The organism is Bacteroides sp. 51 (assembly GCF_010500965.1).
Lineage (GTDB): Bacteria > Bacteroidota > Bacteroidia > Bacteroidales > Bacteroidaceae > Bacteroides.
This window is the reverse complement of the sequence record NZ_QVMI01000004.1, coordinates 1-56,539: the sequence shown is the minus strand read 5'-3', so window position 1 is coordinate 56,539 and position 56,539 is coordinate 1. Positions and strand designations below refer to the sequence as shown.

Below are 56,539 nucleotides of genomic sequence, written 5' to 3'. Positions count from 1 at the left end.
ACGGTCTTGAGGATAAGCTGACGAATAAACCTAAAGTTACATTCTGGCAATGATCAATCGATATTCACATACTGCGATTGTAACCGCTGAGCCAAATGGCCGATGGGAGCACGGGGAATGGATAGAAAGAGAACCTAATGAGATTACAATCAAAGGTCAATACTTCCCTTCCAATAGTGGAAATCAATTAAAGTATAAAGCTGATGGTAAAGAATTCACTGTAAAAGGAGAATTCTCGACTAAGCATAAGAAGATTGATCACGCTACCCATATTCGCATTGGTTCTATTGGCTTGGACGCAAAGATTGAGAGCTGGGAACAGTTTCAAACACACTCTGTAATATATATATGATTATGGCAAAGAAAAGTGGATTGAGGCCTCTCTGGAATAAAAACGATATCAAGAAGATGTTTGATAAAGTTGGTGAAGATGCTGAGAGGATAATTGTTGGAATATTCCAGCAAGCAGGTGAAGAGTTTGTGAAATTCGCTCGTATGCAGGCTCCGGAAAACAGTTTCTATGATCACACGCAAAATCTACGTAACTCTATCGGGTTTGTAATCGTTCGTGATGGTAGGATTATCAGAGAAGACTTTAAAGAACAAGGTGGAGGAAAAGAAGGTGTCGTAGCTGCAAGGCAATTATGTTCAGAGTTGGCCAGAACCTATTCCTCGGGATATGTTCTTATAGGGGTTGCGGGAATGAAGTACGCAGCTTACGTAGAAGCAATAGAAAGCAAGGACGTAATAACACGTGCTGCAAGTTTTACGGAGGAGCATATTAAGAATATGGGCCAATCGCTTTTTAAAAGATTAAGCATATAGGTATGGCAGATGGATTTGATATAATAGATATGGTCTCCTCGGCTGTAGAATCTGCTGATACTGGTATTCTCTTGTGCAAGGATAATTCCGCTGATGGTGAGAAAGAAAATCATATTGTTGTCCGGACTACCGGCGTTGAAACTAAAGATTATGTAAACAAGGCATCTGTCGTTAATGTGAATGTTTTTGTAAAGCGTAATAGTAATGGTACCACAAAACGGTCCATAATGAAAGATGCCTGCCGGAAGTTGGAGCATGCATTAAAGAATATATCTATACCTGTTGGTATGTACTGGAAATCACGGATTATATGGATGGAACCTACGGGAGGAGCCAAAGAAGGCTTCGACTGTACGAACATTCGATTAGAAGTAATAACCGAATTAAATAGATAATTTATGAAAGGAAAAAGTTTAGCAGTAGGTTGCGCCTACTTTGGTGTAGCTGATCCCGGGGATGGAGTACCCGGAACTGATTTCACGCAAGTTGAGATTGTAGAAGAAAACTCCGTTGTTTTTAACTTTAATGACCCTAATACGGTCAACTTCCGAGCGGAAGGGATGGATGAACCCTGGGCAGTATTCGATAAAGCGGGTGATCCGGACTCTATTGAAATAAATATTCCATCTCCTACGGCAGATGAGATGGTACTATTTTGTGGAGGAACAAAAGAAGGTGATAAGTGGATTGCTCCTGTTACACGTCCAAATCTTCGTAAAACAGTGAAATTGCAAACACTCCCTTATGACGGTAAATACACTGAATATGTATTTGTCAATTGCAAAATTCTGGGTAAACTGAACCAGGCACCTAACTCTGAGCAATCAGATATCCTGCTGGTAAGGGCTACGAAATTAGCTGCTATCACCGCGGATGGAAAGCAGATGGCTCCGTACACTCGTGAGGTGAAAGATGTTGTGGTGATTCCGGAAGGATAACGCCTGATACTTATTATTGATTGAAAGCTCTGGTATATGCCAGGGCTTTTATATTTTAAAGTAAAAACATGGGAGTAAAGCTAGTATTACAACAGGAAGCACGTTCAGCTGTAGATGAGCCGGTACACATACCGTTTGAATTTAAGAACGTGCCTGATGGAAAAGAAGTAGGGGATTCTATTGTCATTCGCCCGGCAACAGTAAGAACATGGTTTAAATTAAAACCGCTTTTAGTTCTGATTGAGAAAGAGGATCTGGGTAAGATTGTATCTGTGGGTGAGAATTCTTTTAGTGATGCCACTCGAGATATCATGTGCAAGTATGATGAGCTGATCTTTGAAATCGTCTGTATTGGTATACATAATGAGGTTGGAGATATCCCTGAGTGGTTAAAGAATGTGCTAAAGGATAGCTGCACTTGGGAAGACATCCTTATTCTCTTTAATGCCATCGTCTATCGGTTGGGGACAACATCTTTTTTGAATACTATCACAGCCGCGCTAGCTGTGAGCCCGCTAGGCGAAGAGGAGATAATAGCCCTTCAGGAAAACAAAGAAAGTTGGACCAGCAAAGCTGTTTTGCCTTCCTAGTTTCGATTAATGAAGCTTTTGGATATACGCATCAGCAGACACTAGATAGTAGCATGTGCGTGCTCCTGTCGATGATTAAAGAGCATAATTTCATTATTAATGAACGGAATAAGCAGTATTCGTCTGATGATGAAAAAAAAGAAGCCGATGGAGAATATGTCTACGTGACTGACTTTGAAACAGGGGAGAGGAAGAAAATTAAGCAGGTAAAATCTATTTGAGGTTATATATTATTTATGAAGTTGTAATAATTCATGATGTTTTAGATTTAATACTGATTATGCGTAGCCCGTCAGCTTGTGAGAAGTAGACGGGCTTATTTGTAATAGCTTTATCCAATCGGTTTGACTATTTCAATTTTTAAGCCAAGAGCATCCATAACACGAAAGAAAAATCCTACTCCCGGCTCAATGGTGCCTTTCTCTATTCTTGAAATATACGATTTATTCGTTCCTACTTTTTGAGCGAGATCGTTTTGAGTCATCTTTTCACTTTTCCGTGCAGCATAAATCATCTGTCCAACACAATAAGCGTATGCCTCTTTCCGGAACTCCTCTCTTTCTGGTGTGCCAACTTTACCGTAAAGATTATCTAATATATCATCCATACTTTTAACGTTCGGATTTGCTTTCATAATATTCCTCCTTTAATTTTAATGCTTGTTTAATTTCACTTTCAGGCGTTTTTTGCGTTTTCTTCTGAAAACCATTGAATAACATTACAATATTACCCTCATCAAAAACGAAAAACGCACGATAAATATTACTGTTATGCGATGCTCGCAATTCGTATACGCCATCTCGGATGTACTTTACGAAATTTGCGTTTATCCTTTCTTGGGTTTTAATCATATCAAGAACATAAGCTACTTTTTTCCTTGCACCGTCATCTAACGACATGAAGAAATCTATAAAGTAGTTTTTATAGTATAATATTTTTCTTTCATCATCCATGATGCAAATATAGCTAAAGTTTACATATCATACAACTTTTCGATAGGCTTTTTATACTTCAATCCTCTTCTAATCTGATAAGCAAACCCCTCTCTTATATTTTAAGAGAAATATCTTATGGGAATTATAAATAAAAATGGAGCTTTGATGATGGCTATTGGTGCCGATGCCTCTGATTTGTATCGTAGTTTAAATCAAGCTGAAACAAGGATAGATCAGTTCGGTAATTACGCCAAAAAGGCAGGCGTGGCATTAGGAGGAGTGTTTGCTATTTCAGGTGCAAAAGATTTCCTTTCTCAGCTAATAAAAGTGCGTGGCGAGTTTCAACTTATGGACACTGCGATTCAAACGCTTGTGGGAAATAAAGAGAAAGCAGATGCCTTGCTTTTGAAAGTTAAACAATACGCATCCGTTTCTCCGTTAGAATTTAAAGATGTAAGTAAAGCAACACAAATGCTTCTGTCTTTCAATATAGAAGCGGAAAATGTGCCAAAATATCTTGAGGCGATTGGAGATATTTCAATGGGTGAAACTGCAAAGTTTAATTCACTTGTACTCGCTTTTTCTCAGATGTCATCTACTGGAAAGTTGATGGGGCAGGATCTTAACCAGATGATCAATGCTGGATTTAACCCTCTTCAGATCATGGCTGAGAAGACTGGTAAATCAATCTCTCAACTCAAAGATGAGATGTCGGCAAGTGCGATCTCCTCAGAAATGGTTCAGCAGGCATTTATTGATGCAACGAGTGCAGGTGGTAAGTTCTTTGGAATGTCTGCCAATGCTGCAAAAACTATACCTGGTCAGATTTCCGCAATGAGCGATGCGTGGGATACTATGCTGAATACTCTTGGCGAAAAGAGTGAAGACGTAATTTCAGGGTCCATACAGGCCGGCACAGCATTAATCGAAAATTATGAAAAAGTAGGTAAAATTCTTCTTTCTCTCATTGCCACGTTCGGAGCCTATAAAGCAGCTGTGATAGTTGCTACAGCAATTCAAAGAGTGCACGTCCAAATGCAACTTCAAGCAGCATTGGCAGGAAAAGCATTAACAGTATCGCAAGCTTTACAGGCTGTTACTGCTTCAAATTTATCACGTGTTTGGGGTGTTTTAAATAAAACTATGCTTGCAAATCCTGCTGTTCTCATTACTACTATTGTCATTGGTCTTGTTTCTGCAATGTGGGCATTGTCTGATTCTACGAAGGCAGTTGATAAAGCGCAAAGGGATTATAATAAGAAAAAAGAAGTGGCTATTCAGAAGGAGCAAGAACATAAACAGAAGATTGAATCCCTCATTTCAAAAATAAACGAAGCGACTACCGCTGAGCTTGATCGTACTGGCGCATTAGACCAACTAAAGGCTGCTTACCCTGGCATAATTGAAAAGTATATTACAGAAGAAGGTCACCTGAGGAATATTATTGCACTGAAAAAGGAGATTGCAGAATTAGACTCTCAGGCTAAGGTGGAAAGAAGTCAAATTGATCTCAAAACCCTTGATGATAAAATACGAAACAAAGAAGAATATATCATGGGGATGTCTGGAAGCAAAGAGGCTATTCAGGAGGAGATTGATATGTTAAATGAGTTGAAGCGTCAACGTGCAGATGTCCAAAAGACTATCAATTCAGATACCCTTAATAAGCGAATCGTAGAAGCTAGAAAAATGTCTGATAGCGATCTTAACAAAATGATATCAACGTTAAAAAGACAGTTTGGTGCAGTTTCGGATGAAAGTATTGGACAGTTCGATCGTTCGGAAATTGAAAATTACATAAAATCACTTGAAGATATACAAAAGGTACGTGCTAACACAGTGCAAAATGAAGAATATTGGAAAAAGCAAAAGGAATCTGCTGAAAAAGCAATAAAAGCCATTGGTTCCGAGCAAAAAAAACTGCTTGATGCAGGTAAATTTGAAGGAATTGACCCTGCCATAGTCAAAACCTATCAGGAACAAAGTAAACTTCTGAAAGAGGCCAATAAAGAGTTGGAAGTCTATAATGATACTTCTGGTACCAACAACAAAATCCAATCCTCCGCTTACGAACTTCAGCGGGATGCTGATCGTCGACGTATCGATCAGATGCATGATGCTGTTGATCTGGAAATAAAGACTCGTGAGGAAAACATAAGCCAGCTTGAAGATTCTTACGAGAAAGAGGCTAAAATGCGCCAACTCAGCTATGACAAAGAGTATAACGATGTCTTAAAACAACAAGAACGCATGCTCCGTGCCCAACAGGATGCTGAGTACGACGAGTGGAAAAAAAAGAACCCGGATTACCAGAAGAAAGGACTTGTGTTTACTCCCACTACAAAGACGGCTGATCAGTTACCTGATGATCAAAAGAAGCAGCTTGAAGGCGGGTTTAATCTGGCGTACACAAGAAACGAGGGTGCGGAAAAGGATTCCTTGAAAAGATTATTGCAATCATACCAGGATTATGACACCCAACGCCTGGAAATAGAAAAACGTTTCAATAATGATATAGCTGAGTTACGTAGGCAAAGAGAAGAAGCACAAGCGAAGGGTGACACTAAACTTGTAGAGCAGATAGACAAAGCACTGGCCCAAGCAACGAAAGACAAGGGGAAAGAACTTATTTCCTTTGATTTCGATATGCTCAAAAAGTCTCCTGAGTATGTCAGGGCATTTGAAGATTTGAAGAATACTTCTTCCGAAACATTAGGCTCATTGTTAACGCAGCTTGATGAAATGAAATACAAGGCTGCCGAAACAATGAATCCGGATGAGTTGCGGGAATATACTAGTACGATCCAGTCAATCATTGACGAACTTGTAGAGCGTGATCCGTTTAAAGCACTAGCCGAATCTCAAAAGCAACTTACTGCTGCCGGAAGCGAACTGGCTAATGCTCAGGCTAGACTATCACAAGTAAGAAATGGCGCAAAGATAGTCACCAAGTCCGAGAAGAACGAGAATGGTGAACTTGTAGAAACCTACTTGTCCGAGAAAGATGCTATTGCCGACGTCAATAAAGCAAAGGACAATTATAGAAAAGCATCCAACACCGTTGTCAAGGCTCAGAAGGCGGTCTGTGAGCAGATGAATGAACTGTTCGATGCTCTTTCAAATGTAGGTAACGCAATTGGTGGTACCGCTGGTGAGATAATAGGCTTTATTAGTGATATTGGTTTGTTCGCCAGTACTACTATGGAGAGTATTACCAAGGTCTCTGATACTACTTCTAAATCTTTACAAGCAATAGAGAAGGCTTCGGTAATCCTTGCTATCATTGGTGCCGCCATCCAATTAATGCAGAAACTTAGTTCTTTTATTGGAAGTGCCCATGATGATTATTTGGAATATGCAGATAAGATTAAAGATATAAACCGGTTAACTGATGCCGTTAATGAGTATGGAATTGCAGTAATTAAAGCTCGCCAAGAAGAGGAGAATTGGTTTGCTGTAAATAACCTTCGTAACCTAAGAGATGCCAAGGAACTCAATAAAGGATATAAGAAGGCGTATGATTCGAAGCTTGAAGAACAGCAAGCAATCTATCAAAACAAGTCAGGTGGCGGGTGGCTTGAAGAATTATGGAAGCCTATAATGTCTGGGATAGATAGCACATTTGGAAAGCTATATGGCTTTAATATCCTACGCGAATATGAAGAAGGAACGACTGCTGCTGCAAAAAATCTGCGAGTTGAAACGCAGTCTCATAAAAAATACTGGTGGGGTGGGAGTCGATCACAAAAAACAGAAGATCTTCAAACGTGGATAAATAATAATAAAGACAAATTCGAGGGGTTAGATACCCAGCTTTTTGATGATCAGGGCATGATCAATACTGAGTTGGCAAAAAGCCTATTGGATAATTATGGTGATAAACTTGTCGGTCAAACAGAAGAGACTCTTAAAGCCCTTGTCGAGCTGAAGGAGCAGTACGACGAGTATATGGAGCAATTGCGTGAATACGTTTCCTCCATGTACGAGCCCATTGTTGACAACTTTGTAGATTCTCTCTGGGATTGGTTTGATGAGGGCAAGGATGTTCTTGATTCTTTCAAAGATTATGCCTCCGACACATTCCGCGACATCGTTACAGATGCGATGAAGACCCTCGCCATGAGCAGAATCTTCGATGGGTTCGATGATCAGCTTACCGATCTTTATGAGAAGTACGCTGCCGGAGAGATGTCAGAACAGGAACTCATGACTGCCGTGGCTGATCTCATGGGAGGTATCAACAAAAAGATTGAGGCAGAAACACCATTTATGCAAAACTTTATGAATGGTGTGAATTCAGCTTTCTCGAATATGGGATTTGATTTGAGAGGAGATCAGGAGCGCGAGGCTTCCAAGAAAGGCTTTGCTTCCATGTCTCAGGATTCAGCCGATGAACTTAACGGACGCTTTACTGCCATGCAGTACACAGGCGAACAGATCAAGGAGTTAGCCGGTGTTATCCAGTTAGACGTTGCCGACCTGAAAAAGATAGGTATGACTGCCGGTGAGACTCTCGCGGACATGCGTGAGATAGGCTTAAATCAGGTACTCTACCTAAAAGAGATCAGCAAAAACACCAGCGAATTATATATTATGAATGAGAGGCTTGAAAGCATGGACAGTAATTTGAAGAGTGCGAAAGCCAGCCTTGATAGCATGGATCTGAAAGGCTTAAAACTAAGACAATAATAAATTCTATTTATTAACTATTTAACAATATCAATTATGAAAGTAAATGTAACCAAGAAGAGTATCAGTGAAGTATATACTGATGGCAAAGCAACCCAGCAAGTTGATTCTATTGAATTTGCGGTAGTCGGAGATAACGGCGAATCCCTGGGACAGGGTTCGGTATTCAAGGAAGGTATCAGCTTATCGCTGTATGGCGTATCAGGTGATCCGGAGAAGAATATTAAAGTTCTTAGCGATACTGTATTGCCTCTATTCATTAACTCTAAAAAGTAAGAAACATTATGAAGATTGATTTAACGAAACTGAATACCGAAGTGAGATTCGGTGAGTTTGCGCCTATTAACTGTGCCAAGTTTGTATCAAATGAAATCATGGGCATGACATCCAGCCTTGAATTAGAGGAAGTATGCCGTGCTATACATGATACTGATGGTGAGGTTGAGATGCCAGAGGAACAAGTTGCGCCGTTCCTTGAGTTGGTTATGATCAGCGACAGCATCCTTGCAAGGGTGAAACGTGCTATCAAGGAACAGTTGGATTCAACTTCTAACTTGACTCTAAAATCTACGATGATTGCACCACCAAAGAAGAAGGCTAAAAACTAAAAGAGAGAGGATTGCACCCTCCCTCTCCAGGTTATCCCCTCCGTACGGTTCTCCGTACTGTTGTGCGAGTAGTCACACGAACCTGAGTTCTAACCCTGATTTTAACAGTAGCCATATCTGCCAGATTTTAAGCAGGCGACCATGACCCCGCCTACGTGAGCCATATTCAATATCTTAGATTTGGCAGGTTGGCTAAATACTGTTACTTGGCAAAAGTAATTATTATTTTATTACAATTAAAAATAATAGACAAATAATCAATATAATAAAAGAATGACTGGGAAACTATTCGTAGATGGTAAAGACGTATATACGCTATACGATGTTTTTGTAACCGATGGTGGATACAATGAGTTGGTTAACTTTCCTCCTCTGAAAAGCCTTGATAGCAACAATTGGGCAGAGGAAGACGGGGAAGAGTTTGACCTATCATCTCTTGTGTTAGATTCCCGGGAATTCAATATCAAGTTTGCGTGTACCGATTTATTCTCAAGGTTTGGGACTTTCATTAATCTACTGTCTGATGGAGCCTATCACTACTTTGAGTTTAAGGATATTGACAGGCCATACAATTTGCGCATGACGACCCAGAACGCCTTATCTCTTGTATCTACTGCCAAATCATTTACATTGAGATTTGCCGATGACTTTCCTCTTAATTCCGAGGAACATGTATACCAGGAGCCAAGTAGCACTATCAATTCACTGGAAGGTTATGAACTGGATGGCCGTAGCCTGTCTGATTACGGGATAACCGTTTTAGAGGGTAGCTTGTCTGAGGTATTGAAATCCCCGGCAGTAAAGAAAAACCTTCTGGTAAATATCAACTCGAAAAACGGTGCTATCTACGATGGTGAGTATGTCCAGTTCCAGACCAAGGATGTTAAACTCAACTGTCTCATGCGGGCAACTTCCTTAAAGGAGTTCTGGCGTAATTATGAATCATTTCTATATGATCTGATCCGCCCTAAAATAGAGGAACCCTACGAACGTATGCTTTACGTGGATGAAACCGGTTATGAGTATCCCTGCTATTATAAGTCTTGTTCCGTAACCGACTTCTCACCGGTTGGTGATATTTGGTTTCAGTTCAGCTTAACCCTTGTATTTACATCGTTCCGGGTTTCAGAAGAAGAGTTCTTCCTTGCCTCAGAAGATGGTTTTTTGATTATTACAGAAGACGGTGAATTTGCAATAGATCTATCAACATATGTCGATTAAAAGAGTAAGAATAAGTGATCTTCAATTAGGAAATGATCTCCGCGGTCTATACACCATAGGGGTTAAAACCATAGACGGAAGGCAAACGAGTGTTAAAGTAGGCCTTGAGTTCGTAAAGGATGCTGCCGACAATGCTAATGCCGCCGCTGAATCCGCTAAGAAAACAGAGGAGGAAATCAAAACGGCTGAAGCGTTACGTGTGCAAGCTGAATCCTCCCGGGCTTCCAGTGAGGCGATACGAGTTTCCAATGAATCCGGTCGCGTGTATGCCGAGTCAGTGAGAGTTTCCAACGAAACCGCACGTAAGTCTGCTGAGACTGGCCGTGTAAATGCTGAAACATCCCGTGTCTCGGCAGAAACGGCACGCAAGACAGCAGAGACGAACCGGGAAACTGCTGAATCTACCCGTGTTTCCAATGAGAATGCACGTAAAACAGCAGAAACGGCACGCATAAATGCCGAAACGTTACGGGAATCTAATGAATCAGCACGGAAGGTCGCAGAGACAGCGCGGGCAAATGCTGAATCAATACGTCTGACCAACGAGACTGCACGCGTAAATGCAGAGAATATCCGCATAGCCAATGAAGAAGCCCGTGTAAGTGAATATGGCGCGATCATTGCAGCTACCAACAAAGCAAAGGATGATGCTATCCTAGCCACTAAAGATACAAAGGAAGCTACTGCAAAAGCTATCGCTGAAACAGAGAACCTTGCCGGGATGAAAGCCGATGTCGTTGCTGCTACAAATAACGCTAACGAAAAGGCCATCCTAGCTAACACTGCTGCGGGTAATGCCAATGCTGCCGCAAGCAATGCGAATGAAAAAGCCGGACTAGCAAATACGGCAGCCGCTAACGCCAACGAAAAGGCAGGACTTGCCAACACTGCCGCTAATAATGCAAACGAAGCTACAACGCATGCTAACACAGCTACAGGAAAGGCAAACGAAGCCGCTACATCCGCTAATAACGCTGCGAAATCCGCAAACGATGCTGCTACTGCTGCCAACAATGCAGCCGGTAGTGTAGATGCTGCAAAAACCAATGCTGAGAACGCTGCCATAGCTGCCAACAATGCTGCTACAAGTGCAAATACTGCGACTGGCAAGGCGAATGAAGCTACTACCAATGCTAATGCTGCTGCTGTGGCAGCTAACGATAAAGCTGGGATAGCAAACACTGCCGCGATCTCTGCCAATGCTGCTGCTACCAATGCCAACGAAAAGGCAGGACTGGCAAATGTTGCAGCAACCAATGCTAACACCGCTGCGGCTAGTGCTAAAGAAATATCAGAGAACCCTCCCAAAGTATCCGCTACGGGTACCTGGTTGCTATATAATCTTGCTCAACATAAGTATGTTGATAGTGGCTTATCTGCCCGGGCACATAGTCCATACATTCAAGGTGGTAACTGGTGGGTGTATAATGATGATCAGAATGCATACTATAACACAGGAATCCCCGTATCATCTACCTACGAATTAACGAAGGCTAAGGTTGAAGCGGTACTTACGGGAACTATCAGTAGTCATGCTCACCTGTATGCTGCTTCTACTACTGCTGGCGGTCCAGCTACGAGTGCCAATAAGGTTAATGCAGCACTAACCATTTCACTCAATGGTAGTTCGCAAGGCGCGTGGGATGGTTCGGCGGCAAAAACTATCAATATCACACCGGCAGCCATCGGCGCGGCGGCTGCATCCCATGCCCATAACTACTTGCCCTTTCAGGATACTAGAAGTGCAGAATATGCTCCTTACAATGCAGCTATCCCTAAAGGACTAACGGCAAGTCACTTAAAAGGCAACTCAATAGATGGCTTAAATGATGGAGGAACATACCACAGTTCTGTATATATTCATCCCTGGGGAGATTCAAGTGGTGGTGCTGCTCATAATTTAGCATTTACAGACAATGGAAATATGTGGCTGCGTAGCGGTGCAAGTGCATGGGGAGCCTGGAAGAAGTTTCTGAACAGCTCAAACTACAATGAATATGCGCCAACAAAAGCCGGTGGTGGAGCAAGTGGAACATGGGCCATTGGTATTACCGGCAACGCTGCAACAGCATCCTCAGCTGCTGCCTGTACTGGGAATGCGGCTACGGCCACAAAATTACAGGCTGCACGAACAATCATTATTGGTAGTACGGGTAAATCATTCGATGGATCTGGTAATATTTCCTGGTCACTAGCGGAAATTGGTGTTCCAAGTACTACAGGAGCAAATGCATCGGGCACCTGGGGGATCAATATTCTCGGTCAGGCTAATGCTGTTGCATTAAGTGGGATAGCAGATTCTACAACCTATGGGTCATATGCGGGGATTATTCAAAATTCAACCACAGGGCCTAATAATGGAACTTGGTATAATAAACTAAAAATACTACATAATAACGCTGAAGGTTATTTCACTGAATTGGCCATGCCTTTTACTGATAGTAACCAAAGGATGTATTATAGGAGTATGATAAGTGGTGCTGCACAAGCATGGAAAGCTATTGCATATACATCTGATATTCCGTCGTCTCTACCTGCATCAGATGTTTACGCCTGGGCGAAGGCTGCAACCAAACCGAGTTATACGGCTGCCGAAGTAGGAGCTGCCGCTGCTAGTCATACTCATAACTATGCAGGATCAAGTACCGCGGGTGGAGCTGCTACTACTGCACTTGCTTGTACCGGGAATGCGGCGACGGCTACCAAACTGGCCACTGCCCGGAAAATAACATTAACAGGGCCTGTAAGTGGAGAAACAACTTTTGACGGCAGCGGGAATGTGACACTCGCTACCCTGTTAAACAGTTCCACACTAAAAGATATATCTGGATGGACCGGGTATCTCCCTCTAACATCATCAAGAATAACCGCACAAATAACAGAGAATGTAGTTGCAAAGAATAAACTTTATGTTTTAGTATTCACAAGAACCCTTGCTTTAGGCTGGCTTTACGGAGAATCAGTTGGTTCGATTGCCGATCCAAATTCAGTCTCAATGTTAGTAAGTTCCGGAACATGGAATAATTTAATTACCGGCATGTCTGCATATAATAGGACATTTGAAATAAACTTTACCAGTACTCCTGCAAATTTCGGTGGACTTTATAAAATATACTCAATTGATTTATGAAAACATATATAAAAATAGCTGAAGGAGAAGAGATCATCCAGGTATTGGATTACCGTGACTCACGTTACGAGTTAATTATTGACTCCATTGATTTAAGCGGCTTCATCGAAGTTGAACTAACGGATGAGCAAATAGACAGTATATCTAACAGGACTAAGCGCCTTTCTCTCATTGATGGTCAGGTAGTAGCGTATCAGGCGACTACTGAAGAGTTGGCAGTGAAATTACTGGAAGCTAAAGAAGAGAAAATAGCGAAAATCATAGCCTATGACAGTAGTAATGCTGTAAATTGCTTCTACGTTTCTGGAATGCCAATGTGGTTGGATAAAGCCACGCGCACAAGCTTAGCCTATACCATCGAAGTAGAAGCGGAAGCTGATCAACAAGTTACCCGCTTATGGTATGACTCACAGCCGCCGGTGCCGTTTGATTTACCGATTCCGGTAATGAGGAAAATGTTAAGTGCCTTGGAGCAATATGCTAAGGTTACATACGATGTTACACAAGGACATAAGGCGGCAGTGTATGGGCTTGAAACAGTAGAAGAGGTTCAGACCTATGATTACACTGCTGGTTATCCTGAAAAGCTAAGTTTTGAGTTATGATACCTGTAGAGATTAAAATATTCGGTATAGCAGCTAATGTGATAGAACTGGCTATATGTGTGGTTGCTTTGTCTGGTGTATTGATCGGGATCAGGAAATACCGGCGGGAGCGAAAAGAGAAACAACGTTTTAACAATCAGAAGTAAATAAGATATGAACATATACTTTAATGGTACCAATCTTGAACTGCTGGTAAATGATGAGAGTTACCGGTACCGAGCGATCAAGGGTGAGCATAGTCTTACACTTTATTACTCTCTTCCTGAGCATATAGAGATTCCACTTGGTGCATACTGTATTTATGAGGGCGAAGAGTACACACTGGAAAAGCCTGAGAACTTCACGATGCACAACACCCGGAATTTCGAATACACATTGATATTGGATGCTCAACAGGCAAAACTAAGCAAATATAAATTTAAAGATGTAACCTCCCGTAAATTGAAGTTCTCCCTGACGGCTAAACCGGAAGAGCATTTAAAAATGTTGGTTGAGAACCTGAATCAACGGGAAAGCGGCTGGTCCGTAGGGGATTGTATAGAAGCGAACGAGAAGGTTATTTCATATAACCATGCATACTGCATTGACGCGCTTTCTCAAATGGCCGATGAGTTTGACACCGAGTGGGAGATTGATCGAAAGAGAATCAGCCTGCGTAAAGTTGAATACAACAAAGACTTTCCCCTTCCGCTTTCCTATGGACGTGGAAAAGGCTTCAAATCCGGTGTTGGGAGAGCAAACGAGGGGAGTAAGCCTATTGAAATCCTATATGTACAAGGAGGTGATAGGAACATTAACCCTAGCGTATACAAAAGCCCTGAGTTATTGTTACCCAAGGGACAAGTCCTCGAATATGAAGACAGGAAATATATTTCAGATGCAGACGGTTTCTATATTCGCCGGTTAGATAAAGACCTGGTAACAGGAGTAGAGGATAGTTTAGACTGTTCACATATTTATCCAAGTAGGGTAGGTGAGGTTACTGCGGTTGAAGTGGTTAATGCTGAAAAACACTTCTATGACTTCATTGATAGCTCTATACCGGATGACTTAAACTTCAAAGACTGTTTGATACCCGGTGAAACTATAACCGTTATATTCCAATCTGGCATTCTGGCCGGTAAGGAGTTTGAAGTGAAATACACTCATACAGGAAAAGTAGATGGTGAAGACGTTGCTATACGTCGCTTTGAAATAGTACCTCAGGAACTAGATGGCAGGACTATGCCGGACGATACATTCAAACCCAAGAAAGGTGATACGTATGCTGTATTTGGAATATCCCTGCCTGATACTTATGTGTGTAACAATACAGAACAAGTCGGTGCATCATGGGAGATGTACAAAGAAGCTGCAAAATTCCTATATGAGAACGAGGGGCAGAAGTTTACATTTACCGGAGAGCTTGATGGAATCTGGGCTAAAAGGGATTGGCCAAATATTGGCGGTCGCATCAAATTGGGTGGATACATCTTTTTTAGAGATGAACAGTTTGAACCCGAGGGTGTGTCCATCCGGATAGTAGGAGTAAAGGATTATATCAATAACCCACACAGTCCGGTTATTGAGTTATCCAACTCAGTTGTTGGCAGTACCATTTCAAGCGACCTGAAAAAGATTGGTAGTAATGAGATTGTAGTTGATAACAAGCATAAAGATGCTCTTCAATTCACTAAACGTCGCTTCCGGGATTCCATTGAGACGATTGCAATGCTTGAAGATGCACTGCTCGATAACTTCACCAACTCAATATCACCGATAGCTATTCAAACGATGTCGCTGTTGGTAGGTGATGAGAGTTTGCAGTTCCGTTTCGTGGAAAGCAAAACCGATCTTACAGAAGTTGCGCATAATGTAATATGGGACAAAGAAACCAAAATACTCACATCCCCAAAGGGCATCTTACAGCACATGACGCTTGGGATAGATTCCATATCATCCAGTCACAAACCTAACGAATATAAGATTTGGACTGTTTATGAGTTTAACAGCCCACCTCTTACCGATGGTTCTAAAAAGTATTACCTATACGCAAAAGTTTTTAATACGGATGAAATGGTATCATTCGGATCATTTTATCTCAGCGAGAAAGCCATTGCCATGGAAGAAGAAAAAGGTTTCTATCATCTTCTTATGGGTATTTTGAATAGCGAGTATGAGGGTGAACGGAGCTTTGTAACATTGTATGGTTTCACTGAGATTCTTCCCGGCAGGATCACTACGGACCGGGTGGTATCTTCCGATGGGCAGAACTTCCTGGACTTTGTGGCTAATGCCTTCAGGGTTGGGAACTCTAGTACCTTTCTGGATTTTAACACCAAGGGGGATGGTAAACTCAGGTTGAAAGGTACCCTTATTCAAAATGAAGGTGGCGATGAGGACATTGTCGGTCTATTCCGGGGAGTGTATTCGGACCTATATGTCTATTATCGGGGCGATGAAGTAGTATATGAATATGAAGGTAGTACATCTACCTATAGATATATCCATGAGTACCCAAGTAAAGGGAATCCTCCTACAAATACCACATACTGGATGGTAGTCGCTCGAGGTAGGCCGGGTGAGGATGGTGAAGGAACTCCCGGTAAGGACGGAGACTTTTATGAATACCGGTATGCAGTTAATGGTTCAAGGATTGCACCACCCAACTTAGATGTTACTGCTTTCGAACCTGAAGGTTGGATTACCGAGATGCCGTCCGTCAATGATTTACAATACCTCTGGTGTACGGTTACCAAGAAATCTTCGACGGAACTACTTCAAAATTGGAGTAAGCCGGTAAGGATGACTCCCCATGATGGCAAAGATGGTGAAAACGGTGGTCCGGGTCCGTCAATGGTATACCGTGATGCATACAGTGACGATAAGATATATTACGGAACCAGTAAACGGGTTGATGCCGTTAAATTTCTCGGTAATTATTATGTCGCCCGTTCTGATGCCGGAGACGGTTTTGAAGGTCAGCCACCCGTTGTAAATGGCGTGATCAATAGTGACTATTGGAATGATTTCGGGGCACAGTTTGAAAGCATTGCAACAAATCTGCTTTTGGCAGAGAATGCGAATATAGCCGGTTGGATATTCACCAGGTACGGAGCAGTAATGCAAAAGATTTACTCTCAAAACACGACTAATGATGGAACTTCAAAAGCTACTCTGGATGGTGTAAATGCAAAGCTTGAATTAGCATCTGATACCACTAAATATAATCCTACAGGTGGTTTCTATAATGTAAAACAAACGATCAACCTAAGTAGTGGATCAGGATTACTCGAATCGAATACAACTGAAGGCGACAAGGCTTACTTTAGTTCGCAGGGAATTTATGCAAATAGTGCCGGTGTAAAGCACGAGACGAATGATTTCAATGAAGATGGAAGTTTTAAAGATATATATTCATCTATTGTAGCTTTAGGAAATAGAAACCTGCGAAAGGGGGATGTGTATAATGAAAGAGTTGTATGTGGGGTATACGGTGATGCTATAAATAATTATTCAGATCCTTCTTATGTTTTTGGCGGATATTTCAGAAAGTTGCTCGCACTCGGATTATACTTTGGTTGTAGACGAATTGATAAAAACACCTGGCTTACAGGTACTCATTGTTATATTTCTGCAATGAATACCTCTGATATAAACGTGTACTTGCCATCAAAACCACAAATAGGACAAATTATTATGATCCGGAGGGTAAACTCTTCAAATGTTACCATACAAGGAAATGGAATAGGTATTCATGTAGATAGTAGTACTACTGTTACTTCTAAAACTACAGCAAGAGGGGATACGGCTGTTTTGATTTATGATGGACAAAATTGGAATTTTAATTATTGGGTAAGATAATGGATATACGAGCAAGAATAATAGATAAGTACATGGTAGATGTACTTGATATAGATGAGTTGAAGCAAGCTGAGCTATTCAGGTTCAATCAAGGGTTGAATGATCTAAACTCTGATGAAGAATCAGAAGAGTATAAAGCTATCAAAGCGGAGTATGACGCTACTATCCAAGAACTAGATGAGATGGCTCATTTCTCAGAAAGTGAGACACCGCAAGTAGGAGAGTATGAAATCGCTGTTCCCTATTATGAGGAAATAGAAGGCGTTGTATACCAGAAGTGGGAAGTACGGTCGAATGATCCTTATTTGATCTCAATGAAGATTGGAGAACTGAAGAAGGAGCTTGCTAACGAGGATTATAAGATAACCAAATGCTATGAAGCTAGCCTGATTGGAGAGCCTGCTCCCTATGATGTACTTGCCCTACATCAAGAAAGACAAGCGATCCGGGATAAGATAAATGGGCTTGAAAACCAACTTCAGTGATATATTTATAATTAGGGATAACAATAAACTATATACAAATGGAAATACAAGGAATTGAAAAACTAATCGCAGCTGCATGGATTACAGCATGTGTGTTAATCACTCCGGTACTGTTTATCATATTTGATTTATGGGCGGGAATAAGAAAAGCTATTGAGAGAGGTGAGAAGATAACGAGTAATGGATTAAGGCGAACGTTTGCAAAGATAGCTAAGTACTATAATGTTCTTCTTGCGCTTCTGGTGATCGATGCAATTCAAATGGCCGGGTTCTGGTATGTTGATACTTACTATGAGCATAATTTCCCTGTATTTCCATTTATTGTGCTTATCGGAGCTATTGGTGTCGGTATCATTGAAGTGAAGTCTATATACGAGAAAGCAGACGAAAAGACAAAGCGGCAAACATCGGATGTTGCATTGCTTGCCGGAGAATTGGCAAAGCATAAATCTGATCCGGCAGAACTAGCCAAGGCTGTAGCTGAGTATTTGAATAAAGATAAGGAGGAAAAGAAATGAAGTATTTTACAATCGAAGAACTAAAGCACAGCGACACCGCTAAGAATAAGAGAATAGACAATACACCACCTCCTAAGGTTGTTGAGTCATTGAATAACCTTGTAGATAACATTCTTGACCCGTTACGCGAAGCATGGGGCAGACCGATTCATGTTAATAGCGGGTACCGGTGTTCCGCCTTGAATAGAGCCGTAAGAGGAGCTTCTACTTCGCAACACTTGAAAGGCGAGGCCGCAGATATAACAACAGGCAGCAAAGAAGGGAATAAGAAACTCTTTGAACTCATCCAGACGCTTGATCTTCCTTTTGATCAGTTGATTGATGAGAAGAACTATAGCTGGATTCATGTTAGCCATCGAAAAGAAAATAACCGGAGGCAGGTGCTCCACTTAAAATGATACTATGAAGACAAAGTATATCATACTCGTTTGTTCTATTCTAGTAGTTATCGCTTTCTTCGTTGGCCAGGCAACCGTATCAACTATCCCAGAAATCGAATACGTGAAAGGGGAGGAGATAGCCGGTTCCGTTCCGACGGGTCAGCTTGTTCCGGTCCGGGAGGTTATGCCTGAGTTTTCTTTTCTGCCTTATCGTCTGTTGATCATTAATGGTAAAGAAACGCAAGTTACAGATACCGCAGTTATCATAGCAGATTATGAGAAGCGCCGGGAATACTCACTAACTGCATTCGATGATAAAGAGAAAGGTAAACTAGAACTATACCCAACGGTTCAGTATAACTCTTTACAGTCGATTGACTGGAAGTTTACCCCGGTAAGCAAAGTTATCACACGGATAAAGAAACCCGTATTTCAGCCGTTCCTCTCTGCCGGATGGAGTACTTTGAATTATGTTTCAGTTGGTGCCGGTATGTTCTACCATGACTTTGGTGTGGAGTATCAGTATTTGAAAGGGTATAATGGAATGAGTGACGGACACATGGTTGGGGTGAAGTGGAAGTTTTGAAATTTGATACAAGCTAAAACTGTTAATCTAGTCATAATAATAACATAGTTATTATTAAAATATGCCTTTTGACATGGAACATTAAGAAAATTGCCTATATTTGCCATTGCAAATTTATTAAATGATTAATCATTTAAAGAAAAGGATGGATGTTCGTTGAGAATAGCTGTCCTTTTTTTTACTTTGAATTTGTAATGTAAATTTTGTTTTTATTTTTTTATTTTATATATTTGCATCAACCCGTAGAGACAGGGAAATCAGATTAATAATTTAATAATTTGCAAAAATGAAAGAAAAACAATTAGAGTTGGCTCTAATAGACAGAAATGTAGAAGAGGTTCATATTAATCAAAGAATTTTAGATGGTTATTTTAATGCCACATCATTATGTCAAGCCTGTGGTAAAAAGTTCAACGATTACAATAGATTAAAATCAACCGATGAATTTGTTAAGGAGTTATCTTCCGATACGGGAATTCCCGCAACGACCCTGATTCAAATTGTTACAGGTGGGGTTCCGCAATTTCAAGGAACTTGGGTACACCCTCAAGTTGCAATTAATTTAGCTCAGTGGGCATCTCCAAAATTTGCCGTGTTAGTTTCCAAGTGGGTATTTGAGTGGATGAGTGGAAATGTTCCTGGGGGGCAGAGTCTGCCTTATCATTTAAAACGTTATCTAATTAATAGAACGGAAATACCCCCAACTCATTTTTCTGTATTTAATGAGATTGTCTATAATCTAATCGCCCCAATGGAAGATTTAGGATATATTCTACCAGATAATATGGTTCCAGATATATCTCAAGGTAGAATGTTCGCCCAATGGGTTCGTGATGAAAAAGGACTGGAACCAAACGACTTCCCTACATACAGTCACACATATCCAGACGGAAGAGTTATTAAGGGGGTGAAATTGTACCCGAACTTCTTGCTTGGTGATTTTAGAGACCACTTTCATAATGTATGGATAAGGGATAGGGCTGCAAAATACTTTACAGAAAGGGACTCTAAAGCTATACCTCATTTACAAAAAATGATTCAATCTTTGCCAGCAAAGGAGACACCACATGCAGTAGAATCAAAGAAAAAATCATTGTAGTACTAATCGCTTACCGAAAATCTATAGAATTTTAACCAATAACTCCGCTTCGGAGTAAATCTGGGCTTTTTATCTATATAGTTTATACTTTGAGTCAGCGATTTTGTTGCGCTTACCGACCATTATTGTAATGTTGTTTATTTGTTTTATTTTAACAGACAAGTAGTGAGCAAATTATTAAATTAAGGAAGTAAATAGGTGGTATTTAATCGAATTGTTGAAAAGCATAAAGTAATTTTATTGGCTATTTTTTTTTGATATTTTTAACAGATAAAATTCTTGAAATGAGTAAAAAGATAAAAAGGAATGAACAGAATAACGAGCTGTCTTCAAGAATAACAAATATATTAAAATTCTTATCTGCTAAAGAATGGGGTGGTATAGCTGCAATTGTTGCGATATTAGCTTTAGTCGCAACAATTTACTATAATGAAGCCCCACCTAAAAAACTCGAAACATTGCAAATCGCTATAGCGGATTCTATTACTGATAGTTCTTATTTAAAAGAAGATGCATGTTTTTACGGAAAAGGAACAGCCATAAAGGGTGATAGCATAAAAGCATGGAGTATAGCTCATGAAAGAGCGCAAAACAATCTTGCAGAAAGTTTATCTAGTGAAGAAATAATAAAAGCTAAAAAATATGCGAAAATAGACTATGCTAAAAGTTCAATGCCTTTTTTAATGAGTGATGGTTGGAAAGCAGAAGTTGTGATATTTGTTACTAATAATGATTTGGAATAAAAATAACATGAATATAAAAAGAATTATATTTAGTGTGGTAATGATTGTTATTAATCTTGTAGGAATATCTGCACAAGTTGCACCTTGGTGGTGGATATATCCTAATAAATTACCAATTGGGAATAATTTTGATTACGTGCCTTGTATGGGAGAGGGAAAGAGTGAAACAGATGCAAGACGAAAAGCAGAAGCGGAATCGTACAGAATGTTTACTGCAAAAAATAAGCATGTGGAATTTTCAGAAATCACATACATTGAGATAGAGGAACATGGTTTAAAAGCGACGCTTCCTGAATATGCAACTAATTACACCTTTGTATGCAATCCTGAGCCTGAAAAAATAAGTGACAGTCATTATAAAGTTTATATTCTTTACGCATGGAGAAGAAATTTTAATAAACCTGTGAATTTTGGAGAGGTTGATACAAAAATTTGCGATGAGCTAGAGAGACAATTGGATTTTGTTGAGCTCAAAGATTCCAAAATATCTGTACAAAAAAACGACATTGTCTCTAGTAAATTATATTATGAAGACGCAAAACTTTTATGTGAGGGTTCTACTGTGGGTGGATATACAGATTGGCGTTTACCTACAATAAATGAACTGTCATTTATGTATTTAAATAAAAATAAATTTGATGTATCTTTATTTAGTAATAGGAATGTTTCAGCAAGAGGATTTAATCCTCCTATATACTGGAGCTCAACAGAAGTAAGTTTGCCTAGAAGTGTGAAGAAAAATAAAACATCTTATAAAGATGAACCTGGATATAAATTGATGATCATGTCCGATGGTAGAATAACAGATAGTAATCAATGGGCTAATGGATATAATTATTGTCGTTGTGTACGCACATTGCCTTAATTCGACAATTTGAAGGATTTATTTCCCTCTTAATTTCTGATTTTTGACATAAAACAGCGATATAATGAAAGAACAACTACGAATGTCAGAACAACCCTCTCGAACAATTAATGCAAAATCTCATAGTGGTGAAGCCTTTATTGTTAACAACACGGAACTTGCTATGAATCAGTTAAAAATAATGGATGGTATAACGAAAGTGCAAAGTAATGCTACTCAATTAATGAAGCAAGAAGATATAGAAGAATATTATATAAGAAAAATGAGTGGTGGAAAAGATGGACAAGAGAAATATGGCGGTTTATGTGGTGGTTGGGTTGCAAATTTTATTGAGGGTCCAAATGCTGCGAAGCATTTATGGGGGAGAATGAGGGTTGATATGGCTAAAGAAGGATTAAATGAAGTAAAAGATTTTGAGAAGATTATGAAGTATCAGCATTATATGATGATAGCAGATGGAGATGAAGACTCATTAGGAGACTTAACAAAGTATGAATTGTCTTCTTATGGAATTGCGATGAATGAAAAAGTTGCTAAATTTAAACAATATGTGGGTAGAAATTCTGATAAAAAAACTTTTTCTAATACCAAAGATCTTTTAGGGTCTCTTCTATCATCTATTCGAGAATTGAATAAAGAACATTGTCTCTATATAGGCTCTCCTGGTCATCACATGGCTGTTTGGTACAAAGGGCAGAATAAGTACATAGTATGCGAAACTCTAAATTCTGGCATTGAAGAATATAAAGGTAACGAGTTGAAAAATATTTTTGAATCTATAGATTGGAAAGAGTATAAAGATTATGAACAAGATGAAGATCAGGAAGACGAGGATCAAGAGGATGAAGAAATTTATTCTTGCTGGGTAAGAGATTTAGGCAAACGTTAGTTCACTTTAGTCCTATATATTAATTGCAATTCTGAAGATTTTGTATTTCTCCATTCTCATGTGTTGATGTTGGTAATTATTTTAAAATGCAATCCTCTCATTCTCCTTAGAATATTTAGAGAGTACTTGGAAGAAAAGGCAGCCGAATAAGCTGGCTATTAATAGAGGTATAATTTCATTTCTTCAATCGCTTGCGTTGCACTACGAACTATAACATATTTACTTCCGCACGCTTCTACTTGTCGCTGGAATTCTTTCTGTTCGTCAGATTGTCGTCCTTTTCCGGTCTTAAATTCCAGGCATAAACTAGCATAACCTTTCTTCGGTACTAATAAGATCACATCGGCCACTCCAGATCGCACACCCTGACGTTTTAGGTTGGCCGCTTCAATCTTATGCCGGCTTCCACCGTTTGGTATTGCAAACAGAAGTTTTTCGGGAAGTTTTGGGAAAAATAGCGGTACATGCTTGAAGAACTCTGACTGGATCCTGGCTTCCTCGTTATCGTGTACTTTCTTGGCCTTGGGCGGATTCTTTTTCTCTGCATAACAGTTATAACAAACGAAGCCGGCATCCGTAGGTATTACGGACACCGTTTCTTTTCCACATTCAATACAGGTTTCTTTATTCATTAGTACCGGAAGTCTGTAAAATGGATAATAATTTTAGGCTTGCTTAAATCTGATTTCTTAAACCAATCTTTGAAGTCTTGAAGGGATAATCCGTCATTCTTGGCCAGATTACCAGGCATTAATGCGAGCACTCCACCATTTTTACTAAACGTTCTCGGAAAATCAAAACTATTCATTGAGAATTGCAGTTCCTGATATCCTATTCCGCTATTCTTGTCGAATGTAAACAGCGTTTTTGTGGTAGAACCTTTACCATAAGGCTTTCCTATCCATTCGTATATTTCCAGTACAGCATTTCCTTTATTGATTTCATCAATACGTTTTTTCCAGTACTCAACGTTTTCTCGGATAGTATGACGTTTTGGGAAACAATTAAACTCTTCAACATATTGGCTGCATTTAGGACATTGAGGGTCGCTCCAATCTCCGGACTGTCCTATCTGGTAGCAGTCACACTCTTCACTACTTCCAACCCACCCGCATTTGCATTGTACTGGATAATATTCGTGTGTGGATTGCAATATCTTTTCACGAAAAAATGTTCTTTCTCCTTTTTTGGGGTGTGTAGCCGGAAATACCCGGCTTAATGGTAATCTATATCTTTTCATCTTGTGAGCCACGTTTAATTAATAGCATCGCAATCTCTCTCATGTCTGAAAGATGCGTCTCAGTTGCCTGGAGCTTTCCTTTCAGTAAGTTCTCGTTCTCTGTAGATATACCTATGCCTTTCGATGCATCGGAAAGAGCTTTTAATATGTGTGTAGCATATCCTCCAGGGATGGTTAGAAACGGTTTTATCTCCTGATTGATACTTCCATCGGCAGGAGACTCTACAATATTAATGCCCCCTTTTTTACCCTGCATAAAGAAGTGTCTACCTTCTTTTAGGTATATTTCTACCTTATCCCATTCATACAGTATATTTATCTTTGCTTCCATTTGTCTTTTTGTTTTATAATTCAACTATTCTATACTCACGTTCTCTAAAAGGAAAATCCTTTTTAATCTTTTCAAGGTGTTTAGCAGCTGACTCAGGAGACTTAAACATTTTAGCCCTATGTCTGAGTAAAGTTCTTGGAGGGTCGCCAACTTTACTATTAGAAACAAAACATGGGCTACTAGCCTTTATCTGAATTATCCAACGTTTGTATTTTTCCTCCATTTATCTTTTTGTTTAATTGCTATACCACATAATACTTTCTTGCTACATTCTCCATTTAGAAAATCAATAGCAAGCATGATAATTGCTCTCGACTGAATTGAATCGATAGGAGAGAAGTCGAATTGATTGTACTTTGTGATTCGATCTTCGAGAACCTTTACAGCGTTGGTGTATCCTACACGAACAGGACCAGGTAGTCTTTTCTCCTGAAGCCTTTTTTCGAGTGCTTCTATGCATTTCTCAACCTCGAAGTCTTTTGGTTTTTCCAACTTGGGAACATTGAGAAGTTTTTCGAGTCTCTTGTATTCCTCAGCTTCATTTCTCAGCTGTCTATCTATTCTACTTTCCATATTTTTATTTAGTTGCGATTCTGTTGAAAATATTGTAATCCCGTGTAACGCAGTTCGCCGGGAGTTCCTCTCTGGTCAATCCTGCTTGTTTGATAAACGTATCCTTGAAGTAGAGTTTGTTATCTAAGTGAGCACAAGCGAGAATAAAGCCTCTCAATTCTCTATAATCGTATTTCTTTCCACTTAAAAGGCCGACTTTAAAGAGGTCGCAAAAGTCTACAGATTTCATGACCATTGATAAACTGCTATCTAAGTCAATAATAGGCTCTATAGAGGCAAATGTTCTATATCCTTCAAATTTCATATCCATGAGAGCTATAACTCGGCTTTTATTGCTCGGGGCGTTAGGCTCTTCGCTATCACATCCAGTCAGTGTAACACCGTAAGCTATAAGCCTATTGTCCCATCTATAAGCGCTTGATACTGCACTAAACTCTAATGCTTCTTTCTGTCCCATTTTAGTCAATATCTTAACTGGTATTCTATTAGCCTGACAAACTCCTATTGCGAAATATGTTAGTTCTTTTGTCTCCGGAAGTAGAGGGTCGGTAGTAAATGAAAAGAATAATCCATGCTTTCTTAACTCTTCTACATTTTCTGATACTTCTTGAATAAATATCTTACATGCAGTATATTCGTCAACCAGGCCTTTCTGTAACGTAGGCTTGTCACCACCCAAAACCTTGGATGTCATACCCTTTTTATTAAAGCAGTACTTGCATCCAACAGAACACCCATTGTAGAAATTACATGCCCAATAACTGTACTCGCCGGCTTTCCCGGACGGATTGTATATTGCTTTACCTTTAAACTGTTTCTTCATGACTTAATCTGTTTTTTTACTTAATGTTAAATAAATCCGTTAACGTCTCGCAATTTCTGAATGTACATTCTTTGCAATCAACGGTACATGTCCCCTCGTAATAACATCCACAAATTTTTCGGAAGTTTTTTAAAGTGTTTTCTTTGGTACCTTTCTCAACAGCCTTGACTCCTTTCTTAAACCCTTCTACAAAAGCATCATGGCAAACTCTTAGAATTGCAGGCGTACAATGTAATCTCATCGGACATGTTCCGCACTTTTGACTTGCGAGGCTGGCTCTTCTTGCCAGTTTGGTTACTCCTTTCATGGTTGATTTTGTCTTATTCCTCATTAAACAAATTAGCCATCATATCCACGATATCCGTTTGAACATTATCCTCACCACCTACAACAGCGTTAGATATCTTTGCTTTTTCTTCTATTATATGCCACATCTTTTCGTCAATGGTCTTTTTCCCATGCATGTGGTACATCGTGGCACCATTCTTTAACCCATTACGATGTACACGGGATTCTGCCTGGTCGCGGTCGGCCGCCGTCCACGGCTCCTCGATGAAGAGTACATTTGAACATGCCTTTTGCAAGCCATCAACGCCAGCGCTTGCAGCTTTTATAGATGCAATGACTATCTTCACTTTCGGATTACGGACAAAGGCGTCGATCGATGTTTGTTTTTCAGTAGAGTTTTGCCGGCCGGTAATACAGACAGCTCCCGGGAAAACATGAAGTAGTTTATCCACTACATCATGTAGATTGCAGAAGATTACGACTTTCTGGTCATTTTCGATAAAGTCTTTCTCGAAGTCAACAGCTGCCCTTAATTTACCACGTGCGGAAATATCCCGGAGTATCCCGATGCGTACCATAACCTCGCCGCGCATAGCTCTAGCGAGCTTTTCATCATCCGCCTGCTTGTACTTAACCAGGTAGCTTAATAAATCCTTTTCGGCATCGTCATACTCCTTGCGGTTATCAATTTCAACAGAAAGTATTTGACGTGTCATTTCAGGAAGTTCGGTAAGCACCTCTTTCTTTTCTCTCCGGAAGAAGCAATTATTCCAGAGCTTATAGTTCAGTTCTTTCAGGTTACTTGCTTCGTTAGGCCCAGAACAATGACGCTCTACAAAATGCTTATATCCACCGAAATCTTCCATGCGTCCAAGAATAGACAGCTGTGATATAAGATCTTTAGGCTTATTTACCACAGGAGTACCGGTAAGGCCCAAAACCCATTCTTTGCCGGCAGCAATACCTTTAACGAATTTAGCCTGCTGAGTAGATGATGCCTTACATTTATGGCATTCATCTATAATTACGGACTTAAATAGATTTATAGACTGCCGGAATTCTACATCCCGGAGTGTCCATCGTTCTGACTTCTTGATTCTTTGTACGAAGTATTTCTTCAGGGATTCGTAATTCACAATAAACACCTGGTACATTCCAGTTTGCCAATAGAACGTCCATGTGTCACGTACACTATCGGTAAGAATCATCGCCTTTTTATCAGTAAACCGGTGCCACTCGCGCTCCCAGTTCATTTTTACGACATTCGGACAAATTACAAGTACCGGGAATGCGTCTGCAATAGTGAGTGTGGCGATAGATTGAAAAGTTTTGCCCAGGCCCATGTCGTCCCCGTTAATAAATCGTTTTAGTTGCAACCCACGGGCGATTCCTTTCTTCTGATAATCGTAAGGTTCTATCTTGAGATTATGTGGAATATCGAGTTCCGGAAGCGGCTGAACCTGGTATGCGATATCGCTCTCTTCTTTCGGAGCACTACCGCCCCATTCAACTTTCTCAAAACGCTGAACGAATCGAGCGAGTTGTTCGAGCTGAGGTTGGTAGGAGGAATGAACCTGCCACGTTTTTGTAGCAGGGTCGTATTTTCGCCCGCCACCATCAATATGGCTTTTGATTCCATCAACGATGGCGGGGCGGTATCTGAATTCTAACCGGTAGTATCCGTTAGATTGAAGTGTAATATTCATGACGTACAGGTTTTAAGCGAAGTTGTCAAAAACGACAGCCTTTTCTTTCTTTGATGCTCTCTTTTTTCTTTTCTTCTCTGCCGGCATTGATACACCGTCAATATCTGCATCTGCCGGAGCATCGGTGTCGAAGTCAAGTTGCGCCTGTTTAATTCCAAATTTTCCGTTAAACAGATATTCAGCAACCTCATAGTCGCATCTTTCAATTACTTGAAGTAATTCGCTGCCGTAAGGGTAGTTTTCATCCTCGAACTTTGTAAACGGTGCAATTACATTGAGAACCTGCCCAGTTTTAAGTAACTTCTGACCGATAATGCTAACACCGGCAGACTCGTCTGTACCTCCATGTACATATCCTGTAACCGAATACGCCGCAATCTTTTCCTGTAACTCTTCGTTCAAATCTTCTCCGATATTGCCTGAATTGAAAAGCCCGGATTCGGCTTGTTCTGTAATTGTAATCAGAAACGGCACCAACATTGAAAATGCAATTCTCATATCGTTATGTATGATCTGATCACATTCTTTATCTACCTTGTTGGTGTAGTTTGCATCGCGATAGTTTTCTTTGAACGATACAGCGCAACGGTCATTCTTAACAGTTGCCTTTTGAATCGTGTTCTGCGGGAGTTCTTTGTTTTCTTCCATATTCTTTTTGTTTTTGATCAGCCTTTAGCAAGCTGATGATATTGATTAATAAATAAGTGATAATTCCGATTCCTATCAATGCCGGCGAACTTGTCACCTCATTGTAGCCGATAAGTAGAATCGCAAGCAGCAAAAGCAATAAGGTCTTTGCTGATTCTTTATCGTTTAGTTGTCCATCTTTCATGGTGTTTGGTTATTTACAGGAATAATAAATATCGGTTCGTTTTTAAAATTGTAAAAACATTCGTACGACAATATCTCGCCTTTATAATGCTCATTAAATGAATTGAAGTCTGGGAATATGATCTCTGAATCTTCATTGGAGTCATGCACGATTATACTTCTATTTCTCATGTACCGGCACGCAATCATGTGATTCTTTTTCTCTGTTGATTTTATAACCAGGAAAAAAGGCATCCACATCTCAATTTCTTTTTCTCCAAATACAGGCTCTAAATCGAAAATTTCAATCGGGTTATTATTGTTGTAGACAATCATTTGAATAAAGAAATCATAATCAGATTGTTCCAGCCATCTGTTTAACTGACCGATATTGTTTCCATCCTTAGACCATTCAATCCTATTCTCTGTTATAATGTGGTTTTCCTGCAAAGCATTTGCTACTGAGTATAACCCACATCCATATTTGTTTTCTTGTTTATAGTGCATTGTTGTCAATTTATTTATATTGCAGTCTTTTAGCTTCAATCCAATCCATATACCAAGCGCGTGAGCGTTCTTGCATTTCTTTGATTTGTTCGGATGTTACATCATCGGGGTTGCTGTCTCCTATAATTTCTTCAAAAAACTCATCTTCTTTTCCGAATGGGTCACTTTCAATAAAATCATCGGTATTGCAAAATGGGCATGGCACATCACCACCACGAGTTAAACCCTCTACTCCGTCTATTACATCGTAGCTATCTAAGTCGTACAGATATCCGTCAATACATGTTGCATCAGGATATTTAGCTCCGAAAAATGGTATTTCGCAGCAATACTTTGACTCTTTATATTCTTTTTCCATTTTCCACTTATTTATGAACATACATCCCCGATAACCTCATTTCTTCTTTTGCCTTGCTTATCAACGTCCTACACCAATCAAGTTGATGAGTTGCGGTCCGGTTGCATCTCTCGCACCAATCAACCAAGTACTGTTCTTCTCTGCAAACAGAGTCAACAAGAGCATTCACCGTTTTAGCTGTGGCTTTCGTTTCTTTCGTCATATCAACTATGATTTCAAGAACCTCAGACTTCTTAGCCTGGTTGAGCCAATATTTTGCGTCAGCAAGTAATTTCCCGGTCCGAGAGATGTAAACAACTAAATCATTACCACGAAGTACAGTTTCCTCTATCTGTTCGCTCGCAGTGATATTCAGGAAGCTGTCTATCTCGGTAAGTTCCTCTAGGATTTGGCTTTGGGGTGTAATGTTCAGATTCATATTTTGGATTAAAATATATGGCGCCTATGCCATTTCGTGATAATGAAACAGAACTCTGGTAGCCAGTGGATATTCAGAAAGCACTCGCTTTCTCTCTGCTTTTAGGCTATTGGTTCCTACATTACAGCTACATCGGTAGATTACCTGATCACCGTTGTAGTACTCCATACAGAAGATTATATATTTTTTGTTCATAGCTTATACCATTAATTGCCACCATTTGAAGGCAAGTTCTTCATACTTTTCTTTTCCTCTATTATAGATATCATCGCCTCTGCGTATATGGGCCTTGAAAACCCTACAGTTCTTTTTGCTGATAGCAAATATGAAATCCAGGTTACTTCCAGCGATATCCATGTACCAGGCGCGTGATCGGTTCCAATCGAAATAGTCCATAGCTTCGTCAAACTGTTTTTGGCTCTCTGCGGCTGTAGTTTTCAGATCACCACCAAACCCTAATGATGATAGCCACCAGTCCCATTTGCACCGGGTGTCCAATGCGTACTCAAAGTTTCCGTATTGAAACCGCTGCCCTTTGTTAACCATGAATTTCTGTGTATCAGAGAACTTAAGCACATTGGCCAGGAACGGATCTTTCTTAGCTTCTGCTCGAAGGGAGCTATACATCGCTTCAGCAAGTTCAAAATCCTCCTGAGTGTATTGGACTCCATCGACTTTAAACTTGAAGTAGTCCACCCGTTCCGGCTCGGTTACAATGGCATCCACCAATGTCCCAAATTTGAAAGCTTTCTCTTTATCCCCAAACTGCATCTGGGGATAGAGAAAGTTCTTTAGTTCGGTCAAATCCGAGTTACTGACCTCTGAGCGTTGGAAATATGTATCAGGATTGGCCATCGTTATACCTTTTTAAAGAATTCATTCAAATCGGACTTCTTTTTCTTAGCGAAGAAAAGCTCTGCCGGTTCCGGCTTTCCAAATCTCCAGAATGTAATTGCAACACCGCCATATTCATGTTCAATCTCTGTAATGTCGATAATCTCACCTTTGAGAACTTTTTCCTTAAGATTATCTGTTTGAGCAATATTCTTTAACGCTTTATAGTATCCAGTATCCATACTACTTCGCCCTTACGTCCTCAACGTACTTAACGTAATTGGACTTGATGTATTCCGGCTCCTTGCCGTTAGCCCGCTTCTCACAGAAAGTAATCTGTTTCTTGAAAGCTTTTTCTAGTTCATCGATCGGTTGGGATTGTCCTTCATTGAGCCACCACATGTTAAATATCTCAAGGAAGCCGGTAGGGTGGAGGACCTGTATTTTCTCTTTAACCTTGGCATTGGAAGCTACCGGCGCCACCATGGCCGCTGACTGATCGAACAGACTAGCCATTTGTTCCTGCTGGGCTTTCATCTCAATCTCTTTCCGCTGCTGTTCGGCTTTGGATGCTTCTTCTTGTGTACGCTTGGCCGCTTCTTCCTGTTCACGTTGCAACTTCACTCTTTCAACTTCGGCGGCTGCCGCTGTATCACGCTGGCGGAGTTCCTCTAGTTCCTGAAGTTCTTTCTTCTTTGAAGCAAAGCGATCCTTGCACCATTGTTTAGCGTCTGTTATTTCGGATTTGAACTGGGAGGCAAAGTATTCATATTTACCGGATAATACTTCAGTACGCAAGGCCGCTTTGGCTTCACCACCGATAAAATATGTAGGTGCCTCACCTGAGAATGCATCGAAATGAGCCTTGGGATAATCGGTAGGGAAGAGTAGAATCATATTGGTTTCACGGTCAAAACCTGCGAGTGTCAAGGCATTGAACATCTTATTTAGTTCTTCCTTCTTTGAGCGTAAATACGTATTGAAGTGAGTTAAGAGCTTTTCTTCAAGATCACGTTTATATGTAGCTTTCTCTGCATTTAGTTTTGCCAGGCGCTCAGCCTCTTGCTTTCTTTTCTGTTCAGCCTCATATTTTTCCCGTGCGTACTTATCACGTAGTTTAGTGATTTGTCCCGGGATCGTTCCTGGTTCTTTGGGATCAAGTGATTTCTCCTGTGCTGTAAATGCAGAGCGGATCTTATCGAACAATTGAGTAATAGGCTTACGGCGTTCACCCATATTCTTTATTGTCGTTTTTGTCTTTTCAAGGTATTCTGCTGCCTTTTGGTCCAATGCTTCATTCATCCCGCCGTTACCTTCGATGGTGTCGAGAAGAGCCTGACCGGCTTCATTGCATTTGCTTACAGAAGTATTGCTTCTGTTTACTATATTATCAAAACCACCCATGATGGAGGTTACTTCGTCTATTTTAATGAGTTGATTATTCATGATGTTTTTGATTGTTTTGATGGGATGCCCTCGTGATTTGCGAGGGCATAACAGTAATTATTTCGTCAATGATATAAATTCTGGTACAGCACCATACAGGGGTGTCTTTCCATCCCATTTGTCAATGAATTGTTTTTGAAGTATTTCTTTTGTTAATCCTTTCGATGTAATAAGAGCCTGTTCTGTTTTAAGTCTCTCAAGTTCATTGACTTTCCTTTGTTCTTCGATCTGCTGATCCAATACAGAGATATTAGTATTTACTTCATTCCGGCTATCTATCTTCTCGCGGACTTTTTCACTAAATTCGAGTTGGGCACTAAACGTTAGTAAGTCAAGACCTCGTTTTTCAAATTCCTTCTCCACTATAGTTTCCAAACGTTTCTCAAAGACTAAAGAGCCACCATCAGCCATTAAACTATCGGTTTTATGTTTTCGACTTTCTTCTTTTATCAGATCATAGATTCGGGGTTCTAGTATATTATCCTCCAATGAAGACATAAACTGATCTCCTCCGCCAATATGCTTATTATCAAATACGACATCGATAGCCCTATCACGTATAACTTTATATGAGTATGTAGGCCGGGCTTTAAATTCGGTATTATCGGCAGCTTTTAAAGTCACTGGATCGGCAAACTCTCCACGCTGATCAAAGAGTGGAACCTGAAATAATTCTGTACCCCATTCCCACGTTGCAACGCGTCCGGTTTTAATTGTGAAGTCTTTCTTTCCATCTTTACCGTAATTCTCCATAAAAACACCGGCATAATTAGGAGCAACCCGCTCACAGGAAGACATTGTTAATACAGCTATAATAGCCGTTAATAAGAATAGTACTTTTTTCATTTCTTGAATTGTTTAATGATTTTACAAATAGGATAGATTGTAAGCAAACACACAAAAATGCCTATCCACGCATTAAAGTGGTTGTATATTCTACTGCCTAAGAATAATATGAGTAACATTAAATTTACCCATAACATAACTGTTTGATATCTGGTAATTTTCATCTGTACAATTGATTAGTTATTCGTTAATTTCTTTTTCTAATATTTCAGTTAGGGCTTGCAGTTGACCAACTATATAAGCCCTATCTAACTTACTGCACTTTTTAATGAGATCAAGCATTTCATCCATAATCCTGTGATACTCCTTTAGAAGGAACGCAGTATCGTTTTCAAATAGGTTATTCATTTCTAATTGTAGTTTTAAAATCCTTCTTCTTCGTCAGCCTCAGTTATTGGAGCAGCTACCGGTTCCAGAGCATCTAGCTGTTTATCTTCACCGAATGGTATATTGGAGTCATTGACAATTGGTTCGTTTACCTGGTCGCCTTCTTCAACGAATCCATAGTCGATAACCGGAGGCGCTTCTTCTTCAGTGGCCATAACAGTGTAGTTCCCGGTACGAACTTTCGGGTATGCATCAAAAGCATGTTTCATCATTTTGTTTTCAAGGAATCCCGGATCAATATTTCCATTGAATGAACTGTATAAAGCATTGGCTGAGCCCCTATTAGATTTTTCAGAGAAAGCAGCTAATCTTATCCAGTCTGATTCAAGCATCCATTGATAGTCTATTGTACCATCATTGCGTGTTATCTTGATAAATGCAGCTACAGGTTTGTTTGATGTACGTGGTACCTTAGCTACGTATTTAATCCGCTTTCTTTCGTTCTCATCAACATAGGCCTCGAAAGAATCACACTCATATACGATAACAGGATTATCAACGTGTCTCACCTGGCCGGCACGCATGCGCATGTAAACCTCACCGTATGCAGATACTTGAAGACCTGCACGCTTTTCCCAGTAATCACCGGTTGGTCCTTTTACTTTTACACTACGTGGAATAATATAGCATTGCGGCCTTCCGGATTGGTCAAGGGATAATCCGTTTACGGCAATATCAAGGAAACACCCGAGAAGAGACAGCTTACTACATTCCTGAAGTGCTGGTGTTTCGGTAAGTAGTTTGTTGAAATGGAATTTCTCACGATTGTAAATAGCAGATCCCTGTTCACTTCCCCATACTGCATTGTATATGGTGATGAACTTTTGCTCTGTTTTACCATAGTCCACAAGATCCGTATGTTTCAACGCATTAAGATCCTGGCTTGTAATTTGAATTGCATTACTCATAATTGTTTTGATTTAGTTAGGGCACGCCTCCAATAAGAAGAGTTAAAACGTCACTTAAAACTTTATTATTATGAAGTGGATGACGTGCCCTGGATTATTATTACTTTTGTATTGTCACTTAAAAATTTTATTTACGATGAAAGAAAAAGCATTCTATGAAGAAAAAGCAAAATCTCTAAGAGAGACAGTCTTGACTATTCAAAGCAAGGGGGAAACCCCTAGTTTAGAAGATGTATTCAACCCTTATCCTGGCATCAAGGAGGCTATATTGGAGTTTACTCATCTGGTATATTCCTTTGATCGTAACCTACCACTGAATAAAGACTTGGAAAAATTGAGAGAGTTAAAATTTTACCACGCTTCTTCTGGCATTTCAAAATATGTACCAAATAGTTTTGATCATATAATCTTCCACATAGACTTCTTTTTACATTACTTAAATACTTATACTGATTAAAATGCATCTTTAACTTTATCGTTGAGTTTACCGCCTATAGCCATCTCAGCACAATCAATCCATGATTGCTTTATTCTCTCCGGGAGTTCTTTTAAGAATTCTCGGTTTTTCACTTTCATACCAACTATTGAAATAGAGAATTCCGCTTCAAACAAATTCTCATCTTCTGGTATTTTTATCGTTATATTTGTTTCCATCTTTATACTTGGATTTAGTTATTGATTTTGATTACTTCTGAATTTCCTCTTACCCAGATATTACGTCCCTGAAACCATCCGAAATAGCAATGTTGAACATCAATTTCAATCTGATCACCTAGCTTCCGGACTACGTTTCCTGTTATGATAGAGCAGTCGTCTCCGCCGTCTATTCTGCGAAACCAGTATTCAATAGTTGCGTTCTGGTCCACTTGTAATTCTGATACTTGCATATACTTATTAATTAGGCTGTTTCTTTATTTACGATTGAATTAAGCCCTGCTTTTCACTACTGAAAAACAATCACACTCCTGTGATATGTCGCCTGGTTATTAATTAGTATTTATGCGGTCTAGCGTATCGTAGTACATCGGCAGCATTGCAAAACCATTTGCCATTTTGGGCTTTTGTTGGCTTCTCTGCTCTAATACTGCCATCACCTACAAGTTTGAAGAGTCTCGTTCGGCTTCCTACGATTTTTGCAGCTTCCCTTTGTCCGAATGACTTGTCATTCATTGCCAACATTATGTTAGCAAGTTTTTCATCACTACTCATATTGTTTTGTTATATGAAAAGGTTATTGTTTTTTGCGTATAGTATAAATTCAGATAGAGAATGTACTTTCACGCGCTGAAAGGCATTCCGCTTGTGAGTTCGGACTGTTTCGACGGATATGTACATCTGTTTGGCTATATCAGCTTCAGAAGATTGTTCATAGTAGCCTCTCATAACATTCAATTCGCGATCTGATAGGCGTGAATTGAATTTAGGCTTGCAGATAACACCTTGAAACTCACATTCACCATGTAATGGACATTCTGCTTCCTCAAAGTTGAAGTAGCCAAACTGATCAATATCCATTGTTGAATCATACTTAAGGAAGTTACACTTGATAAACCTTAGCACGATTAGATACTCATAGTATTGCACGTTATGTCTACTATTTGCATAAATCTTTGATAGAGCCTCTAGTGCTTCGGGGTAGAAGTCGCTAAGGTGAACAATGAATACTGTGATAAAATCACGATCTGACGGCTTTAACTCGCGAGTGCCATGTTCGTCATTGATCATAATTTTGCCTTTGGGCGTCTTATAGAACTCCATGTTTCTCATATACCAGCAGATTCGCGTGCAGGGAATAGGATTTCAACAGAAGAGCCAAGCATATCGGCAACGATCTTCTTTTCAATTAAGCTACTTGGAGCGGCGTAACCATACATCCATCTCTTGACGGAATGTGGATCACGTTGGGTCGCTTCTGCGATAGCGTCTACAAGTTCCTTTTTAGGAGAAGAGTAAATAACTGGTCGTCTTACAGCCTTAGGTAGAGTCTTAAAATACTCTGTGAGTGGTAAATTTTTGACATTCGGAACAAATTTATTGTCCGGTTGAGTTTTTTTGCTCATATTTGTAATAGTTTAAATGTTACGTATCTGTAATGGCTTAAATGCTACGTGGTGCGTGCATTTGTCTTAATCAAGAACTGGCATGGCTGAATCAAGTTTCTCAGGCCGGATAAAGCCTGCCGGTTCTCTTAAAAACATTATTATGAAGAATTTTATTGAAGTAAACGTCTCTAGAGAAAAAAGATTAGTCAACATAGCTTCTATTGCTTATGTAAAAAACGCTGGTGATAAGGCAGTAATTCTTTTGTCTGCTGTAACTAAAGCTGGAAATGACGGAAATATAGCTATGACTACCAACGAAAGCTATGATGAGGTTTGCTTACTCATTCAAGAGGCTCAGGACTAAAAGGCGGCTTATATTCTCCTCTTATAAATAGATACATCGCGTGTGCTTCAGATGCCAAAGGCTCAGGAATGGGGCTACCTGTATCTGCGTCTAAATGTGCTCCAAACGGTTTGGCTATGGAGGATTTACATACACATTTAACGCACCATTTTCGGAGGCGGTAGTCTTGGTAGCTTTTGAATGATTTGCTTTTTGAAAAAACAATAGCAATGAGAATGATCGCCAATAATACTGATAAGATGATGATTGAAGCTGTCATAATATAAAATGTTTTAGTTATTAATAGCACTTGGTTAATGATTACAAGTGCAAATATAATAATATTATAAATTACTATAATAACACTATAGTTATAAATTGTTAAAACTATAATATGATTACAGGCGAACGTCTAAAAGGGTATTTGAAAGCACACGGTATTTCAGCCAGGGAATTTGCTCAAATGATAGAAATGTCAGAAGCAATGGTTTATAAATATTATAAAATGGATGGAGTAGATACTAAAACAGTAACAAGATGGGCTGAGGTCTTACATGTCCCTATTATGACTTTTCTGGATGATGAGATGTATGAGAGGGCAACCCATAAAGCAACTCCAGAAGAATTAGCAGAGGCTGAAGAATACTATAATAGAAATAAAGACTATATCCGTTTTCAAAATCGTAGATTTTTTGGAGATTTAGCAGGCGCCTCAAAAGAGGTTCTTGAAGAAGAATTTAAAAAGATAAAAAGAAATCTTACTAAATCTGATGAAGACGAAATACTTAAACATGGAATAGGACCAATGCTAAATGACGCTGGATTTACTTCCCGCCAAGAAATTCATGGCAAATCTAATGTTAATATAGGTCGAGATAACAATGGTAAAATCTCCATATCCGAATGTGAAAGTAAATTAGAAGATGCTCTATTGCGGATAAAGCATTTGGAGGAACGTCTAAAAGACAAGGAAGAAATGATAGAAATTCTGAGAATGCAGTTGAAGAAATAACTTTTATGGAGTGAGATAGCCTTTAATTTAAATAGTATGGAAGGAAATAAGCAAGATTTAATTAATCTGATAGAAATAAAAGAAGGTTTACCTGGAATGCATCCAGATTTATGTGGACACTATTATTCTGCCTGTATGACGACATTGCATCGCATGGAACATCCAGAAAAGTTAAACATGGCTTTAAGTGGTGATAGAAAGGCCAATCTGTTATTAACATGGGATGATTACTTCGACGAACAATTTGATCGTTCATGGAAAGAGATTAATTATTGTACCGATCATGCTGCTGTTTGTATTTCATGCCTTTTGGCTATTAATGAAACAAGTTACACAATAGTAGAACGTTCATGTAAAGGAGATGGTTTTGATTATTGGCTTGGTGATAAAGATGATATTTTATTTTCTAAAACTGCTAGGCTTGAAATTTCTGGGATTTTAAATGAAACCTCTACTAATACACCAGAGCAACGATTAACCAAGAAACTTAAGCAAACAGACCAATCTGATTCAACCTGTTTACCAGCCTATGTTTCGATTGTAGAGTTTAGCAATCCGAGAGCTATATTTAAAAATAAAAGATGATGGAACTGAGAGACATTCACAATACTGCCATGTACAAAGTGGATCAAGGAGATCTGCAAAAGAATATGGGTAATCTTGAAATAGCTTTAAATTTGTATAAAGAGGCTTACTCTTTAGAACAAGATGCTGCACATCTTGCTCTTAGAAACAATCTCCCTGAACCTACAGTCTCAATCTTATTAAAAAGTTCAGCAGCTCTTGCTATGCGATGTGATTATAATAGAGATGCAGAGAAACTAATATCACTAGCTTTGTCACGTGATGTACCATTAGATATAGCAGATGAACTTCGAGATATGTTAGAAACGGTACACTTCAAACGACACTTTGAACTAAAAGGAGAAGTATTGGGTAGTGATGAGGTTCGGCTTGTTGTTGCAGGGCAAGGTGTTGGATATGGTTTTGCAAAAACAAATGAGGTTTTTGATAGAGTTGAAATATATGAAAAACTTACAACAAGGACAATAGAGAGAAAGTCAGGTCAGAAATACAGAACTTCAGGTGTTGTTCCTGAAAGTATGAGAATTCAGCCGTTCATATCAGCTCCACACGCAGCAAGTATGGCTTTTATTATTCGATTTGCGGGGCTTCAAGAACAGTCTCTACCAGGTTTTAGTCGTTTTGAAGAAATTATAGAAGACATAAATGATAATATTGAATTAATAAGTGCAGGAGATTATCATACATTAAAAAAGAATATCCCTGATGAGTCATATTTTGATAATTTTGTTGGTAGTGTTAAAAAATTGGCTCCAGATGGTAAAGTAGTTAAGATATTCGGAATAACATCCATGAAAGGTGGCGTAGCTAGAAATGTTGAATTAACTACATCAAAATTTCAAATATCAAGTGCTATAAAACAAATAGGAGTAGAAGAGTCTATTGACGGTGAACGAAAAACTGTTGATAAAGTGGATCAACATTCAGTAGCTTCTGGCATACTATCTATGGCTGATAGAGCAGGAAAAGTGAGAATAACCACGCAAGGTGGCGAAGAGATTAATTTTACAGTTCCAGATGGATTAGCTGATATCGTGAAAACATACTGGGAACAAAATGTCGTGGTTGATTTTGTCAAAAAAGGACGGGGGAAAGTTCTTCGAGATATAAATCTTTTCGAATCGGAATATGACGCTGACTAGAAAAAACAACTAGATTACTAACTAAAAAATAATCAAACTATTGTTATGAAGAGGATTTTATTAGCAGTATTATTATCAACTGTACTTTTATCGTGCAAATCACTTTATACTGAGAATGTTTATGTATTTGATTTCACGAAGTATGTAAGTAGCGGGTTCATTATTTCACCCATATCCGAAGGATTTAAATACGATCCAGTTTCTAATATAACAATGGAATTTAAGAGCGGACACTTAAATGGCCACAATAGGTTTGAAGGAGAGAAAAAATCTCCATTAGACAACAAGCCAGCCTCTTGGTTTAACCCTACAATGGACTATATGTTAGAGAAATTGGTAAATGAAGCAAAAAAGCAGGGAGCAAATGGAATTTTAAATTTTAAATCAGAGGGTAGGTATAATGGAAATGAATACGTTTACACATTAACCGGATTCGCTGTAAACATCAAAGAATAATCAACATGGAAACATTTATAATAGTAGGAGTCGCTGCACTGGACTTTCATAAATGCATGAATTCGGAAAATCATTTGTAGCATGGGATAAGAATAATTTTACAATGGAAACACTCTCAACACTTATATCTTGGCTCATCTCATTTATCGGAATAGGAGTTACAGTTCTTATTGGTGTTAATTTGTGGACTTCTTTGAGTATTGATAAAAGAATCAAAATGATTGTTCAGAAAGAAGTTTCAGAATTAAAGAAACAAAATATCGAACTTAGAAAACAATTACAAGCTTATTCTTTAGCGATTTCTGAGAGTTCATCTGGGTATCAGTATTACAGGCTTGGAGCAACAGCGGATGCTTTTTACTGCTATGCAAATGCTGTTGAATATGCAAGCAAAGCAGACGATAAGAACCTGCTGTCCGAGGCTTTGGATACATGTAAGGAGATTATGGAGAAAGATCCTCAGTGTATAACCGAAAATCAACATACATTAGAAAACCTAGATGCTATTCGGGATATTTTTGTGAATGTTCGTGATGAACGTGCTTATGATCTTTATTCTTATTTCGTTTCTCTTTCGACTCCCGATAAGAATCAATCTCATGAGGTATCACAACAAGGAGAAGAAATCGAATTAGACAATAAAGAATGAAGGCACCTGATAAAATAGTTCCTGTTGTTCCAATGATCATGAGAATGTAATTTACTATAGGATTCATGGTGGCAATGTTTTAATTTAAAATATAAACAATGGAAGAAAAAGACAAGCTTATAGCTTCTCTCAGAGCACAACTCCGCCAGGTGTTAAGTAAGAATAGTGCTTTGGAACAGGAAAATGCTCTTCTTAATTATGAGTTGGAGCAGCTAAAAGTAAAGAAAAAAACATAAATTATTTTTAAAAAACGAATCCTTTTGTTTTTTTGAAATTTCAGCAATAGCCGATGAACAGGCGGGTAGAGGTGTTTTTTTAGACTGCCCTTCTAAGGCGTGGGTCAAGCGTTCGAATCGCTTCGGAATCACTTAATAAAATCGCATTTATCTGATAATAAGATAAATGCGATTTTTGTTTAAATACGGTATAATGGCTTTTGATGGAGATGAAGGGCCAATCCGAAAAGTCGGTTGAATTGCTAAATTAACCTGGTTGTTAATCCGCGAAGTCACAAATATGGGTAAAATCAGATCAAAAAGATAGCATTTGTTTCGTTTTGATCACGTGCAAACTTTTTGAAAACCGTCAATGAGATGTTAAAATCAGGCTTTAGGCTTGCTTATGCAGTGTATTATTGATATTTGGAAGTGCCCCAGCGCAATAATTTCTACACTTGAGCCGCGTACTGCCGACAGCACGCGGCTCAAGTGTAGATAGCACGCGGCTCAAGTATCGACAGCCAAGCGCTCAAGTATCGACAGCACGCGGCTCAAGTGTTCAGCATGTTTCATTTTATAGATTATTATTCTCTGGTTAGTCTGTTTTAAGCGAAACGGTTGAAGTGTGTATTTGCTGTATTTGTTTTTACCCGTCCGACTATTTGTGATCTTTTTTGTTTTACTTATGACATTTGGGTGGTTTATTTTGTGAATTTAAATCTTATTGGTTTTTATAAACATGATTCTTTTGCCATTCTTCCCTCCCTTTCTGCCCCAAGCCCGGAATTTGCGATTACCGCTCCATTCTATTATCAAAATGTTATTTCTGTCATAATGAAACTATCTCAAGCATTCATCCTTAATAACTATGTTAATTTAATAACCGACTTTTTTGCTTGATCCCAATAAATCGTCATAATTCATATTTCCAGCTTTTATATCAAGTAATTGTTCTTTCCCCGAATATTCTCCTTTTAGCTTCGCGTTAAAGTTTTTTTAAAGATAAATCACATCAGATAACAAGTTTTTGGTGGCTGTTTCACGTCAATAGATGTGTAATTAACTAAACTAATGACTTCCTTACTTAAAGGAACCTAAAACCATTTTATTATGAAAAAGAATTATTCTTTTCTGTCTCTATTCTCTATGTTATTCTTATTTATGTCGTGTAGCGAAAGTGAAGATCCGGGGAAATACGTAGACTGGCGTGAAAGAAACGAAGCATTTATTGATTCATTGCAACAGGTCTTTGATTTGAAGCTTGATTCGGAGTTGAAAGCTTTAATTTATCAACGGGATAAAAGATACACCATTTATTATAAGGTGATGAAGAGTATCCCCGAAGGACAACCACCATTCTATACAAGCACAGTGCACTATTACTATCGGGAGATGCTGATTGATGAAGCTGTTTTTAACGCATCTCCGGCTATTGGATATTACACGAAATTATATAAACATCTGGATATCTTGAAATCCAATATAAAAGATGATAATTCCCTTGAATTCAGTTCTCCCCGGAAGTTTGATGTTAAGGAATTCGAGACTGATGCGAAAGAGATAGCTGCATATACAGAGGTTATGCAACATATGAAAACCGGTGAACGCTGAGAAGTTTATATACCCTGGCAATTAGCTTATGGATCGGGCGGCGCTAATATTGCGCCAGGGTATTCGGCAGTAATATCAGATATAATACTATATAAGGTTGACTATTGATGCCTGTTTTATGTATTCCGTTTCGATCCTATCCACGTCCATTTATGCCAGATTGATTCCAGGGGGCCCTGTTTATGAGATTTAAACCACCATTTGCAGAACCTGACCTGAACAACCAGAATAAATAAACCGATCAGCGCACTAAGCGTATAGCCGCTGTATGGTGCCAGATTTAATCCAATCGGGAAGAATATAAGTGCTCCAATGATAGACTGTGTAATGTAATTGGTAAGACTCATTTTACCATAAAACCGCAGATTGAATGTGAGCTTTTGGAATCTTTCCGATTGGTATAACAGAACAAACGAAGATACCAGAACTGCGGTAAATGCAAACTTCTGCCACATATCGAACGCAACGCCTACCGTACCGTTTATAATAGCATTATCGCCCATGACTTCCAGTTTTAATTGATACAAAGGGGCAAAAGCGATGGCGCCTATAATAAGTGCCCTTAACCAAAATTTGAGGGAAGAGTCTGATGGTACAAACAATTGTCTCCGGCCAATCAGGTAGCCAAGCATAAACAATCCTGCCGTTTGCAGATACCGGCCTGCCCCAACTGCCCAGAATAGGCTTGCTTTCTGGCCCGTTGTGATATTAGCCCAAAGAAAATCACCCCAATTTCCTGCTTTGGTATACTCGGCCACTTCATTATACATTTCACCTACCTTCAGGTTGGGTAAGGCGTATTCCGGATTAAACAGGCTCATTATATAATGAAACCATTCCACGGGTTGCAACAACATGACAATGGCAAATATCAGTATGGCTTTATCACTCCACTTACGAACGAGTATCAATACCAGTGCTACAATAGAGAACAGTAACAATACATCTCCACCGGGATACATGGCCGAATTGATGAAACTAAACACTACCAACAGAATCAACCGCCAGAAGAAACGAGGACCAAAATCTTTTCCTTTCCGTTGTTGATTGGTGAATTGAATATAAAAAGTAAATCCGAAAAGCAAGGCGAAGATAGCATATGATTTTCCGGCAAGCAGTGTCCATATTACGCTTTCCACACCTGTATCCAGTATATTCAACCATTCCGGCTGAGTGGCCGGATCGGGGAAAACAGGGTAAATGAAGTGTTCAATGCAATGAACAAATAAGATGGCCATGACGGCAAAACCGCGAAGCGCATCTACCACTTCTACACGAGGGATTTTAGTTTCTACCGTTACCATGATGAATTTGTATCTGTATATTGTGGTCTATCATTCAAAAATAAAACGGTGCAATGATACGAAAAAAAACTTTTTTTTCATATCCTTTTGAACAAAACAGAATGGACTGCGTTATATATATAGTTTTTCACTGTATTAGATATAAGATTAATTGGATAGGATTGTACGAGCTTGCGAAAGTTGAGTACATTAAGGACGGAAGCGTCTGTCCGGAAAAGTATAAAGCATCAATTCGCCTTGAATTGATGCTTTTTTCTTAATGTATCCATTTATTGACTACCTTACGTAGTTCGGGCGGGGAAATGGGTTTGGTCAGAAAATCGTTGCAACCCGCATCAAGAGCCAATCTCCTGTCGCTATCGTAGGCAAATGCCGTAAGTGCAATGATAGGAACCTGAGTGTTGGTTTTCCTTAATATGGTAACTGCATCTATTCCACTCATACCCGGCATCTTCATATCCATAAATACAAGGTCGGGAGATTGGGCGTTGAACAGTTCTATGGCCTCACTGCCATTGTATGCTCTTAATAAACGATAATCGCACTTAAGCAGTGCTTCAATCAGCAGGTAATTACTGTCTATATCCTCGGCTACCAAAATCAGGGGTTTATAATCTCCTGATGTGGCTCTTGAGCACGGAACAGTGGTTATTAAGTTTCCCGTTCCAACTTCGGATAAGGGTTGTTCGTCCTGTGTGTATGGATACGTAAACCAAAAGCGCGAACCTTCGCCCTCGCGAGATTCAACTCCGATCTTTCCACCCATTCGTTCTACCAGATTCTGGCTTATAGATAGCCCGAGGCCGGTGCCTTGTGAGAATGAGTCGAGTTTAACGAAACGATTGAAGATCTCGTCCAGTTTCTCTTCGGCAATGCCTTTACCTGTGTCTGTTACACTGAAACATACCTCGCCTTCTTTATCCAAAGCATAAGAGAGAATGATCGATCCCTTTGTCGTAAATTTCAGCACATTGGTTATAAAATTGGAGAGCACCTGTGTGATACGGTTCTTATCGGCATTGATTACCAACTGCGGTGAACTTTCGTCGAAACGGAGTTCTACTGCGCTGTTTTGGGTTTTATGCGAGAAAGTATTGATCACTTCCAGGCAAAGTTGGTATACATCCAGCGATGCTCTGTTGAACTCTATGGTGTTGGACTCAATCTTCGAAATATCCAGGATATCGGAAATGAGTTTGAGCAGCAATTCATTGTTTTCCTGCACTATAGGCAGGTACGAACGGCGCTCTTCCGGATTGTCGGTTTCGGCAAGTATGCTCGAAAAACCGATGATGGCATTAAGCGGAGTGCGTATTTCGTGGCTCATATTGGCCAGGAACGCCGATTTGAGCCTGTCCGATTCTTCGGCTTTTTCTTTGGCTTGAATCAGTTCCAGTTCCACCTGCTTACGGGTAGTAATGTCGGTGGCCAGTTCCATGATGGCCCATTTTCCATCGAGCCATTTAACTGCCATACTCTGGATGGTGTACCAGCGGTCGGTAACCGGATTGTAGTCTTCCCAGAAATGAACACCTGTGGGCTGGCGGTCTGCATCGAGGAGTTGCGGCTTCGGACAATGCGTACACATATCAGTCAATCCTGCGTTCAGCATTTCCCAGCATTTTGAATTTTCCGGTACGGGTCCTGCTTCTTCTCTGGCAGGTTTATTGGCAAAGTGTATTTCCTGGGTTTCATAATCGCTAACGAAAATATTGGCATTAATATTATCCAATACCTTTTGCATGGTTTGTTGAGACTGTTGCAGAGATGTTTCAACTTGCCAGCGCTTGGTGGCGGTAGATACGATTTGCGATATCTGGCTCATCAGTTCTATATCCTTTTCGTCCCACTGTTTATCCCAGCAAAAATTGAACGAAAGGAAACCGAAGTGCACACCCAGTTGCGATAATGGGAAGACGGCAATGGCCTTAACGCCTTGTCTTTCGAGCATTTGGGTAATGAAAGGGTCGAGCGAATAGATGTCGGATGTACAGATAATACCATTCTTTTCGAGCATATCGAACCAGGGCTTTCCAGCTTCGATAGTCATGCTCCGCAGATAATCTATGGCAGGTTCGATACCTTCGTTGCACCATTCGTTGGTACAGCCATAGGTAAGTCCGTCGAGGTGATTTTCCCATGTTGCTAAACGGTCAACGCCGGTATAACGGCCAATTTCGGCAAGTGCCATGTTCATGGCTGTAGGGATGTCTGGTTCCAGTTGCAGTATTTGTAGTACTTTAATGAACAATGCCTGACGCCGGTTAGTTTGTTCTAATTGTACGCGATACTGTTCCAATTCGTTGTCGTTTAGCTTCTGTCTTGAGTCTGAAGGCTTCATACTTGATTTATTGCAAAAATAAAAAGTTTATCAAGATGCAACCTGGTGCATCTTGTGTTTTGCAAATGTATACAATTAATTTATATCTGGGATTTTTTTTCACTCTCATTGGCATTTCTTATAAAAAAAGCGAATATTCGGAGGCTTTAGGGAGTATTCGATGTATATTTGTGATTGAAATATACCAGTAAAGACCTTATATCACTATATAATGAACCTTCAAAGACACTTGTTTTTATTTTGTTTGTCCTTGTTGGCGGCATGCTATTCTTTAGCAAATCAAAAGCCTTATGTCATCAACTATGCTCGCGATAAATATCATGCAGCCAGTAAGAACTGGTCTATTGGGCAGGACGAAAAAGGCGTTATGTATTTTGGCAATGACATCGGTTTACTTGAATCGGATGGCATGGGATGGAAACTTTATTCAATACCCAACTCTCCTATTGTACGTGCTCTGGCGGTAGAGTCTCATCATACCATCTATACCGGTGGTTCGGATGAGTTCGGACGCTGGGACAGGGATCAGTCGGGTGGGTTGAAATACACTTCTTTAAAAGATTTACTTCCTCCTAAAAGCCTTGATAATGAAAGTATCTGGCGTGTTTGGATAGATGGAGATAGAGTCTATTTCCAGTCCTTCACTAATATTTATGTTTATTATCAAGATACCATCGAACGGTTAACTACCCCTAGGGGCTTTATGCTGTTGGTGAAACTGCGGGACGAGTATTGGGTACAAGAAATGCATGGTCCTCTCTACCAACTTAACGACGGACGGTTGAGTAAAAATGAAGGCAGCGAATTCCTGAATGGAACCACCACCCGTGTCATTTTGCCTTATGGAGACGATCGTTACTTAATCGGTACTTCCACAGGCGAAATATATATATACGATAAAAAAAGTTTTATCCCCTGGAATAACACTCTTTCCCGTCATTTAAACGGATTGGAACTGAACTGTGGTGTTTATTGTGCCAAACGCAACACATATTATTTAGGAACACTTTTGAACGGGATCTATGAAGTTGATATTCACGGAAATATACTCAATCATTTTGATGCAACTAATTCTTTGCAGAATAATACGATTCTGTCTTTATACGAAGATAAAAGTAATAACATATGGATAGCTATGGATCGTGGCCTTGCCTATATCCGCTATACAGACGGATTGAGTTACTACCGCGCTGTAGACGGCAATTCCAGTTCGGTATATGCCGCCACATTATGGAACGGATATCTGTTGGTAGGCACGAATCAGGGTGTTTACTATACGCCGGGAGAGAAGACGAGTGATCTTGAAATGTATTCTTCCTTAAAGCTGATCGAAGGAACGCAGGGGCAGGTGTGGTCGTTCAGTCAGATAGATGGGAAACTATTCTGTTGCCACAACAAGGGACTACTTGAAATCCTCCCTGATTTCAGAATCCGACAGCCGTATCGGGTAGACAGTGGAGTATTCCGCACATTGGAAGCCACCATTAACGGAAAGAAAGTGGATATTATTGTTACGTATAAAGAGGTTAATATTGTAAATAAGGAAACCGGGAAGATAAATGTCATGCGGCAAATTACAGACCCTATCTATGATGTGGAAATAGACCATTTGGGTAACATCTGGTTGGAAACCGTGAGGCGAGGGGTGTATAAATGCCGGTTGAATGAAGACCTGGATGCTTTCCGTTACTATACTTATTACGGATGCGAGAATGACGAGACACTTCCTGAGCATCTTCAGGTTTTTAAGTCGAGCGGGCGTATCATTTTTCTAGGAAACAATCGCCTTTATACATATAATGAAAGCAACGACAATCTGCAACTTGATCCTCTTCTGAATCAGTGTTTCGAGAATGTGACCGATCTGAAACGTATCATACCCATTAACAGTGAAGAAAACTGGGCCATCACGGGAACGTCTGTTTATCGTTTCTTTTACGATGGTTACATTGCGCGTATAAATGAGGCGTACAAAGTAGAAACGGACAATCTGTCGCTTGTTACAGCTTCTGAAAACATTTCCGTACTGGATGATTCGCTATCACTGATTTGTCTGGATGTAGGGTTCATTCTCCATAACTCCCGTCAGAGTAAGCGCCAGATTGTACAGCTCATTCCGCCTAATCTTGAATATATGCATGCCGGAAGGGATCTGAACGACGGTTATGCCAACCTGGCTAAGCGCATTCAGATTCCGTATAGAGATAATACGGTTACGGTAGGTTTCTCCGTCAACAATGCTTTTGCTAATAACTTGTTTGTAGAATACCTGTTGGAAGGCGTAGACAATGTCTGGAGCCAGCCAGAGCAACGCAACAGCATCTCCTATGCTCGTTTGCCGCAGGGTAACTACACGTTGCGCCTCCGTACGACAGATGAACTGAACAATTATTCGTCCGATGCTATTATCAACTTTGAAATACTTCCCCCTTGGTATAACACCGTCTGGTGGTATCTTACTTGTTGCCTGATCGTTGCGTTTACTTTATTTGCCACCTTTTGGTTTATGAAAAGACGTTTGCAAAATAAGCATCTGCGCCTGATGAACGAGCAGCTTCAGAATGAAATAGAGGAAAAGAATGCGGAAATGTTTACTCAAACCTCGTTTATCATCCGCAAGAACGAACTTATTCTGAAAATAAAGGAGATGATAGATGAGATCAGCGCCAAAAACACTCAAAGATCCTTGCTTCCTCTTTATCAGAAAATAAACAATCTGCTGGCCAACAACTTGGATACGGAGGATGATTGGAAAATGTTTCTTATCAAATTCGAACAAAAACATCATAACTTCTTCAGAACACTGAAGGAAAGTTACCCACAACTCACCAACAACGATTTACGACTTTGCGCTTGTTTGAAACTAAACATGGATACTAAGGATATTGCTTCGCTGATGAACCTTTCCGTACGTGCAGTCGAAAACAATCGCTACCGCCTTCGTAAGAAATTAGACTTGAAGCCAACACAAAATCTGAACGACTTTTTCTTAGGTGTCATTTGATTTACAATTACTTAGCAGAGTTTGAGTACTAATTGAGTAGTTACTTATTTTGTTAAATATCGACGATATGTATTGTTGGTGAATACATTTTTTTGCCCTCTACCTATCGAAATCCATATATTTGTTTTCAAGTTGAATGAAGCACTGCGCAGCGCTAAAGATCAATGTAAACTAGTTATCCACTAAAAATTTAATGCGATGAAGAGTAAAACACATCTTCTGAAAAGAGCCTTACGGCTTAAAAGCCTATTCTTAATGGCGTGCTTGCTATTGGTTACAATGCCGGCATTCTCTCAAACAAAAACAGTAACGGGTACCGTAACCGATACATCGGGTGAACCACTGATCGGCGTATCCATTCTGGTACAAGGTACACAAAACGGGGTGGTTACCGATTTAGATGGAAAATACACATTAAATAATGTAGAGGGAAGTGCAACACTTACCATCAGTTATATAGGTATGTTGCCCCAGAATATAAACATAAACGGACGTTCGGTAATCAACGTAGTATTGAAAGAAGACTCGCAACAACTGGAGGAAATCGTTGTCATCGGTTACGGATCGGCAAAAGCCAAGGACCTGACGGCACCGATCACCGTAGTAAAAGGTGAGGCGCTCACGGCCATCCCATCATCATCGCCCATGGCTGCCCTCCAGGGAAAAGTTGCCGGTGTTAACGTAATCAACAACGGTGCTCCGGGCGAAGGTCCTATCGTGCAAATCCGTGGGGTTGGTTCATTTTCCGATAGCAAGCCGTTGTTTGTAGTCGATGGTATGTTCTACGACAACATCAACTTCCTTAATAATGCAGATATTCAGGAAATGACCATTCTGAAAGATGCTTCGGCAGCCGCTATCTATGGTGTACGCGCTGCAAATGGGGTGGTTTTGATTACTACAAAGAAAGGTTCCCGCAACCAAAAGACACAAATCTCGTATGATGGTTATGTAGGTATTCAGAAAGCATCCAATGTGCTTGAACTTTGTAATGCGTACGAATATGCTACGATGATGCTGGAAGGAAATTATGATGCATATCAGTCACACTTCAAACAATCCATCGACAAATATGGTGGCAGTTATGCTGATTCTGATTTCCACAACTGGACATTCGGAGCCGATAACGACTGGTATGACCAGCTTCTGCGCACTGCTGTTATGACAAACCACAGCTTGAATATAAACGGAGGTTCCGATAAGGCTGTTTATTCTATTGGTACAAGCTATTTGTTCCAGGATGGTATTATGGATGTTGATAACAATTACAAGCGTTTCAACCTTCGCAGTTCTGTAGACTTTGATGCTACAAACTGGCTGAAAGTAGGTTTCAGCGGCGTGTTCAGTAATTCGACCCAACAAGTGCCCAACAATACAGCCTGGCAGAAAGCCTTCAACTGTCCTCCCATCGTAGCGCTTTATGATGAGACGAACGAGAAAGGATTCCCTACCAAGTATGGTTCTCCGGATGCTGTTGGATATTCATCCAACTTCCATAATCCGATTGCAGCGGCCGAGTACTTCGACTCGAGCAAAGAGAATTACCAGGTATTGAGCAACTTTTATGCTCAGGTGGATTTTATTCCCAGCAAGCTGAATTTCAGAACAAACTATTCGTATAGCTTCCTTTCTTCTCAGGGTCGTGAGTTTACTCCGGCGTATTATGTGAGCAGTTGGCAGCAATCGGCCACCACTCAGTTGAAGAAAACCGAGAACAAGTACTATAACTATATCTGGGATAATACGTTGACCTACAATGACCAATGGGGCAAGCATAAATTCGGCGCTATGGCGGGTTATTCTATGCGTCAGGAGCAATGGCGTTATTTCGAAGGAAAGGCAAGCAATGTGCCCGACGGTGCTGATGAGTATTGGTATATTAAGAATGGTGATGCAACCGGTGCTACCGTAACCGATGATGGATATTGCTATCGTGGTCTTTCTTACTTTGCCCGGTTGAACTACAACTTTGACGATAAATACTTGTTAATGTTTACCATGCGTGCCGACGGTTCCAGCAAATATCAGGAAAACTGGGGTTACTTCCCCTCTGTAGGTGCTGCCTGGGTGCTCTCGGAAGAGCCGTTTATGAAGAACCAGAAATGGGCCGACTTCCTGAAAGTACGTGCAAGCTGGGGTAAACTGGGTAATGATGCAGTGAAAGCAAGCGATGGTTTTGCTTCAATTGCAACTGGTAATGGTGCATCGGGCGTATTTGGTAATACTACCATTGCCGGTTTCCAGAACAGCACATATTTCAGTTGGTTGAAGTGGGAAGTGGTAGAAGAGTGGAACGCCGGTTTCAACTTCATCACACTGAACAACCGGTTGAATATTGATTTCGATTACTTCCACCGCATGACGAACAATGCTGTAATTTCTCCGCTTCTTCCGTTCAGTACTACGACTCTTGCCGGCAACTACGGTAAGATCCTTAACTCGGGTATCGACGTGAGTGCGAACTGGAGTGATAAGATTGGTAAAGACTTTACATACCATATCGGAGCCAACATCTCGACATTAAGAAACCGTGTGAAAGACCTGAACGGTAACAGCATCATCAAAGGTGGAAAAACCGTTAACCTTGTGGGTAAAGAAATGAACTCTTTCTATGGTTTCAAGATGATCGGTGTGTATCAGACAGACGAAGAAATTGCTGCCGATCCTATCGCAGTGGCTAACGGTTGCGTACCGGGCGACTTGAAATATGCCGACCTCGATGGTAATAACATTCTCGATGGTAACGACCGTACAACTTTAGGTTCGTATATTCCTAATTTTACTTACGGCTTCAACCTGGGGCTGAATTACAAGAACCTTGACTTCCAGTTAACGACTTACGGACAGACTGGTGCTCAGATGTTCAACCGCAAACGTGCGCTCCGTTATTCATCGCAGAATTATAACTTCGACAAGGCTCAATATGACAATCGTTGGACTGGTCCGGGATCAACAAACTCTGATCCGTCGGCTGCCGGTCTGCTGAAGTCATGGAATGTTAGCGACCAGAAATACAGCTCGTACTTTGTAGAAGATGCCGATTTCTTCCGCATCCAGAACATTACGTTGGGATATACATTCCGCAACCTCAGAATGGGTGGCTACGTTATGCCCGGACTCCGCTTGAGCTTCACGGCCGATCGTCCGTTCACATCATTCTCGGCCAATTCGTTCTCTCCGGAATTGTCTGACAGCCAGGGTTGGGATACAGAAGTATATCCATTGACATCGACCTACACATTTGGCGTGAGAATTGATTTCTAAACTATAACACACTAAAAATTAGATATAATGAAAGCTTTAATAAGACCTTTAATATATGTAATGTCTGCTTTGATGGTATTATCATTTACGTCGTGTAATGATTTCCTCGACAAAGAGCCCGAAGGCAAAGTGCCCGAAGAGAAGGTGGACTATACGAATATGAGTAACATGTACCAGCCGGTATCCGGTGTATATGCAAAGATACGAACCAGTGGCATGCACTGGGTGATCTGGGAAATTACCACAATCCGCGACCAGGATGTCTTCAGCGGCCAGTTCAATGGCAGCGATTATTATAATTTAATGATCTACAAGTACAACGATTCTTTCTGGGGATTTGACGAAATCTGGAAGCAATACTACAACATCATCAAGGTGGCCAATTCGGCCATAGAGACGTTGGATTTGTATGCCGAGAATATCACGAACGATAATGATATGAAGAACTACAAGGCATATCGGGGTGAGGTGATGTTTATGCGTGCGTATGCGTATTATCGCTTGGTTCAGGCTTTCGGTCCGGTGACTATTCTTCGCGATAACAATCAGGTTGACCTGAGCCGTTCTACGATCAGTGCGGTTAATAAATATGCATTGGAAGATTTACAGTACGGCATGGACAATATGCCGCGTGTTCGTCCGAACCAGAATACACATATAGGTGCTGTAACTGCTTTTTCGGCTGCAACCCTGGCTGCAAAGATTCACCTGAACGAAGGGAACTATGCTAAGGTGGAAGAGTTGACAGATGATATCATTAAGAATGGTGGTTTCTCGCTTTATCCGGATTATTATCAATTGTGGAAGATTCCGGGAAAGCTGTGCGACGAGTCTATCTTTGAATGTCAACTGACTGATTTTGGTAATTCTACCGGCGATTTGATTGATGCGGACCAATGGTTTGTTTGTCAGGGTCCTCAGAACTCGGGTAGCAACATAAATGGTTGGGGCGATTGCGGTATCCTGAAATCTTTCCGTGATTGGGCGTATGCTCGCGGAGAAACGATACGTGCCACTACTTCTTTCTTATTTGCCGATTCGACAACGCCTGATGGCGATTATATCAAGCCGCAAGCCAACCCGAATAATGCAGATTGCTGGAATGGTAAAGCGTATACGCCGTCTACTCAGATGACTGAAGGACGTACAAAGTATGGAACGAACAACAATCCACGTATCTTTCGTTATGCTGATGTGTTGCTGATGAACGCGGAGGCTAAGATTAAGAATGGCAAAAGTGGAGATGCTCCGTTTAATGAGGTGAGAAGACGCGCCAAAATGCCTGAGTTGACTAATGTAACGTTTGAACAGGTTATGGACGAGCGTCGCATGGAACTGGTTTGTGAATGGGGCGAACGCTATAACGACCTTTGCCGCACAGGTTTGGCAAAGACTGCATTGGAGGGCTGGAGCGAAGATAAACAATACCTACCGCTTCCTTTCAACCAATATACTCAGATTCCCGATCTATTACTCGATCCCAAAGACGAATAGGCGGGCGGCAAGGTGCCGCTGCCAGGGTTCATACCCCTAGAACCTCAAGGCTGTTAAGTTTTCTGTGTTGAGACAGCGCAGCAATTCCCCTCCTTCCCGAGGAGGGAAGGGAGTTGCTACGCGATATAAGTCAAACAACGTTCGTTATAAATTAATTGCATCCATAATTATGAAAACATTCGCATTATTCATCACTATATCTTTATCCACCCTCACTGTGACCTCGGTCGCAGGAAAGGACACCTCCAAACGTTCGCCGCAGGAGATGGATAAGTTCATCACAGAGTTGATGGATAAAATGACCATAGAAGAGAAAATAGGCCAACTCAACCTTCCTGTTTCAGGTGAAATCACCACCGGACAGGCAAAAAGCAGTGATGTGGCCCGGAAGATAGAACAAGGTCTTGTCGGTGGACTTTTCAACCTCAAAGGTGTGGAGAAGATACGCGACGTACAGAAACTCGCGGTAGAGAATTCCCGCTTGGGCATTCCGTTAATCTTCGGTATGGACGTTATCCACGGCTACGAAACCATTTTTCCTATTCCATTGGGACTTTCCTGTTCCTGGGATATGGCAGCCATTGAGCAGTCTGCCCGCATTGCTGCCATCGAAGCCAGCGCCGACGGTATCTCCTGGACATTCAGCCCCATGCTGGATATCAGCCGTGACCCGCGTTGGGGACGTGTTAGCGAGGGGAGTGGGGAAGACCCTTTCCTGGGTGGTGCCATCGCCAAAGCCATGGTGTTGGGCTATCAGGGTGCCGACTTGAACAATCAACTCGGCCGCAACGATGAAATCATGGCCTGCTTCAAACACTTTGCACTGTATGGTGCCGGAGAGGCCGGTCGCGATTACAATACCGTCGATATGAGTCGCAACCGTATGTTCAATGAATATATGTATCCCTATGAAGCAGCCGTAAAAGCCGGTGCCGGTAGCGCTATGGCTTCTTTCAATGAAGTAGATGGTGTACCCGCCACAGCCAACAAATGGCTGATGACCGACGTACTGCGTAACCAATGGGGCTTCGATGGCTTCGTGGTAACCGATTATACCGGTATCTCCGAAATGATCGAGCATGGAATCGGCGACCTGCAAACCGTTTCTGCCCGTGCACTGAATGCAGGCATAGATATGGATATGGTAAGCGAAGGTTTTGTAGGCACCCTAAAGAAATCCATAGACGAAGGCAAAGTGAGCATCGAAACCTTAAATACGGCTTGCCGCCGTATGCTCGAAGCCAAATACAAATTAGGCTTGTTCGATGATCCTTATAAATACTGCGATTTGAAACGTCCTGCACGCGATATTTTCACGAAAGAACACCGCCAGGCTGCACGCAAGATTGCAGGCGAGAGCTTTGTGTTGTTGAAAAACAGCAGTACAACGCCGGGGTCCTCTGCGGCACCCCTGCTCCCTTTGAAGAAACAAGGTACGGTTGCCGTTATCGGTCCGTTGGCGAATACCCGTAGCAATATGCCCGGCACATGGAGCGTAGCTGCACGCCTTAACGATTATCCTTCTGTATACGAAGGGTTGAAAGAAGTCTTGGCAGGCAAAGTAAACGTCACGTATGCCAAGGGTAGCAACCTGATTAGTGATGCAGTGTACGAAGAACATGCCACCATGTTCGGGCGTTCCCTGAACCGCGATAACCGGACAGATCAGGAAATGCTGGACGAGGCTTTGAAAGTAGCCGCCGGTGCAGATGTTATCGTTGCCGCGTTGGGTGAGTCTTCCGAGATGAGTGGTGAAAGTTCAAGCCGCACGAATCTTAACATGCCCGATGTACAGCGGACGCTATTGGAGGCCTTGCTAAAAACCGGGAAGCCTGTCGTATTGACCTTGTTTACCGGGCGCCCTTTGACGCTGAACTGGGAACAGGAAAACGTGCCTGCCATTCTCAATGTTTGGTTTGGCGGAAGTGAAACAGCCTATGCTATTGCCGATGTACTGTTTGGTGATGTGAACCCTAGCGGTAAACTAACCATGACTTTTCCGAAGAACGTAGGCCAGATACCTTTGTTCTATAATCACAAGAACACGGGACGCCCGTTGAAGGAAGGCAAGTGGTTCCAGAAATTCCGCAGCAACTACCTGGATGTCGATAATGATCCGTTGTACCCGTTCGGTTACGGCCTGTCATATACTACGTTCCAATACAGTGACATTGCCTTGAGTACTCCCTCTATGGAGCATAATGGGTCTGTCGTTGCTTCGGTAACGGTTACTAATACCGGTAAGTATGATGGGGCAGAAGTGGCACAACTCTATATCCGCGATCTGGTAGGAAGTATCACCCGTCCCGTAAAGGAGCTGAAGGGTTTCGAAAAGGTTTTCCTCAAAGCCGGTGAAAGCAAAACGATTTCCTTTGAAATCACTCCCGGTTTGTTGAGCTTCTATGATTATGATCTTAACTACGTGGCCGAACCGGGAGATTTCGATATCATGATTGGTGGAAACAGCAGGGCGGTGAAGACTACCCGGTTGACTCTACGCTGATTGGAGTTGTTTAAATAATCCGACTGGTTATGATTGGTGTAAAATGGAATGGAAAGGAGTGATTTACTGTAGGGGCGGTTCGCGAACCGCCCAATGCCCAGAATACACAGGAAACCATTTTCGGGCGGTTCGCGAACCGCCCCTACA

At 40.5% G+C, this 56,539-nt stretch carries 62 protein-coding genes (1 of these 62 cut by a window edge); 35 read left to right on the top strand and 27 right to left on the bottom strand.

The features are described 5' to 3' along the window. From D0T87_RS04935 to D0T87_RS04910, 6 genes are all read left to right on the top strand, one after another. On the top strand, nt 1-53 hold the 3' end of the coding sequence (locus D0T87_RS04935; RefSeq protein ID WP_163173394.1) for a DUF6706 family protein. The gene continues 265 nt to the left of window position 1, outside the view; the window shows 53 of its 318 coding nt (coding positions 266-318); the start codon falls outside the window, past its left edge; it ends in the stop codon at nt 51-53. After that, the gene (locus D0T87_RS04930; RefSeq protein ID WP_203558615.1) at nt 50-352 is read left to right on the top strand and encodes a hypothetical protein; all 303 of its coding nucleotides are present in this window, start codon (nt 50-52) and stop codon (nt 350-352) included. Before D0T87_RS04935 ends, D0T87_RS04930 begins: the two co-directional genes overlap by 4 nt. Before the next feature lie 2 nt (nt 353-354). Continuing rightward, the gene (locus tag D0T87_RS04925) at nt 355-825 is read left to right on the top strand and encodes an HK97 gp10 family phage protein (RefSeq protein ID WP_163173392.1); all 471 of its coding nucleotides are present in this window, start codon (nt 355-357) and stop codon (nt 823-825) included. A 2-nt stretch (nt 826-827) separates the two neighbouring features. Next, entirely contained in the window at nt 828-1,220 is a 393-nt protein-coding gene (locus D0T87_RS04920; protein WP_163173390.1) for a hypothetical protein, read from the top strand. A gap of 3 nt (nt 1,221-1,223) precedes the next feature. After that, nucleotides 1,224-1,763: a hypothetical protein gene (locus tag D0T87_RS04915; RefSeq protein ID WP_163173388.1), complete on the top strand. Its 540-nt coding sequence runs from the start codon at nt 1,224-1,226 to the stop codon at nt 1,761-1,763. Between the two features lie 68 nt (nt 1,764-1,831). Further along, entirely contained in the window at nt 1,832-2,353 is a 522-nt protein-coding gene (locus tag D0T87_RS04910; protein WP_163173386.1) for a hypothetical protein, read from the top strand. A 331-nt stretch (nt 2,354-2,684) separates the two neighbouring features. Here the strand turns inward: D0T87_RS04910 and D0T87_RS04905 are convergent, their stop codons facing one another. Together D0T87_RS04905 and D0T87_RS04900 are read right to left on the bottom strand one after the other, a co-directional pair. Further along, nucleotides 2,685-2,987 carry a helix-turn-helix domain-containing protein gene (locus tag D0T87_RS04905; protein WP_163173384.1) on the bottom strand — a complete coding sequence of 101 codons (303 nt, stop codon included), beginning with the start codon at nt 2,985-2,987 and terminating at the stop codon, nt 2,685-2,687. Further along, complete coding sequence (locus tag D0T87_RS04900) at nt 2,965-3,306, bottom strand: type II toxin-antitoxin system RelE/ParE family toxin (RefSeq protein ID WP_163173383.1); 342 nt, start codon at nt 3,304-3,306, stop codon at nt 2,965-2,967. The genes D0T87_RS04905 and D0T87_RS04900 overlap by 23 nt, the downstream gene beginning before the upstream one ends. Before the next feature lie 117 nt (nt 3,307-3,423). Between D0T87_RS04900 and D0T87_RS04895 the strand changes: the two genes are divergently transcribed. The 16 genes from D0T87_RS04895 (at nt 3,424) to D0T87_RS04820 (ending at nt 22,949) form a co-directional block, all read left to right on the top strand. Then, nucleotides 3,424-7,977 (top strand): tape measure protein, encoded by a 4,554-nt coding sequence (locus tag D0T87_RS04895; protein ID WP_163173382.1) that lies wholly within the window; start codon nt 3,424-3,426, stop codon nt 7,975-7,977. Between the two features lie 36 nt (nt 7,978-8,013). Continuing rightward, the gene (locus D0T87_RS04890) at nt 8,014-8,253 is read left to right on the top strand and encodes a hypothetical protein (RefSeq protein ID WP_163173380.1); all 240 of its coding nucleotides are present in this window, start codon (nt 8,014-8,016) and stop codon (nt 8,251-8,253) included. Nucleotides 8,254-8,261: 8 nt separating this feature from the next. Beyond that, a complete protein-coding gene (locus D0T87_RS04885) occupies nt 8,262-8,585 on the top strand; it encodes a hypothetical protein (RefSeq protein WP_163173378.1) in 324 nt (107 codons plus the stop codon). A 273-nt stretch (nt 8,586-8,858) separates the two neighbouring features. Then, the gene (locus D0T87_RS04880; RefSeq protein WP_163173376.1) at nt 8,859-9,806 is read left to right on the top strand and encodes a hypothetical protein; all 948 of its coding nucleotides are present in this window, start codon (nt 8,859-8,861) and stop codon (nt 9,804-9,806) included. Beyond that, a complete protein-coding gene (locus tag D0T87_RS04875) occupies nt 9,796-12,936 on the top strand; it encodes a hypothetical protein (RefSeq protein WP_163173275.1) in 3,141 nt (1,046 codons plus the stop codon). Before D0T87_RS04880 ends, D0T87_RS04875 begins: the two co-directional genes overlap by 11 nt. Continuing rightward, nucleotides 12,933-13,541 carry a DUF4376 domain-containing protein gene (locus D0T87_RS04870; protein ID WP_163173374.1) on the top strand — a complete coding sequence of 203 codons (609 nt, stop codon included), beginning with the start codon at nt 12,933-12,935 and terminating at the stop codon, nt 13,539-13,541. The genes D0T87_RS04875 and D0T87_RS04870 overlap by 4 nt, the downstream gene beginning before the upstream one ends. Then, entirely contained in the window at nt 13,538-13,687 is a 150-nt protein-coding gene (locus D0T87_RS04865; RefSeq protein ID WP_163173372.1) for a hypothetical protein, read from the top strand. The genes D0T87_RS04870 and D0T87_RS04865 overlap by 4 nt, the downstream gene beginning before the upstream one ends. A gap of 7 nt (nt 13,688-13,694) precedes the next feature. After that, entirely contained in the window at nt 13,695-17,384 is a 3,690-nt protein-coding gene (locus D0T87_RS04860; RefSeq protein WP_163173371.1) for a hypothetical protein, read from the top strand. After that, the gene (locus tag D0T87_RS04855) at nt 17,384-17,869 is read left to right on the top strand and encodes a hypothetical protein (protein ID WP_163173369.1); all 486 of its coding nucleotides are present in this window, start codon (nt 17,384-17,386) and stop codon (nt 17,867-17,869) included. The genes D0T87_RS04860 and D0T87_RS04855 overlap by 1 nt, the downstream gene beginning before the upstream one ends. 38 nt (nt 17,870-17,907) lie before the next feature. Beyond that, a complete protein-coding gene (locus tag D0T87_RS04850) occupies nt 17,908-18,387 on the top strand; it encodes a hypothetical protein (RefSeq protein ID WP_203558614.1) in 480 nt (159 codons plus the stop codon). After that, nucleotides 18,384-18,785, top strand: a complete 402-nt coding sequence (locus D0T87_RS04845) for a D-Ala-D-Ala carboxypeptidase family metallohydrolase (RefSeq protein WP_163173366.1) — start codon at nt 18,384-18,386, stop codon at nt 18,783-18,785. The genes D0T87_RS04850 and D0T87_RS04845 overlap by 4 nt, the downstream gene beginning before the upstream one ends. Nucleotides 18,786-18,789: 4 nt before the next feature. Then, a complete protein-coding gene (locus D0T87_RS04840) occupies nt 18,790-19,353 on the top strand; it encodes a hypothetical protein (RefSeq protein ID WP_163173362.1) in 564 nt (187 codons plus the stop codon). Nucleotides 19,354-19,639: 286 nt separating this feature from the next. After that, entirely contained in the window at nt 19,640-20,452 is an 813-nt protein-coding gene (locus tag D0T87_RS04835; protein ID WP_163173360.1) for a KilA-N domain-containing protein, read from the top strand. A 284-nt stretch (nt 20,453-20,736) separates the two neighbouring features. Further along, nucleotides 20,737-21,195 (top strand): hypothetical protein, encoded by a 459-nt coding sequence (locus D0T87_RS04830; protein ID WP_163173358.1) that lies wholly within the window; start codon nt 20,737-20,739, stop codon nt 21,193-21,195. A 7-nt stretch (nt 21,196-21,202) separates the two neighbouring features. Then, a complete protein-coding gene (locus D0T87_RS04825; protein WP_163173356.1) occupies nt 21,203-22,060 on the top strand; it encodes a DUF1566 domain-containing protein in 858 nt (285 codons plus the stop codon). A gap of 64 nt (nt 22,061-22,124) precedes the next feature. Then, the gene (locus tag D0T87_RS04820; RefSeq protein WP_163173354.1) at nt 22,125-22,949 is read left to right on the top strand and encodes a hypothetical protein; all 825 of its coding nucleotides are present in this window, start codon (nt 22,125-22,127) and stop codon (nt 22,947-22,949) included. A gap of 158 nt (nt 22,950-23,107) precedes the next feature. Here the strand turns inward: D0T87_RS04820 and D0T87_RS04815 are convergent, their stop codons facing one another. The 18 genes from D0T87_RS04815 to D0T87_RS04730 form a co-directional block, all read right to left on the bottom strand. Further along, nucleotides 23,108-23,581: a VRR-NUC domain-containing protein gene (locus D0T87_RS04815; protein WP_163173352.1), complete on the bottom strand. Its 474-nt coding sequence runs from the start codon at nt 23,579-23,581 to the stop codon at nt 23,108-23,110. Further along, nucleotides 23,581-24,189 (bottom strand): hypothetical protein, encoded by a 609-nt coding sequence (locus D0T87_RS04810; RefSeq protein ID WP_163173350.1) that lies wholly within the window; start codon nt 24,187-24,189, stop codon nt 23,581-23,583. Before D0T87_RS04810 ends, D0T87_RS04815 begins: the two co-directional genes overlap by 1 nt. Further along, nucleotides 24,176-24,520, bottom strand: coding sequence for a hypothetical protein (locus D0T87_RS04805; RefSeq protein ID WP_163173348.1), 345 nt, complete (start codon nt 24,518-24,520; stop codon nt 24,176-24,178). Before D0T87_RS04805 ends, D0T87_RS04810 begins: the two co-directional genes overlap by 14 nt. A gap of 195 nt (nt 24,521-24,715) precedes the next feature. Then, a complete protein-coding gene (locus D0T87_RS04800) occupies nt 24,716-25,093 on the bottom strand; it encodes a hypothetical protein (protein ID WP_163173346.1) in 378 nt (125 codons plus the stop codon). A 4-nt stretch (nt 25,094-25,097) separates the two neighbouring features. Beyond that, nucleotides 25,098-25,916, bottom strand: a complete 819-nt coding sequence (locus D0T87_RS04795; RefSeq protein ID WP_163173344.1) for a hypothetical protein — start codon at nt 25,914-25,916, stop codon at nt 25,098-25,100. A gap of 320 nt (nt 25,917-26,236) precedes the next feature. Then, a complete protein-coding gene (locus D0T87_RS04790) occupies nt 26,237-27,910 on the bottom strand; it encodes a DEAD/DEAH box helicase (RefSeq protein WP_163173342.1) in 1,674 nt (557 codons plus the stop codon). A gap of 12 nt (nt 27,911-27,922) precedes the next feature. Then, nucleotides 27,923-28,558: a hypothetical protein gene (locus tag D0T87_RS04785; RefSeq protein WP_163173340.1), complete on the bottom strand. Its 636-nt coding sequence runs from the start codon at nt 28,556-28,558 to the stop codon at nt 27,923-27,925. Continuing rightward, nucleotides 28,506-28,742 (bottom strand): hypothetical protein, encoded by a 237-nt coding sequence (locus D0T87_RS04780; RefSeq protein ID WP_163173338.1) that lies wholly within the window; start codon nt 28,740-28,742, stop codon nt 28,506-28,508. Before D0T87_RS04780 ends, D0T87_RS04785 begins: the two co-directional genes overlap by 53 nt. After that, nucleotides 28,739-29,227, bottom strand: coding sequence for a hypothetical protein (locus tag D0T87_RS04775; RefSeq protein WP_163173336.1), 489 nt, complete (start codon nt 29,225-29,227; stop codon nt 28,739-28,741). The genes D0T87_RS04780 and D0T87_RS04775 overlap by 4 nt, the downstream gene beginning before the upstream one ends. Before the next feature lie 10 nt (nt 29,228-29,237). Next, nucleotides 29,238-29,585: a hypothetical protein gene (locus D0T87_RS04770; protein ID WP_163173334.1), complete on the bottom strand. Its 348-nt coding sequence runs from the start codon at nt 29,583-29,585 to the stop codon at nt 29,238-29,240. 7 nt (nt 29,586-29,592) lie between these two features. After that, complete coding sequence (locus tag D0T87_RS04765; protein ID WP_163173332.1) at nt 29,593-30,003, bottom strand: hypothetical protein; 411 nt, start codon at nt 30,001-30,003, stop codon at nt 29,593-29,595. A 24-nt stretch (nt 30,004-30,027) separates the two neighbouring features. Beyond that, nucleotides 30,028-30,198 (bottom strand): hypothetical protein, encoded by a 171-nt coding sequence (locus D0T87_RS04760; protein ID WP_163173330.1) that lies wholly within the window; start codon nt 30,196-30,198, stop codon nt 30,028-30,030. A 3-nt stretch (nt 30,199-30,201) separates the two neighbouring features. Beyond that, nucleotides 30,202-30,858: a PD-(D/E)XK nuclease-like domain-containing protein gene (locus D0T87_RS04755; protein WP_163173328.1), complete on the bottom strand. Its 657-nt coding sequence runs from the start codon at nt 30,856-30,858 to the stop codon at nt 30,202-30,204. A 2-nt stretch (nt 30,859-30,860) separates the two neighbouring features. Beyond that, nucleotides 30,861-31,079 carry a hypothetical protein gene (locus D0T87_RS04750; RefSeq protein ID WP_163173326.1) on the bottom strand — a complete coding sequence of 73 codons (219 nt, stop codon included), beginning with the start codon at nt 31,077-31,079 and terminating at the stop codon, nt 30,861-30,863. Between the two features lies 1 nt (nt 31,080). Then, nucleotides 31,081-32,283, bottom strand: coding sequence for a hypothetical protein (locus tag D0T87_RS04745; RefSeq protein WP_163173324.1), 1,203 nt, complete (start codon nt 32,281-32,283; stop codon nt 31,081-31,083). Nucleotides 32,284-32,340: 57 nt separating this feature from the next. Then, a complete protein-coding gene (locus D0T87_RS04740) occupies nt 32,341-33,129 on the bottom strand; it encodes a hypothetical protein (RefSeq protein WP_163173322.1) in 789 nt (262 codons plus the stop codon). A 180-nt stretch (nt 33,130-33,309) separates the two neighbouring features. Further along, nucleotides 33,310-33,477: a hypothetical protein gene (locus D0T87_RS04735; RefSeq protein ID WP_163173320.1), complete on the bottom strand. Its 168-nt coding sequence runs from the start codon at nt 33,475-33,477 to the stop codon at nt 33,310-33,312. A gap of 14 nt (nt 33,478-33,491) precedes the next feature. Continuing rightward, nucleotides 33,492-34,424 (bottom strand): recombinase RecT, encoded by a 933-nt coding sequence (locus D0T87_RS04730; RefSeq protein ID WP_163173318.1) that lies wholly within the window; start codon nt 34,422-34,424, stop codon nt 33,492-33,494. Between the two features lie 136 nt (nt 34,425-34,560). Here D0T87_RS04730 and D0T87_RS04725 point away from each other — a divergent pair, with 136 nt between their 5' ends. Beyond that, nucleotides 34,561-34,881, top strand: a complete 321-nt coding sequence (locus D0T87_RS04725; RefSeq protein WP_163173316.1) for a hypothetical protein — start codon at nt 34,561-34,563, stop codon at nt 34,879-34,881. Here the strand turns inward: D0T87_RS04725 and D0T87_RS04720 are convergent. From D0T87_RS04720 to D0T87_RS04705, 4 genes are all read right to left on the bottom strand, one after another. After that, nucleotides 34,878-35,078, bottom strand: a complete 201-nt coding sequence (locus D0T87_RS04720) for a hypothetical protein (protein WP_163173314.1) — start codon at nt 35,076-35,078, stop codon at nt 34,878-34,880. The genes D0T87_RS04725 and D0T87_RS04720 overlap by 4 nt on opposite strands. Nucleotides 35,079-35,092: 14 nt before the next feature. Next, a complete protein-coding gene (locus tag D0T87_RS04715) occupies nt 35,093-35,311 on the bottom strand; it encodes a hypothetical protein (protein WP_163173312.1) in 219 nt (72 codons plus the stop codon). 331 nt (nt 35,312-35,642) lie between these two features. After that, nucleotides 35,643-35,939 carry a helix-turn-helix transcriptional regulator gene (locus D0T87_RS24860; RefSeq protein ID WP_255495847.1) on the bottom strand — a complete coding sequence of 99 codons (297 nt, stop codon included), beginning with the start codon at nt 35,937-35,939 and terminating at the stop codon, nt 35,643-35,645. A 248-nt stretch (nt 35,940-36,187) separates the two neighbouring features. Further along, nucleotides 36,188-36,484 carry a hypothetical protein gene (locus D0T87_RS04705; RefSeq protein ID WP_163173308.1) on the bottom strand — a complete coding sequence of 99 codons (297 nt, stop codon included), beginning with the start codon at nt 36,482-36,484 and terminating at the stop codon, nt 36,188-36,190. A gap of 82 nt (nt 36,485-36,566) precedes the next feature. Between D0T87_RS04705 and D0T87_RS04700 the strand changes: the two genes are divergently transcribed. After that, nucleotides 36,567-36,830, top strand: coding sequence for a hypothetical protein (locus D0T87_RS04700; protein WP_163173306.1), 264 nt, complete (start codon nt 36,567-36,569; stop codon nt 36,828-36,830). Here the strand turns inward: D0T87_RS04700 and D0T87_RS04695 are convergent. After that, nucleotides 36,808-37,089, bottom strand: a complete 282-nt coding sequence (locus D0T87_RS04695) for a hypothetical protein (RefSeq protein ID WP_163173304.1) — start codon at nt 37,087-37,089, stop codon at nt 36,808-36,810. The two genes, D0T87_RS04700 and D0T87_RS04695, sit on opposite strands and share 23 nt — an antisense overlap. 114 nt (nt 37,090-37,203) lie before the next feature. On the opposite strand from D0T87_RS04695, the gene D0T87_RS04690 reads away from it, so the two are divergent. The 7 genes from D0T87_RS04690 (at nt 37,204) to D0T87_RS04665 (ending at nt 42,482) form a co-directional block, all read left to right on the top strand. After that, nucleotides 37,204-37,821 carry a helix-turn-helix domain-containing protein gene (locus tag D0T87_RS04690; RefSeq protein WP_163173302.1) on the top strand — a complete coding sequence of 206 codons (618 nt, stop codon included), beginning with the start codon at nt 37,204-37,206 and terminating at the stop codon, nt 37,819-37,821. Nucleotides 37,822-37,857: 36 nt separating this feature from the next. Then, nucleotides 37,858-38,406, top strand: a complete 549-nt coding sequence (locus tag D0T87_RS04685) for a hypothetical protein (RefSeq protein ID WP_163173300.1) — start codon at nt 37,858-37,860, stop codon at nt 38,404-38,406. After that, the gene (locus tag D0T87_RS04680; RefSeq protein ID WP_163173298.1) at nt 38,403-39,548 is read left to right on the top strand and encodes a hypothetical protein; all 1,146 of its coding nucleotides are present in this window, start codon (nt 38,403-38,405) and stop codon (nt 39,546-39,548) included. The genes D0T87_RS04685 and D0T87_RS04680 overlap by 4 nt, the downstream gene beginning before the upstream one ends. Nucleotides 39,549-39,593: 45 nt before the next feature. Continuing rightward, nucleotides 39,594-40,004 (top strand): hypothetical protein, encoded by a 411-nt coding sequence (locus D0T87_RS04675; protein WP_163173296.1) that lies wholly within the window; start codon nt 39,594-39,596, stop codon nt 40,002-40,004. Nucleotides 40,005-40,107: 103 nt separating this feature from the next. Next, complete coding sequence (locus D0T87_RS04670) at nt 40,108-40,653, top strand: hypothetical protein (RefSeq protein WP_163173294.1); 546 nt, start codon at nt 40,108-40,110, stop codon at nt 40,651-40,653. A 98-nt stretch (nt 40,654-40,751) separates the two neighbouring features. Further along, nucleotides 40,752-40,889, top strand: a complete 138-nt coding sequence (locus D0T87_RS24160) for a hypothetical protein (RefSeq protein WP_203558613.1) — start codon at nt 40,752-40,754, stop codon at nt 40,887-40,889. A gap of 1,092 nt (nt 40,890-41,981) precedes the next feature. Next, on the top strand, nt 41,982-42,482 hold the full coding sequence (locus D0T87_RS04665) for a peptidylprolyl isomerase (protein ID WP_163173292.1): 501 nt from the start codon (nt 41,982-41,984) through the stop codon (nt 42,480-42,482). A gap of 116 nt (nt 42,483-42,598) precedes the next feature. Here D0T87_RS04665 and D0T87_RS04660 read toward each other — a convergent pair whose 3' ends face one another. Both D0T87_RS04660 and D0T87_RS04655 read right to left on the bottom strand, forming a co-directional pair. After that, on the bottom strand, nt 42,599-43,786 hold the full coding sequence (locus tag D0T87_RS04660) for a DUF418 domain-containing protein (RefSeq protein WP_163173289.1): 1,188 nt from the start codon (nt 43,784-43,786) through the stop codon (nt 42,599-42,601). A gap of 256 nt (nt 43,787-44,042) precedes the next feature. Then, entirely contained in the window at nt 44,043-46,127 is a 2,085-nt protein-coding gene (locus D0T87_RS04655) for an ATP-binding protein (RefSeq protein ID WP_163173287.1), read from the bottom strand. Between the two features lie 211 nt (nt 46,128-46,338). Here D0T87_RS04655 and D0T87_RS04650 point away from each other — a divergent pair, with 211 nt between their 5' ends. The 4 genes from D0T87_RS04650 (at nt 46,339) to bglX (ending at nt 56,392) form a co-directional block, all read left to right on the top strand. Continuing rightward, nucleotides 46,339-49,131, top strand: a complete 2,793-nt coding sequence (locus D0T87_RS04650) for a triple tyrosine motif-containing protein (protein ID WP_163173285.1) — start codon at nt 46,339-46,341, stop codon at nt 49,129-49,131. A 198-nt stretch (nt 49,132-49,329) separates the two neighbouring features. Continuing rightward, nucleotides 49,330-52,395: a TonB-dependent receptor gene (locus D0T87_RS04645; RefSeq protein WP_163173283.1), complete on the top strand. Its 3,066-nt coding sequence runs from the start codon at nt 49,330-49,332 to the stop codon at nt 52,393-52,395. A 27-nt stretch (nt 52,396-52,422) separates the two neighbouring features. Further along, nucleotides 52,423-53,889 carry a RagB/SusD family nutrient uptake outer membrane protein gene (locus tag D0T87_RS04640; RefSeq protein ID WP_163173281.1) on the top strand — a complete coding sequence of 489 codons (1,467 nt, stop codon included), beginning with the start codon at nt 52,423-52,425 and terminating at the stop codon, nt 53,887-53,889. Nucleotides 53,890-54,058: 169 nt separating this feature from the next. Beyond that, nucleotides 54,059-56,392, top strand: coding sequence for a beta-glucosidase BglX (bglX, locus tag D0T87_RS04635; RefSeq protein WP_163173279.1), 2,334 nt, complete (start codon nt 54,059-54,061; stop codon nt 56,390-56,392). The last annotated feature ends 147 nt before the right edge of the window (nt 56,393-56,539 follow it).

Excerpts from the sequence above, each read along its gene's own strand:
- D0T87_RS04930 (WP_203558615.1), top strand. The coding sequence starts at position 50 with ATGATCAATCGATATTCACATACTGCGATTGTAACCGCTGAGCCAAAT.
- D0T87_RS04925 (WP_163173392.1), top strand. The coding sequence starts at position 355 with ATGGCAAAGAAAAGTGGATTGAGGCCTCTCTGGAATAAAAACGATATC.
- D0T87_RS04920 (WP_163173390.1), top strand. The coding sequence starts at position 828 with ATGGCAGATGGATTTGATATAATAGATATGGTCTCCTCGGCTGTAGAA.
- D0T87_RS04915 (WP_163173388.1), top strand. The coding sequence starts at position 1,224 with ATGAAAGGAAAAAGTTTAGCAGTAGGTTGCGCCTACTTTGGTGTAGCT.
- D0T87_RS04910 (WP_163173386.1), top strand. The coding sequence starts at position 1,832 with ATGGGAGTAAAGCTAGTATTACAACAGGAAGCACGTTCAGCTGTAGAT.
- D0T87_RS04905 (WP_163173384.1), bottom strand. The coding sequence starts at position 2,987 with ATGAAAGCAAATCCGAACGTTAAAAGTATGGATGATATATTAGATAAT.
- D0T87_RS04900 (WP_163173383.1), bottom strand. The coding sequence starts at position 3,306 with ATGGATGATGAAAGAAAAATATTATACTATAAAAACTACTTTATAGAT.
- D0T87_RS04895 (WP_163173382.1), top strand. The coding sequence starts at position 3,424 with ATGGGAATTATAAATAAAAATGGAGCTTTGATGATGGCTATTGGTGCC.
- D0T87_RS04890 (WP_163173380.1), top strand. The coding sequence starts at position 8,014 with ATGAAAGTAAATGTAACCAAGAAGAGTATCAGTGAAGTATATACTGAT.
- D0T87_RS04885 (WP_163173378.1), top strand. The coding sequence starts at position 8,262 with ATGAAGATTGATTTAACGAAACTGAATACCGAAGTGAGATTCGGTGAG.
- D0T87_RS04880 (WP_163173376.1), top strand. The coding sequence starts at position 8,859 with ATGACTGGGAAACTATTCGTAGATGGTAAAGACGTATATACGCTATAC.
- D0T87_RS04875 (WP_163173275.1), top strand. The coding sequence starts at position 9,796 with ATGTCGATTAAAAGAGTAAGAATAAGTGATCTTCAATTAGGAAATGAT.
- D0T87_RS04870 (WP_163173374.1), top strand. The coding sequence starts at position 12,933 with ATGAAAACATATATAAAAATAGCTGAAGGAGAAGAGATCATCCAGGTA.
- D0T87_RS04865 (WP_163173372.1), top strand. The coding sequence starts at position 13,538 with ATGATACCTGTAGAGATTAAAATATTCGGTATAGCAGCTAATGTGATA.
- D0T87_RS04860 (WP_163173371.1), top strand. The coding sequence starts at position 13,695 with ATGAACATATACTTTAATGGTACCAATCTTGAACTGCTGGTAAATGAT.
- D0T87_RS04855 (WP_163173369.1), top strand. The coding sequence starts at position 17,384 with ATGGATATACGAGCAAGAATAATAGATAAGTACATGGTAGATGTACTT.
- D0T87_RS04850 (WP_203558614.1), top strand. The coding sequence starts at position 17,908 with ATGGAAATACAAGGAATTGAAAAACTAATCGCAGCTGCATGGATTACA.
- D0T87_RS04845 (WP_163173366.1), top strand. The coding sequence starts at position 18,384 with ATGAAGTATTTTACAATCGAAGAACTAAAGCACAGCGACACCGCTAAG.
- D0T87_RS04840 (WP_163173362.1), top strand. The coding sequence starts at position 18,790 with ATGAAGACAAAGTATATCATACTCGTTTGTTCTATTCTAGTAGTTATC.
- D0T87_RS04835 (WP_163173360.1), top strand. The coding sequence starts at position 19,640 with ATGAAAGAAAAACAATTAGAGTTGGCTCTAATAGACAGAAATGTAGAA.
- D0T87_RS04830 (WP_163173358.1), top strand. The coding sequence starts at position 20,737 with ATGAGTAAAAAGATAAAAAGGAATGAACAGAATAACGAGCTGTCTTCA.
- D0T87_RS04825 (WP_163173356.1), top strand. The coding sequence starts at position 21,203 with ATGAATATAAAAAGAATTATATTTAGTGTGGTAATGATTGTTATTAAT.
- D0T87_RS04820 (WP_163173354.1), top strand. The coding sequence starts at position 22,125 with ATGAAAGAACAACTACGAATGTCAGAACAACCCTCTCGAACAATTAAT.
- D0T87_RS04815 (WP_163173352.1), bottom strand. The coding sequence starts at position 23,581 with ATGAATAAAGAAACCTGTATTGAATGTGGAAAAGAAACGGTGTCCGTA.
- D0T87_RS04810 (WP_163173350.1), bottom strand. The coding sequence starts at position 24,189 with ATGAAAAGATATAGATTACCATTAAGCCGGGTATTTCCGGCTACACAC.
- D0T87_RS04805 (WP_163173348.1), bottom strand. The coding sequence starts at position 24,520 with ATGGAAGCAAAGATAAATATACTGTATGAATGGGATAAGGTAGAAATA.
- D0T87_RS04800 (WP_163173346.1), bottom strand. The coding sequence starts at position 25,093 with ATGGAAAGTAGAATAGATAGACAGCTGAGAAATGAAGCTGAGGAATAC.
- D0T87_RS04795 (WP_163173344.1), bottom strand. The coding sequence starts at position 25,916 with ATGAAGAAACAGTTTAAAGGTAAAGCAATATACAATCCGTCCGGGAAA.
- D0T87_RS04790 (WP_163173342.1), bottom strand. The coding sequence starts at position 27,910 with ATGAATATTACACTTCAATCTAACGGATACTACCGGTTAGAATTCAGA.
- D0T87_RS04785 (WP_163173340.1), bottom strand. The coding sequence starts at position 28,558 with ATGGAAGAAAACAAAGAACTCCCGCAGAACACGATTCAAAAGGCAACT.
- D0T87_RS04780 (WP_163173338.1), bottom strand. The coding sequence starts at position 28,742 with ATGAAAGATGGACAACTAAACGATAAAGAATCAGCAAAGACCTTATTG.
- D0T87_RS04775 (WP_163173336.1), bottom strand. The coding sequence starts at position 29,227 with ATGCACTATAAACAAGAAAACAAATATGGATGTGGGTTATACTCAGTA.
- D0T87_RS04770 (WP_163173334.1), bottom strand. The coding sequence starts at position 29,585 with ATGGAAAAAGAATATAAAGAGTCAAAGTATTGCTGCGAAATACCATTT.
- D0T87_RS04765 (WP_163173332.1), bottom strand. The coding sequence starts at position 30,003 with ATGAATCTGAACATTACACCCCAAAGCCAAATCCTAGAGGAACTTACC.
- D0T87_RS04760 (WP_163173330.1), bottom strand. The coding sequence starts at position 30,198 with ATGAACAAAAAATATATAATCTTCTGTATGGAGTACTACAACGGTGAT.
- D0T87_RS04755 (WP_163173328.1), bottom strand. The coding sequence starts at position 30,858 with ATGGCCAATCCTGATACATATTTCCAACGCTCAGAGGTCAGTAACTCG.
- D0T87_RS04750 (WP_163173326.1), bottom strand. The coding sequence starts at position 31,079 with ATGGATACTGGATACTATAAAGCGTTAAAGAATATTGCTCAAACAGAT.
- D0T87_RS04745 (WP_163173324.1), bottom strand. The coding sequence starts at position 32,283 with ATGAATAATCAACTCATTAAAATAGACGAAGTAACCTCCATCATGGGT.
- D0T87_RS04740 (WP_163173322.1), bottom strand. The coding sequence starts at position 33,129 with ATGAAAAAAGTACTATTCTTATTAACGGCTATTATAGCTGTATTAACA.
- D0T87_RS04735 (WP_163173320.1), bottom strand. The coding sequence starts at position 33,477 with ATGAATAACCTATTTGAAAACGATACTGCGTTCCTTCTAAAGGAGTAT.
- D0T87_RS04730 (WP_163173318.1), bottom strand. The coding sequence starts at position 34,424 with ATGAGTAATGCAATTCAAATTACAAGCCAGGATCTTAATGCGTTGAAA.
- D0T87_RS04725 (WP_163173316.1), top strand. The coding sequence starts at position 34,561 with ATGAAAGAAAAAGCATTCTATGAAGAAAAAGCAAAATCTCTAAGAGAG.
- D0T87_RS04720 (WP_163173314.1), bottom strand. The coding sequence starts at position 35,078 with ATGGAAACAAATATAACGATAAAAATACCAGAAGATGAGAATTTGTTT.
- D0T87_RS04715 (WP_163173312.1), bottom strand. The coding sequence starts at position 35,311 with ATGCAAGTATCAGAATTACAAGTGGACCAGAACGCAACTATTGAATAC.
- D0T87_RS24860 (WP_255495847.1), bottom strand. The coding sequence starts at position 35,939 with ATGGATATTGATCAGTTTGGCTACTTCAACTTTGAGGAAGCAGAATGT.
- D0T87_RS04705 (WP_163173308.1), bottom strand. The coding sequence starts at position 36,484 with ATGAGCAAAAAAACTCAACCGGACAATAAATTTGTTCCGAATGTCAAA.
- D0T87_RS04700 (WP_163173306.1), top strand. The coding sequence starts at position 36,567 with ATGGCTGAATCAAGTTTCTCAGGCCGGATAAAGCCTGCCGGTTCTCTT.
- D0T87_RS04695 (WP_163173304.1), bottom strand. The coding sequence starts at position 37,089 with ATGACAGCTTCAATCATCATCTTATCAGTATTATTGGCGATCATTCTC.
- D0T87_RS04690 (WP_163173302.1), top strand. The coding sequence starts at position 37,204 with ATGATTACAGGCGAACGTCTAAAAGGGTATTTGAAAGCACACGGTATT.
- D0T87_RS04685 (WP_163173300.1), top strand. The coding sequence starts at position 37,858 with ATGGAAGGAAATAAGCAAGATTTAATTAATCTGATAGAAATAAAAGAA.
- D0T87_RS04680 (WP_163173298.1), top strand. The coding sequence starts at position 38,403 with ATGATGGAACTGAGAGACATTCACAATACTGCCATGTACAAAGTGGAT.
- D0T87_RS04675 (WP_163173296.1), top strand. The coding sequence starts at position 39,594 with ATGAAGAGGATTTTATTAGCAGTATTATTATCAACTGTACTTTTATCG.
- D0T87_RS04670 (WP_163173294.1), top strand. The coding sequence starts at position 40,108 with ATGGAAACACTCTCAACACTTATATCTTGGCTCATCTCATTTATCGGA.
- D0T87_RS24160 (WP_203558613.1), top strand. The coding sequence starts at position 40,752 with ATGGAAGAAAAAGACAAGCTTATAGCTTCTCTCAGAGCACAACTCCGC.
- D0T87_RS04665 (WP_163173292.1), top strand. The coding sequence starts at position 41,982 with ATGAAAAAGAATTATTCTTTTCTGTCTCTATTCTCTATGTTATTCTTA.
- D0T87_RS04660 (WP_163173289.1), bottom strand. The coding sequence starts at position 43,786 with ATGGTAACGGTAGAAACTAAAATCCCTCGTGTAGAAGTGGTAGATGCG.
- D0T87_RS04655 (WP_163173287.1), bottom strand. The coding sequence starts at position 46,127 with ATGAAGCCTTCAGACTCAAGACAGAAGCTAAACGACAACGAATTGGAA.
- D0T87_RS04650 (WP_163173285.1), top strand. The coding sequence starts at position 46,339 with ATGAACCTTCAAAGACACTTGTTTTTATTTTGTTTGTCCTTGTTGGCG.
- D0T87_RS04645 (WP_163173283.1), top strand. The coding sequence starts at position 49,330 with ATGAAGAGTAAAACACATCTTCTGAAAAGAGCCTTACGGCTTAAAAGC.
- D0T87_RS04640 (WP_163173281.1), top strand. The coding sequence starts at position 52,423 with ATGAAAGCTTTAATAAGACCTTTAATATATGTAATGTCTGCTTTGATG.
- bglX (WP_163173279.1), top strand. The coding sequence starts at position 54,059 with ATGAAAACATTCGCATTATTCATCACTATATCTTTATCCACCCTCACT.